Source organism: Peptoniphilus olsenii (assembly GCF_040545475.1).
Taxonomy (GTDB): Bacteria; Bacillota; Clostridia; order Tissierellales; family Peptoniphilaceae; genus Peptoniphilus_A; species Peptoniphilus_A olsenii.
On the sequence record NZ_JBEPMA010000012.1, the window covers coordinates 1 to 46,637 of the forward strand.

General features: G+C 29.2%; 40 protein-coding genes and 6 pseudogenes. 3 read left to right on the top strand and 43 right to left on the bottom strand.

All coding sequences use genetic code 11. The features are described 5' to 3' along the window. Window positions 1–173: 173 nt before the first annotated feature. The 30 genes and pseudogenes from ABID14_RS07905 to ABID14_RS08050 all read right to left on the bottom strand — a co-directional run bounded on the left by ABID14_RS07905 (window position 174) and on the right by ABID14_RS08050 (window position 30,875). Window positions 174–1,739, bottom strand: coding sequence for a Cna B-type domain-containing protein (locus tag ABID14_RS07905; protein WP_354368884.1), 1,566 nt, complete (start codon window positions 1,737–1,739; stop codon window positions 174–176). 176 nt (window positions 1,740–1,915) lie between these two features. Continuing rightward, a complete protein-coding gene (locus tag ABID14_RS07910) occupies window positions 1,916–2,743 on the bottom strand; it encodes a hypothetical protein (RefSeq protein ID WP_354368885.1) in 828 nt (275 codons plus the stop codon). Between the two features lie 444 nt (window positions 2,744–3,187). Further along, on the bottom strand, window positions 3,188–3,406 hold the full coding sequence (locus tag ABID14_RS07915) for a permease of phosphate ABC transporter (RefSeq protein WP_354368887.1): 219 nt from the start codon (window positions 3,404–3,406) through the stop codon (window positions 3,188–3,190). A gap of 109 nt (window positions 3,407–3,515) precedes the next feature. Further along, complete coding sequence (locus ABID14_RS07920; RefSeq protein WP_354368889.1) at window positions 3,516–4,358, bottom strand: patatin-like phospholipase family protein; 843 nt, start codon at window positions 4,356–4,358, stop codon at window positions 3,516–3,518. Window positions 4,359–4,383: 25 nt separating this feature from the next. Beyond that, complete coding sequence (locus ABID14_RS07925) at window positions 4,384–4,713, bottom strand: hypothetical protein (protein ID WP_354368890.1); 330 nt, start codon at window positions 4,711–4,713, stop codon at window positions 4,384–4,386. Between the two features lie 15 nt (window positions 4,714–4,728). Then, window positions 4,729–5,115 (bottom strand): thioesterase family protein, encoded by a 387-nt coding sequence (locus tag ABID14_RS07930; RefSeq protein WP_354368892.1) that lies wholly within the window; start codon window positions 5,113–5,115, stop codon window positions 4,729–4,731. A 252-nt stretch (window positions 5,116–5,367) separates the two neighbouring features. Then, on the bottom strand, window positions 5,368–5,790 hold the full coding sequence (locus ABID14_RS07935) for a hypothetical protein (protein WP_354368894.1): 423 nt from the start codon (window positions 5,788–5,790) through the stop codon (window positions 5,368–5,370). An 88-nt stretch (window positions 5,791–5,878) separates the two neighbouring features. Beyond that, window positions 5,879–6,343, bottom strand: a pseudogene (locus ABID14_RS07940) (ATP-binding cassette domain-containing protein); the annotation flags it as partial. A 288-nt stretch (window positions 6,344–6,631) separates the two neighbouring features. Next, window positions 6,632–7,156: a hypothetical protein gene (locus ABID14_RS07945; protein WP_354368895.1), complete on the bottom strand. Its 525-nt coding sequence runs from the start codon at window positions 7,154–7,156 to the stop codon at window positions 6,632–6,634. Window positions 7,157–7,362: 206 nt separating this feature from the next. Continuing rightward, complete coding sequence (locus ABID14_RS07950; RefSeq protein WP_354368897.1) at window positions 7,363–9,864, bottom strand: ABC transporter permease; 2,502 nt, start codon at window positions 9,862–9,864, stop codon at window positions 7,363–7,365. Next, entirely contained in the window at window positions 9,827–10,504 is a 678-nt protein-coding gene (locus ABID14_RS07955; RefSeq protein WP_354368899.1) for an ABC transporter ATP-binding protein, read from the bottom strand. Before ABID14_RS07955 ends, ABID14_RS07950 begins: the two co-directional genes overlap by 38 nt. Before the next feature lie 87 nt (window positions 10,505–10,591). Next, complete coding sequence (locus tag ABID14_RS07960) at window positions 10,592–11,464, bottom strand: sensor histidine kinase (RefSeq protein ID WP_354368901.1); 873 nt, start codon at window positions 11,462–11,464, stop codon at window positions 10,592–10,594. Then, complete coding sequence (locus ABID14_RS07965) at window positions 11,452–12,105, bottom strand: response regulator transcription factor (RefSeq protein WP_354368903.1); 654 nt, start codon at window positions 12,103–12,105, stop codon at window positions 11,452–11,454. The genes ABID14_RS07960 and ABID14_RS07965 overlap by 13 nt, the downstream gene beginning before the upstream one ends. Before the next feature lie 1,014 nt (window positions 12,106–13,119). Then, complete coding sequence (locus tag ABID14_RS07970; protein WP_354368905.1) at window positions 13,120–13,470, bottom strand: hypothetical protein; 351 nt, start codon at window positions 13,468–13,470, stop codon at window positions 13,120–13,122. Window positions 13,471–13,628: 158 nt separating this feature from the next. Beyond that, window positions 13,629–14,993: a hypothetical protein gene (locus ABID14_RS07975; RefSeq protein ID WP_354368907.1), complete on the bottom strand. Its 1,365-nt coding sequence runs from the start codon at window positions 14,991–14,993 to the stop codon at window positions 13,629–13,631. A gap of 138 nt (window positions 14,994–15,131) precedes the next feature. Next, window positions 15,132–15,365, bottom strand: coding sequence for a helix-turn-helix transcriptional regulator (locus ABID14_RS07980; RefSeq protein WP_354368909.1), 234 nt, complete (start codon window positions 15,363–15,365; stop codon window positions 15,132–15,134). An 85-nt stretch (window positions 15,366–15,450) separates the two neighbouring features. Continuing rightward, window positions 15,451–15,627, bottom strand: a complete 177-nt coding sequence (locus ABID14_RS07985) for a hypothetical protein (protein ID WP_354368954.1) — start codon at window positions 15,625–15,627, stop codon at window positions 15,451–15,453. 292 nt (window positions 15,628–15,919) lie between these two features. Further along, window positions 15,920–16,630: a hypothetical protein gene (locus ABID14_RS07990; protein WP_354368911.1), complete on the bottom strand. Its 711-nt coding sequence runs from the start codon at window positions 16,628–16,630 to the stop codon at window positions 15,920–15,922. 361 nt (window positions 16,631–16,991) lie between these two features. Further along, entirely contained in the window at window positions 16,992–19,367 is a 2,376-nt protein-coding gene (locus tag ABID14_RS07995; protein WP_354368913.1) for a DUF262 domain-containing protein, read from the bottom strand. Window positions 19,368–19,952: 585 nt separating this feature from the next. Further along, window positions 19,953–21,629: pseudogene (locus tag ABID14_RS08000) on the bottom strand (recombinase family protein). A gap of 100 nt (window positions 21,630–21,729) precedes the next feature. Continuing rightward, window positions 21,730–21,882 (bottom strand): hypothetical protein, encoded by a 153-nt coding sequence (locus ABID14_RS08005; protein WP_354368915.1) that lies wholly within the window; start codon window positions 21,880–21,882, stop codon window positions 21,730–21,732. Between the two features lie 487 nt (window positions 21,883–22,369). After that, window positions 22,370–22,783: pseudogene (locus ABID14_RS08010) on the bottom strand (sigma-70 RNA polymerase sigma factor region 4 domain-containing protein). A 508-nt stretch (window positions 22,784–23,291) separates the two neighbouring features. After that, window positions 23,292–24,611: a sensor histidine kinase gene (locus ABID14_RS08015; RefSeq protein ID WP_354368917.1), complete on the bottom strand. Its 1,320-nt coding sequence runs from the start codon at window positions 24,609–24,611 to the stop codon at window positions 23,292–23,294. Next, the gene (locus ABID14_RS08020) at window positions 24,608–25,261 is read right to left on the bottom strand and encodes a response regulator transcription factor (protein WP_354368919.1); all 654 of its coding nucleotides are present in this window, start codon (window positions 25,259–25,261) and stop codon (window positions 24,608–24,610) included. The genes ABID14_RS08015 and ABID14_RS08020 overlap by 4 nt, the downstream gene beginning before the upstream one ends. Before the next feature lie 61 nt (window positions 25,262–25,322). Continuing rightward, window positions 25,323–26,699, bottom strand: a complete 1,377-nt coding sequence (locus tag ABID14_RS08025; RefSeq protein WP_354368921.1) for an ABC transporter permease — start codon at window positions 26,697–26,699, stop codon at window positions 25,323–25,325. Then, window positions 26,699–27,355 (bottom strand): ABC transporter ATP-binding protein, encoded by a 657-nt coding sequence (locus tag ABID14_RS08030; RefSeq protein ID WP_354368923.1) that lies wholly within the window; start codon window positions 27,353–27,355, stop codon window positions 26,699–26,701. The genes ABID14_RS08025 and ABID14_RS08030 overlap by 1 nt, the downstream gene beginning before the upstream one ends. Window positions 27,356–27,364: 9 nt before the next feature. Continuing rightward, complete coding sequence (locus ABID14_RS08035; protein ID WP_354368925.1) at window positions 27,365–28,642, bottom strand: ABC transporter permease; 1,278 nt, start codon at window positions 28,640–28,642, stop codon at window positions 27,365–27,367. 18 nt (window positions 28,643–28,660) lie between these two features. After that, window positions 28,661–29,551 (bottom strand): 4Fe-4S binding protein, encoded by an 891-nt coding sequence (locus ABID14_RS08040; protein WP_354368927.1) that lies wholly within the window; start codon window positions 29,549–29,551, stop codon window positions 28,661–28,663. After that, the gene (locus ABID14_RS08045) at window positions 29,544–29,696 is read right to left on the bottom strand and encodes a CD1871A family CXXC motif-containing protein (protein ID WP_003426158.1); all 153 of its coding nucleotides are present in this window, start codon (window positions 29,694–29,696) and stop codon (window positions 29,544–29,546) included. Before ABID14_RS08045 ends, ABID14_RS08040 begins: the two co-directional genes overlap by 8 nt. 21 nt (window positions 29,697–29,717) lie before the next feature. Continuing rightward, window positions 29,718–30,875: a TlpA family protein disulfide reductase gene (locus tag ABID14_RS08050; RefSeq protein WP_354368932.1), complete on the bottom strand. Its 1,158-nt coding sequence runs from the start codon at window positions 30,873–30,875 to the stop codon at window positions 29,718–29,720. 329 nt (window positions 30,876–31,204) lie between these two features. Here ABID14_RS08050 and ABID14_RS08055 point away from each other — a divergent pair. Both ABID14_RS08055 and ABID14_RS08060 read left to right on the top strand, forming a co-directional pair. Next, a pseudogene (locus tag ABID14_RS08055) lies at window positions 31,205–31,561 on the top strand (plasmid mobilization protein). A gap of 1 nt (window position 31,562) precedes the next feature. Further along, a complete protein-coding gene (locus ABID14_RS08060) occupies window positions 31,563–32,894 on the top strand; it encodes a relaxase/mobilization nuclease domain-containing protein (RefSeq protein WP_354368936.1) in 1,332 nt (443 codons plus the stop codon). 20 nt (window positions 32,895–32,914) lie between these two features. Here ABID14_RS08060 and ABID14_RS08065 read toward each other — a convergent pair whose 3' ends face one another. The 9 genes from ABID14_RS08065 to ABID14_RS08105 form a co-directional block, all read right to left on the bottom strand. Beyond that, entirely contained in the window at window positions 32,915–33,412 is a 498-nt protein-coding gene (locus ABID14_RS08065) for a TIR domain-containing protein (protein WP_354368938.1), read from the bottom strand. Beyond that, complete coding sequence (thsA, locus tag ABID14_RS08070; protein ID WP_354368940.1) at window positions 33,413–34,834, bottom strand: Thoeris anti-phage system NAD(+) hydrolase ThsA; 1,422 nt, start codon at window positions 34,832–34,834, stop codon at window positions 33,413–33,415. It abuts the gene before it with no gap. 34 nt (window positions 34,835–34,868) lie between these two features. Continuing rightward, complete coding sequence (locus tag ABID14_RS08075; RefSeq protein WP_005399335.1) at window positions 34,869–35,198, bottom strand: N-6 DNA methylase; 330 nt, start codon at window positions 35,196–35,198, stop codon at window positions 34,869–34,871. Next, window positions 35,185–35,400: a helix-turn-helix domain-containing protein gene (locus tag ABID14_RS08080; protein ID WP_005399336.1), complete on the bottom strand. Its 216-nt coding sequence runs from the start codon at window positions 35,398–35,400 to the stop codon at window positions 35,185–35,187. Before ABID14_RS08080 ends, ABID14_RS08075 begins: the two co-directional genes overlap by 14 nt. A gap of 336 nt (window positions 35,401–35,736) precedes the next feature. Further along, window positions 35,737–37,101, bottom strand: coding sequence for an ABC transporter ATP-binding protein (locus tag ABID14_RS08085; protein ID WP_354368943.1), 1,365 nt, complete (start codon window positions 37,099–37,101; stop codon window positions 35,737–35,739). Further along, window positions 37,095–37,784: an energy-coupling factor transporter transmembrane component T family protein gene (locus ABID14_RS08090; RefSeq protein ID WP_094209055.1), complete on the bottom strand. Its 690-nt coding sequence runs from the start codon at window positions 37,782–37,784 to the stop codon at window positions 37,095–37,097. The genes ABID14_RS08085 and ABID14_RS08090 overlap by 7 nt, the downstream gene beginning before the upstream one ends. Next, window positions 37,784–38,365 (bottom strand): MptD family putative ECF transporter S component, encoded by a 582-nt coding sequence (locus tag ABID14_RS08095; RefSeq protein ID WP_243328560.1) that lies wholly within the window; start codon window positions 38,363–38,365, stop codon window positions 37,784–37,786. The genes ABID14_RS08090 and ABID14_RS08095 overlap by 1 nt, the downstream gene beginning before the upstream one ends. A 9-nt stretch (window positions 38,366–38,374) precedes the next feature. Then, window positions 38,375–40,096 carry an ABC transporter ATP-binding protein gene (locus ABID14_RS08100; protein ID WP_005399340.1) on the bottom strand — a complete coding sequence of 574 codons (1,722 nt, stop codon included), beginning with the start codon at window positions 40,094–40,096 and terminating at the stop codon, window positions 38,375–38,377. After that, complete coding sequence (locus tag ABID14_RS08105; RefSeq protein ID WP_354368946.1) at window positions 40,080–41,834, bottom strand: ABC transporter ATP-binding protein; 1,755 nt, start codon at window positions 41,832–41,834, stop codon at window positions 40,080–40,082. Before ABID14_RS08105 ends, ABID14_RS08100 begins: the two co-directional genes overlap by 17 nt. Before the next feature lie 160 nt (window positions 41,835–41,994). Between ABID14_RS08105 and ABID14_RS08110 the strand changes: the two genes are divergently transcribed. Continuing rightward, window positions 41,995–42,987 (top strand): helix-turn-helix domain-containing protein, encoded by a 993-nt coding sequence (locus ABID14_RS08110; protein ID WP_354368948.1) that lies wholly within the window; start codon window positions 41,995–41,997, stop codon window positions 42,985–42,987. Between the two features lie 119 nt (window positions 42,988–43,106). Here ABID14_RS08110 and ABID14_RS08115 read toward each other — a convergent pair whose 3' ends face one another. The 4 genes and pseudogenes from ABID14_RS08115 to ABID14_RS08130 all read right to left on the bottom strand — a co-directional run. Continuing rightward, window positions 43,107–43,763 (bottom strand): DNA-binding protein, encoded by a 657-nt coding sequence (locus ABID14_RS08115; RefSeq protein WP_354368950.1) that lies wholly within the window; start codon window positions 43,761–43,763, stop codon window positions 43,107–43,109. A gap of 261 nt (window positions 43,764–44,024) precedes the next feature. Next, window positions 44,025–44,486 (bottom strand): flavodoxin, encoded by a 462-nt coding sequence (locus ABID14_RS08120; protein ID WP_354368952.1) that lies wholly within the window; start codon window positions 44,484–44,486, stop codon window positions 44,025–44,027. A 145-nt stretch (window positions 44,487–44,631) separates the two neighbouring features. Continuing rightward, a pseudogene (locus ABID14_RS08125) lies at window positions 44,632–44,963 on the bottom strand (ClbS/DfsB family four-helix bundle protein). Between the two features lie 231 nt (window positions 44,964–45,194). Continuing rightward, window positions 45,195–46,637 (bottom strand): annotated as a pseudogene (locus tag ABID14_RS08130) (helicase-related protein); the annotation flags it as partial.

Below are 46,637 nucleotides of genomic sequence, written 5' to 3' on the forward strand. Positions count from 1 at the left end.
TTTTGCTATTGCTTCTTCTCTCCCACATGTCACCATGTGAAACTTGCAAGTTGCTATGGGATTCGTCGACAACTACGCTCCTTAGGGAATTTCACTCCAGCATTAGAACATGCCAGTCATACACAAAAAAGATGATTACCAAAAAGCAATCATCTTTTTTAAAACATGTTCAACTATTTTCTTTTACTATATTTTTTTGATTTCTTTTCTAATAAAGCAATAGAAATAGCTGATAATATTGTCAATACTATATATCTAGTAACACCTGCATCGTATGTTTTAGGTGCAACTGAATTGTCTTTTATATTATTTGTTTTGACAATATTTTCTTTTACATCAACAATTTCTGTTTTTTCAGAAATTATAGGTTTTTCCTCTTTGATTTCCTCTACAATTGGTGTCACTGGAGGTTCTTCCGGTGGTTCATTTGGTGGATTGTAGCTATTTTTTGCTTTTATAGACAGATGCTCTGTCAAGCTTACTGTATCAGCAAAATAAATAATATAGCTGCCATCCTCTTGTTTTTCAACCCTGATAAATTTATCTAAGTTTTCTTGATTAAGTTCTATAGATTTATCTTCAAGTTCAAAAATTCTGTAACGATAGTTGCCACCAGACAGGGCTTCATTTAATTCTTTGCTTTCATAATTAAATGAGATTTCCTCTCCGTCTTTGTTCTCACCTTTAATTACAAGAACTGAATTTCCCTGTTCAATCTCACTAGTAAAGTCATCTAATTCAATTTCTGCAACGGAATATTCGCTGTCCTTAAGAAGTCCTTCTAAATCCGATAAAGTTTTGGTCCAATTTTCCTTTTTAGTCAATTTTATCTCTGTCTTATTGCCGGATTTATCCGTTAAAACGAGCGTAATTTCTTCAGGTACTTTATCTTGACCATTGATCCATTCTTTTAAGAATTCGATCTCATGGTTTGGACCGTCGTAGTTAGTGACTTCAACTTTAGGCTTGGATTCCTCTTGTGGTTCTACGAAGCTTTCCTTTGGATAGGATCCATGTTTATTTGCTTCCACCTTGGTTACATTGAAGAGATCATAGGGAACGCCATCAATGATAAGTCTTGGAACGTAAAGAGTGTAGAACCCGTTTTGGTCTTGTTTGATATAGAAATTATATTCCGTAAGACCGGGTACAGTGGAAGCGTAATTCTTGTAGATTAAACCTCCATTTAAGTTGGCTTCGGCCTTATTATCCTTTAGATGCTTTTCGTAATCCGCCGGAGTATTTGCGTATTCTCTGTTCACAACATTGCTAAATTCGGAGAGAAATTGGTCGGAAACGGCCACTCCTCCGCCAGAACCGGATCGATTGCCGGCAATAATGTCGTCGGTAATGATAAGCTCTGACTTAGGATAGGCTGTCACGCCCCCATTGTTGTTGTCAATAAGGCCATTGTTCATGGTAAAGCTTGCACTTGGATCCACGTACACGGTTCCGGCAGAAGTCGGACGGTTATAGTCATGATCAATTTTCTCGTAGGAAGTATTGTTAGAAATTCGTCCTCCATCCATTGTAAAGGAGCCGCCCTTTTTGACTTTAATGGGGCCGGTGTAACCGTGTTCATTCATAGAGTTCATAATCACGGCATTTTTCATAGTAAGCTGTCCGCCATTACGGACCGTTCCTCTATCGTCAAAAGCGGTTTGAACCTCACTGTTTCCATCAATATAAATTGCGGAATCCTCTGTTCCAAGGGTCAATTTACCTATAACTTCAAACATTGTGTCATTTATAAATTGTTTCACTCTTTTTATAATGATATCACCTATTTCAGCTGACGGAAGTGGATTATTTTCTAAATTTGCTTTTTCTAAAGCTTCTTCTCCACGTTTTCTAGCTTCTTCAATTATTTCTCTTTGCTTATTTTCGCCACTATTGGCAAAATCAGCAGGTTGTTTTATAGATTCCCACTTTTATCAGCTTCTTTACTATTATTTGCAGTTAATATAATATCCTTGTCTTTACCAATTACAATTTTCTTTGTAACATCGAAACTTTTAGTGATAATTATCTTAACTTGACCTGTAGCTTTTGATATGGCATCTAATAAAGAATCCATTGAATCCACTTCAACAGTTTTTTGGCCGTCATTTTCGTCGATTTCATTTGCTCTGACTGCAGAAATTGATAATTCATCTCCCACATTTAAATTTTTAAATGTGATAGATTTATCTTCTTTTAGATTATCATCATTAGCAGTATCTTTTTCTAAATTAGAAACTTGGTCATCTTCTTGTATTGAGTAATCTTTTCCTCGCAAATCTGTATTTATATCATTGTTTTCATCAACTCTTTCAAAATCAGAAATAAATTTATTGTCATTTTGTTCAAATTTTAAATTATCTGCATCATCAGATAATTTATCTTTGTCAAAAGTATCATTATCGGGTTTAGGATTATCTTCCAATTCTGTGATTATTTCTTCTGATTTCGAAGTTGAACTTTCCTCATTGATTTTTTCGGTGATATCTTTTTTGTCAATATCATCGCTCTTAGAATCGTCTAAATTAACTATTTCTTGAGTATTATTTACAGAAACATTTTCATCGTTATTAGAATCTAAAATATTTTTTTCATTAGTGATATTATTTTCAGTATTGTCATGGTTTATACTTATTTCAGATGATATTTCATTATTGTTAATATCAGTTATATTATTTGCATAAACTGGACTTAAAAACATACAAAAAATCAATGAAATAAATATTAAAAATCTCTTTTTCATTTTCGTTTCACCTCCTTATTATTTATTAACACATATTCATGTGTTATGTCCATCATTTCAGAAAAACATTCTCAGGTAAATATGAGCAATTGATTTTTTGTTTAATTATTATGCTGTATATTAATATACTATATAAATGATTTGTTTGAGTTAATAATAAAAAATTTCAAATAAAAATTTATCAAAATTTATTTTCTGCTCAATCGATAATTCCTAAACTGAAATTATAATTTTGTGATTCTAGCTTAATAACAAGTTGTGTTATTAACTTATATTTAAGGCAATCAGTTTAGAATGATTATATAATTCATTTTATATTTCTAGGTTTATAAGAGATTCTAAATTTTGACATAAAAAAATTGAATTCAGAATAATCCATTTTCAAACAAGATTACTCTAAATTCAATTCAAATTACCATATTAATTTATTGATTATTAATAAATTTACATCTTTTTGGTATTTTTAATTAATCTCTTAATCAAAGGCATATAAGAAGCTGCAAAAGTTGCTCCTGCTAGGCCAGCAGCCAACTTTTTATTTTTTTCAGAAACTCTGATTCCAATGAGCACCCCCAAAGAGCATAAACATAATTTAGTGAGTGCGAAATCTGTCCAATCGCTATTTTTAGCATAATTATTTCCTATGTCGAATAAATTTTTCATCAATAATCCCCTTAAATTATTTTTGTTTTACAAGCTAAGAGTTAAATTAACATAATATCTAGTTATTAAATTTATTACCCGATATTTAGTATATTAAAATATAGATTAGTTATAAATTTCTTACTCTCTCTCTTTTTAGAAATTCATGACAATCTCTTCTACCCAATTGATATAATTCTTCTAATTTATTTGAATCCTTTTCGATTCTTCCGACTTTAGGTTTGGATGATGGACGAATAATTTTTATTATCTTTTTTCGTTCTAATTTTTGTAAATCAGACATTTGTTTGTTATACATTTTATGTCTATTTCTGATTTTATCGGCTAATTTTGGAAATTCTTTTTTGTAAATCAAATTAGTAATGTGGGGAGGTAGAGGCTTTTTGATATAATTTTTAGGTTTAGTTAAGATGACAACTAGACGGTCATATCCATGTTCTAGCATAAATTTAAAAGGTATGCTGTCTGTTATTGCCCCATCCATATACAGTTTATTTCCTATTTTAACTGGTTTAGATAAAAAAGGCATAGAACCAGATGCACGTAGCCAATCCATTTGTTCAAGCACACTTTTTACTATAAAATATTCTGGTTCGCCTGTTTCTGCATTGGTCATCACTGCATAAAACGGAACATTGGACTTTTTAAAAGTTGCGTCATCAAATACGTCCAATTCAAAAGGAACTTTGTAATATGCATAATCCGTGTCTATTATATTTCCAGTTTTTAGAAGAGGCAATATTCCCATATAATGTTTATCTTTATTATATTTTTTATTATATCTAATGACACGACCCTTTTGATTTGACAAAAAGTTCACCCCAAAAAGTGCTCCTGCTGATACTCCAATTATCCCATCAAATGCGATATTATTATCCATAAAAACATCTAATACTCCAGCAGTATACATTCCACGCATGGCTCCGCCTTCAAGAACTAAACCTGTCTTCATATTCTCCCTACTTTCTAAAGCTAATTCACTCTAAATAACGAATACCTTTATTATGAGTTTTTGCATATTTAATCTCCGATTTTGTACTATTTCCAATATAACCATCTACATTGATGACAAAAATTTCATCAGCCATATCTATTTTTCTTTTGTGCATATCATCAAGCATTTCTTTTGTCTTTGTAAGAGTTCCCTCGTCCATATTCTCCCAAACTTCACTATCGCCAGCATGTCCGAACAGACCTACTGATATAACTATATACCCATCCAAAGTTAGTTGTTTTTGAACTTCAAAAAATTTGTCCTTAAATCTAGTTGAACCACATAGTGTTATTACTTTGTATTTACCTACCATCAATTGCCTCTAATATTATTTATTTTTCTTAGATTCAGCTTTTTGTAAAAACTTATCACTATCTATGATAAATCTCTCATGAGTGCCTTCTCCGATTAATCCTTTTTCATCATAAACTTTTGCATCGAATACAAGCTTTCTTTTATCTATTTCAATTAATTCAGTTTCACATTTAATTTCCATATCAAGTGGCGTTGCAGAAATATGTGCTATATTTAAATTAGTACCAACAGTAGCTTGTCCGTTTTCTAAGTAAGGAGCTACCGAAGTCCAAGCAGTTTCCTCAATGAGTGCTATCATAGCTGGTGTTGCAAATACTGCAAGTGTGCCACTTTTTAATTTTTCTGCCGTATTATCCTTATTAACTTTTAATGTCTTAGTTTTTTTAATTCCAATTTTCAATTTAAACTCTCCTTTAATTCTTTATGTATAATATATTATAACGCGTAAAACAAAATTTCCAAATATTTACTGTATTAAGATACTAATATTCAGTTAAAAGAATTTATTTTAATCACTTTAAATGAGTTAGGAAAATAATCTCTAAAGACAACTAATCTTATTTTAAATAGATTTAGTACTATTATAGTGAAATATAGAAAAAGCACCTTCTCTTTGCAAGAAAGTGCATTTTGTATTTGTATTATCGCTTAATTAATTTAAGTCAAAATCTTTCATAAAAACATCATAAAATGAAATTGTATTATCAAGATCTCCATTTATCAATCTATTGAAAACTTTATTTATGGGAGTAAGATAATTATCTTTATCAAGTTTTAAAACTGGAATGTGAGAGTCTCCAATAATATCCCAAACAAATCCCTTTTTTCTAAGTCCATTTGAAAGCATAGTCTCCCCTAAATACGAACCAAAGATAAGATCCATAGTCCAGACTTGTTTTTCTGTAGGTTCACAAATTTTAATATCGTCACTGTAAAAGTCCAATATCTTTTCTAAATCTGCAATACTTTTACTACTAAAATCTAAATTTTTCCCAAAAGACTTTGCATAATCTACAGCAGTATTAGAGTGTTTTCGAGCATTAATTGTAAAATCATCAAATCTTTTTAATAACATCTTTACCTCTTCCAAAATCTATTATTTCAGCTATATTTTATATACTTAATTAGATTTTTGGATAAATAAATTGTATACATAATGTAAATTATTTTATTCTGAAAAGCCCAGATTTATTCAATTTATAAATCCTATCACAAACATTATTTATATAATTTCTATCATGTGAGACAGATATTATAGCTCCTTTAAAAGACTTTAATGCTTCAAGAACCTCCACCTGTGACGTCGGTGAAAGATTACGAGTAGGCTCATCCAAAACCATCATTTCTGCTCTTTCTAAATTCATTTTTGCAAAATATAATTTAACCTTCTGCCCACCTGATAATTTTGAAATATTTGTATACATTTCTTCGCGCGTGAAATTTAAACTTCCAAGATAAGTTGAAATTTCTGTATGTTCGGCCTTATTGAAGGTTTTGGATAAAAATTCTATAGCATTTAAATCATTATTATATAAATCAAAATAATTTTGAGGTATATATCCTACTTTTAAATTCAAAATTTTTAATTCTTGAATAGTTCTTTTTAGTAAAGTTGTTTTACCGATTCCATTAGAACCAAAACTGGTACAATGTTTTTAAACAAAAAATAAAAAAACCAGGAGCAAACAAATGACCAATTACATTTTTCAATTAATCAAGAAGAAATACAAAGTATAATTAATGAATCACTAATACAATTAAAAAATTATAAAGGAAATAGAATTCGTAAAAGAAAACGAAAACTATAAATGATATTTATGAAAAAACCAATAAATTATTTATAAGGAATTTAATTAAAACCGTATCGAGTAATATTTGTTTATTTCTTTGGTAATCAATTATTTAAGTATTTAAAGCTATCCAAAATATTCATCACAATAAGAATACCACTTTTTAATATAATCATCATGTGAAAGTATTTGTAAATCTCTAATATGAAAAATATCTCTGCTCTGAGCCTCCTTAATAAAATCATAGATAAAACCTTCAGACGAAGTTTTAAAAGTATAAATATTTTTAATATCACTAAGATGTGCAATCATTAATCTCGTATATCCATCTAGGCATATATATTTATCACCATGTTTCAAAACAGGTATAATAACATCCTCTTCCGATTTGATAAAGTTTTTAAGTGCATTCATTTTATTAATATCAATATAAAATTGAGATGGTTCAATATCATCAATCGATATTTTTAATAGAGATTTTTTTGGATATGATTTTACTAAATTATTTTTAGCATCATAAAAATTTACAATATGCTCAGCATAGATTCTAAATTCTTCGATAACTTGTGGAAATAACTTGTAATTATTTCCCTTTATCACTGCGTTAAATTTATCAGTAATAATAATTTCGTAAGGTTCAGTGTCATTCACCAAAAAAACAACCATGTTGTAAAAGTGCTTTCTTAGAAAATCTATCATCATTATAATTATTTATTCTATTTCTTTTTAATAAATCCATAGTATACCTCTCATTAAATAATAGGCCTTTATAAAAAATATTTAAAAATATTTTCTTATCAACTGATTAAGCAATTTTATCGCTGCTAAGAAATTGCAATATTTCTTATACATCAAGTTTATTCTAAATTTCTTATTCTATCAACAAGACTATTTTCACTATGTTTTTCATAAAATTTACTAGTAAATATTATTCCAACGATTATATTTACTAAGTTCACGAGTACAAGAGGCATTATTATGAATTTAAAGGAAGTCCACTTAGTTTGTGCCATAAAATCTATCAGGATAAATTTATTTACAAGAATCATGGCTACAAAAGAAAACATTAAGCTTGAAAATGAGTAAATTAAATTCTTTTTGATTAAATATTTTTTGAGGCTTTTCTTAGTCATTCCAATAGCTTCAAAGATTGATAAATTAACCTTATTCCTTAGAATTTCTGTAGCTATAATATTTATAAAGTTTAGTACCGAGATTAAAAACAATACCAGAGATAATCCGTAACCAACAAACTCTATTAGATTTTTAAAGTCCTTAAAAGACTTTATTTGAATATCTCTCGAATCATAAGAAAAGTCTGGATCATACTCCATAGATTTTAATAGTTTGTCAAAATTTTCCTTTTCACTACTTTCTACATCAAAGCCATAGGACATTATGCTTTTATTACCTATAAGTTCTTCATACAAATTAGGATTTAAATAAACATATTCCAAATTTAGTTTAGGACTCTGTTCGTCAAAGGGGTCTTCGTGAATAATTGGAAAGTATCTTGATCCATTGGAAAAATTATAATTAATTTTGCCCATGACTTGAACTTCTTTTATCTTGTTTTTTACATTAATCTTTATTTTATCTCCGATTTTAAAGTAAGAATTATTTTTAATTCTTTCGCCTATAATTACATAATCTCCTGTTTTCCATTTTTCTTTATCAAACTTTCCGTCTGTAATTTTTTGTTTGTTTATTAGATATTCATCTATCCCTAATAATATTGGAGCAATTTTGTTTTCTTCTATTTTTACATCTGGATAATCATACTCCAAGCCATAGTAATATAAAGCACCTCCACCTTTAAAGCCTTTATGATTTTCTATTTTATCAATATACTTTTCATTAACTCCGTCCTCACTTCTGTTATACATATATCTAAAATATTTTGGGTTTGCTATATTGTAATCAGTTACAATTATATCTGAAATGCCCTTCTCTAAATCAATATTACCAGTATAAGTTAAAACACTATTCAAAATAACCGCTGATAGGCTCATAGATAGTACAATTGATATAAATCTAAATTTATTTGAAAATACTTGTCTTCTAGCAAGCTTTCCTAGTGAAATATTGTCACTTTTATATCTCGTGTTTAATTGCGTTTCATTATATCTATTGGCGTCTATAGGTGAAACTTTAGCTGCATATCTTGCAGGACTCATCACTGATAGAAATACTGTAAGTAAAGTAAACGCTGTAGAAAATAAGATAATTAAAACTATTGTTGCCAATGATAATTTTATATCTGTTAACATCTCATTATTAGAAAATATTTTATTTAAAATTACTTTCCCAATAGAAATACCCAATATATTTCCAATTATTATTGATGGGAGTGAAACAGTTAGAGATTCAAAGTGAACAAGCTTTTTGATTTGTGGTTTTGTCATCCCTATAGTTTTAAGAAATCCAAAAATTTTTATGTCTTCGTTTACCGAGATTTTGAAAATATTATTTATTATTAAATATCCTGCAATCATTATTAAAATTAAAAAAGCTAATGCAGGTAGAAAAGTTGCTAAATTAAAACTATTACTACCCGATAAAAAATATGCAAAATTAACTCCAATTCTTATTTCATTGTCAGATAAATTTCCTGAACTATCAACCACTTTATATCCATTTCTTTCTGCAATTTTTAATAACTTATCTTTTATATTAAAAGAGTTTTCGAGCATGACTTCTATATCGTTTGTTTTTCTTGGAAGTGATAATTTGTTCGCATAATTTTTTGATAAATATATTTGCCCTACACCCACATTTGAATCAATTGGATTTTGAAAAGTTCCTGATATAATAAATGTCCCACTTTTATTTTCTATAATTTCTCCGGTGTATGGTCTTTCTATATTGTATAAAATCTCTATCTCTTCTCCAATTTCACCTTTATAACCTAATTTTTTAGCAGCTGCCATATCTATAAATACTTCATTTTCTTTCTCTGGAAACTTCCCTTTAACTTTTTCTATTAGAGACCAGTCGAATCCATTTTTATCCATATAAGATAATTCTGCCATAATTTTTTCATCAGCAAGTATGCCAACTTTCTTTCTTACTGAAAATTCTTTGATACTTTTATCTTTAGATAAAACTTCTATATCTTTATCTGAAACTTCTTTAAATGAACCATGACTTATAGTACCTACGGTTTTCATCGTTTGTACTTCCATACTTTTCCCTAATCCCAATACTACTGAAAAAAGACTTGTAAATAGTATAGATGTTAAAGCGATGGATAATAAGAGAATATTTCTCCTGTTTTTATTAGCATTTAGGATGCTATTGGCAAGACGCCTGATATAAGCTTTATTTTTGACTTTCATTCTTTTTAACCAGCCTTCCATCTTCTATCCTTAGAGTTTTTTCTGCAGCTTGAGCTACAGCATCATCGTGAGTAATCATAAGAATAGTATTTCCAAGTTCTTTATTAATCTTTTTTAATAAATACACAACTTGGGATGATGATTTTGAATCCAAATTTCCTGTAGGTTCATCAGCTAGAATTAGAGACGGCTTTGTAACTAAAGCTCTTGCTATAGCAGCTCTTTGTTGCTGTCCTCCCGATAACTCATTTGGCATTTTATTTTTTTGATCGTTTATCTCTAGAATGTCAATTACATAATCGACATATTTTTTATCGACCTTGTCGCCGTCAAGCCCAAAAGGAATTATTATATTTTCATAAACATTTAACATAGGTAGTAAATTATATGACTGAAATACAAATCCGATATTTCTTCTTCTAAATATAGTTCTCGCATCATCTTTTAAACCATAAATATCTATATCATCGATTATAACTTTGCCACTTGTAGGATAATCAAGCCCACCTATCAAATGTAACAGTGTTGACTTACCTGATCCAGATGCACCAACAATAGAAATAAATTCCCCGTTTTTTACATCAAAAGATACATCATCAAGTGCTCTTACCTCTACACCATCTGAATTATAATATTTTTTTAAATTTTTTACTTTCAACATATTTCACACCTCTTACATTGATAATAACAAATATATCTTACAAACTACTTACAAGACTTCTTACAGTTTTGTAAGAAAAAAGACTTCTCATAAAGGGAAGTCTACTGCAAATTTTATTTTATTGTTATTTAGAGAAGCCTTTATATTTCCACCATGTTTTTTTATAATTTCTCGGGCTATAAAGAGTCCTAACCCAAGTCCATCCTTAGAAACTGAATTTTTACCTCTATAAAATCTTTCGAATATTTTTGGCAGAGTTTCTTCTGATAAATATTTGCACTCATTTTCTATGTCTAGATTATAATTTAGGTAAGATTTATAAACGGAAATATTAATAGTTGATTTATTTGGAGAATATTTTATAGCATTATCTATCAAATTGTGGATAGCTTCTTTAAGCCACCTTTCGTCTAAATCGAAAATTAATTCTTCATCTTTTAAAATTATTATTATCTCTTTTTCGTTTAATATGGATTTAAATTCTACTAAAATATCTTTTACTAAATCTGATAAATTTGCAGTGTTTTTTTGTAATCTAATAATATCAGATTCAAGCCTGGAAGATTTAATGAGAGTTTCAATCAAAAATTTTAGTTTGTCTAACTCATATTTTATAATTTCAATATAATCATCTTTTGGGTCATTTTCTAATAAGCTAATGTATAGAGAAAGATTACTTATAGGTGTCTTGGTCTGATGTGAAATATCAGCTATTAAATCTTTAGTCTTATTTTTCTCTGTATTTATTTTGAATTCTTTTACTTGACTTGCATATAAAAATTTAATCAGTTTTGACTTGATTTTAGATAATTCTTTTTCATCAAATTCTGGGGATTCTAACATTCCATCTCTTGCAGCATCAATATAATCCGACAACTCGCTTATTTGTTTTTTTAAATCTATATATTTATATGTAATAATTACTAAAAAAACAAGTAAAATGACAATTAATAAGTCCATTTATAACCAACTCCAAATATAGTTTCAATGGGATTATAAGGTTTTAGCTTATTTCTAATTCTTGAAATATTTACACTTAAGGTATTTTTATCAATAAATTCATCATCAATTCCCCAAACAAATTCTAATAGTATTTCTTTAGTTAAAACCTGTCCTCTGTTATTTATTAAAGCATATAAAATTTTTATCTCTGTTAATGTTAGATCAAATTCTTTGTTATCAATGGAAAATTTATTTTCACCAAAATTGAAATTTATTCCAGCTTTTATATATCTATTTAACTTACTATAGTTAATTTTCTCAAATAATCTTTTTATCTTTGCTTCCAAAATACCTAAAGAAAAAGGTTTAGTTAAATAATCATCCGCACCCAATTCAATAGCTGAGATTATATAAGGTTCTAAATCTATAGCAGATAAAATTATAATTGGAATTGATGAAATATTTCTTGTATATCTTATAATTTCAAGGCCATCACCATCTGGTAAATTCATATCTAATAAAATCAAATCAGATTTATTAATAAATTCTTTTGCCTCATTTATAGTCAATGTTGAAATAACTTCATGTTTTTTACCTAAAGCTATAGATAAACCCTTATTTAAATGTCTATCATCTTCAATAATTAATATTTTTTTCAACTCTGTAATCTCCTTATTAAAACTATAATTAAATTATACCATTAAATATGGTAACAAAAAACAACACCATTTATTCTAAAATATGTTAAAATTATAGAATTTTAATAGATTTATATTTTTCAGTAGTATTATAATAAATCATCTCAATTTTCCAAACGCATTTTAAATTTAAACATCTTTGGCTTTAAAACTTACCTGTTTTATTTTAATAATTTATATTAATAAGACTCTTACAATTTCGATACAGGATAGTGATTGACTTTCGCAAATGTCCATAAAGTTAATTTATACATTGTAGTTTCAACGTTAAAAGAGATAGTCTTAATAAAAAACTGCTTATCAATTTTAAGTATAAATATATTATTCTATTTCATTCTCTTTGAGTTCTTTAAGACTGATACCACCTATGGTTTTAATCTTTTCTTCCATTTGTATACATAATAGAATAGAAGCAAATGCATACGATGGACTTTTGAATAAGTAATTCTTTGTTAATAGTCCATTAACTATTTCATTGTTTTACCTACATTTTGTTCTTAATTTTTAAATAGAATTAGGTATATCTACTGATTATATTTCTTCTATCATACTGTCCTTTAAAACAACGAAGCCTTCGTCTGTTCTTTTACATTTGACTTCAACAAGAGCCTTTCTGCTCGTTTTTATGCCTCTTTTAAAAAGGTTAATTTATTCTTGGTTTCTTCCAAGTTCTGCCCTAATAGCTTATGCTTTTGGGAAATAAGTTCAGTGCTACCAGGATCAAGTTTAAGAAGTTTATTGACATCACGTAACTCTGACTGAGTATGTTTTATTTCAGTATTTACTTGTCTTAGTGCGTCTTGAAGTTTAGTAGTATCTCCACCAATCTCTACAGTTATCCCTTTTTATTCTATTTGCCAATATCTCACTGCCTAAAAATAGACATGAAAAAAGCACCTGAAATTTTCCAGATGCTTTATAAATTAGTAGAATATAAGACTCAAATTAAATCAAAGTGCGATAATTTAAAGTAAATCATTGTTCTAATACAATCCTATTTATTTTTTCTTTCAAATTATAAGAGGTTTTATATATCCCCTCTATATCTTTATTTTTGGATTTTACATTGTACCAATATCTATTATCTGCACTAATTGGATTATCTTCTATTATCTCAATCTCATATTCTTCATCATTTTTTATTATAATTAAATATGCTCCATCAGAATAAGCGGTATCCAACCCTAAATATTGATTATTTGAATCATATAAATTACAATCTTTATTTAATTTATTCAATTCTTCTAAAACTTTCCTTTGTTGATCTGAAGATATATCTAGTTCTTTAAAATCCTCTTGTTTCTCATCATAAATATATACTTTCACAGACTCTCCATTATTTTCTTTATCAATAAGTATATCATTTGAGCTAGAACATGAGCTAAAATTAACCATAAGAAATATTATTAACAATAACCATGCTGTTCTTTTTACAATAGACTTATTACAATCAGTTAGAAAGGTAGTTGACGTCCAAAACATAATTAATCGAACCCATCATAACTTCTATCGCCTCTAAATCTTATAGGGCAATATTCAGTTATCTTATTAGCTGCATCTAAAGCTGCGTTCCTTACTGATTTACCTCTTGATGTTTGATTCCAAAGTTGCCAACAATAATTATAATTTTGAACTGAGTTAATGGATTCATACCAGCCTAAAAATGCTTTGTTCTTTGAAGTACCATTATATATTCCAAATGCATCAGACCAATTCGTATTAGCAGCTGTATTACAAGCAGCTAAAAAAACAAATTGGTAATCACTGCTTGGGACATTAGTATATCTAAGATATGATCCGCCGTCTTTATTTGTACCTATAGAACTTGCATTTCCGTGACATCCTGCATAAAATGCTTTAAGTCCATATCCCAACATTCTACTAGCTCTTGACTTAAAATTAGTTACCGATGCTGCCACATCTACAGGATCATAACCCATTCTAGCTAATCCGGAGTGAGCATCAGTTGCTCTTGCAGTTCCATATGCTACATCAGGAACTGATATAGAACCTCCTTCATACATGAATAAATCTCCTCCTAGAAGTTCACCTGAGTATAAATCTATATACACTTCTAGGTTCTCATTATCTAAAATATATACTTCTCTGATATCCTGATTAACAATATTGTCTTCATTGATAATTATTGGGGTTCCATCAACCGAATCTCCTTTTATGATTCTGAAAAAATCAATGTTAGGAATAGCTGTTCCTATTCTTACTTCTTGAATTTCCCCTTTATTATATTTTTTTAAGAATTCATTTGCAATACCTATAGCTTTATCTTCTGAAATAGGATTTCTATTTTGGCTAAAACTTCTCAAAGAAATCTCTTCTTTCTCTATACCCTTTTTCTTAAAGCTAACTAAAGCTCCATTTTCTGTATCTATATAGACATCATAAGCATCATATTGGTTATGGCCACCATAAGGCATCATCTTTTCATATCTCAATCTTAAAGTAGTATCATCAAAATAACCTGAATGAACAAGCTCGTATCCTTCTTTAATAAGTTTTTGCTCAACTAAGGTTTGAGTAAATCTAACATCCTTTTTAGGTGTACTATGTCTAAAAGAATCTTCATTCGTTTCTTTTATTCTATCAATTGATATAATCCTATCATTTTCATCTAGTAGGGCGAAAGACTCATTTCCTAGATTAACTCTATTATCATCTTTTGCTGATCTCAAGCCAAGCAATTGATGTTCCTTCTCCACATTACAACCAAGTTCTTCTAAAATTTCCATCGACTTTTGAAAATTAGTCGTATCATTCATATAGTCTTGTGCAAATACTGTTGTTGGTAAAGCTAATACTAAGGCTAACAAAATTAATAATAACTTCTTCATAAAATCCTCCTTTTTTACTATCTCTTGCTTTAATAAACTGTTGATTTGTTAATAAATAAACTGATAGCGTTCAAATTATTTGTTTATTTATTATACTTGTCACCATTCTTATACCTCTGCGGATTTAAATATTTCACTTTAGTTCCCTCCTGTACCTCCATTACACTGCTCACACTCAAACTTATCAAAACCAAATAATGTATATATGCATGTATTTAGTTTATTTGCAATTTCTATTCCTACTGAAATCGTTGGTTGAGCCTCGCCTCGTTCTAAAAGACTAATGTATTGTCTTGTTACACTTAACTCATCGGCTAATTGCTCTTGAGTTAATCCTTTCTCTTTTCTAATTTGTTTTATTCTATTTTCCAATGTATTAAACCGACCTATCTACCTTTTTTAATTTAAATTAAGTATAACATATTATTTTTATATTGCAACTATATTTGCAAAGTTCTTAGAACTTATCAAAGTCATCCTGTGTTGCTACTTCCCTATATTTATAATCATCATTAACCTTTTCCGTATACATATCACTCACAAGTCCAATTGTAATTAAATCTAAATCCAAAATAGAAAGACCAATTTCTACTGCCCTTAATAGAAATAAGGGAGTGGTCATTGGTCTTTCCATTGGTCTTACTTTTTTTTAGGTGTTTCCTCAATCTTAATATTTAGCTCCCGCAGTTCTATTAACTGGGGCAAAATTTGATAAATAGAAAAGTGGAGAAATTATCTAGCCACTCTTCAGGACTATCTTCTATATTTTTATCGCAATGTTTACCATCTTTTTATGTGAATTTAAACGTTCTTTTTTATATAATTGAAGAGGGAAGCCCTGCTAAAGTTTCAGCTAGAACCTTAAACAGAAAAGCACCTAGATTTTCTAGATGCTTCTTAGCTAAGTTTTTTTATCTCGTAATGAATTAAAACGAATCTCCTCCAATTATTTTACCATCATAGGCATCAACATATATTAATACATCTTCAATCTCTATCACATAAGCTAAATGAAGAACACCAGTTTCGGAAACTTTGATTCTATTTTTACCATCTACTAAAAATGATGAATCCTTAAAAAAGTCATTGGATTCAATTACCGTTAACGTAACATTTAGAACATTTTCTGACTTGTTTTTATTGGAATTTAATAAAAAATCTTTTGCAATATTCTCAGCCTTTATTTCATCTATTTTGGGTGGTTCTTTTATTCTAAAGTCATCTATAATATCAAATAGAATAACAGAATTCTCATTGTTATTAAATACAACTCTCATTTGATAGTATGGGTTAAAAATATTAGCAACATTTGCTTTATAATAGGAATACATCTTATATCCTTTTGTATAATAACCAATCTTTTTCTCAGTATAATCAGATGAAATATATTTATCTTTGATAAATTTTACGTATTCTTTTTTTGGATATTCTAAATCTTTCGCACTATCTTCATCCCACTTAAGAGTTGATAAAGCATCTACATGAATCACATCACTGTTATTATCAAAAATAAAGATAGCCCCTTCAGAAGACTCAATTTTTATCCCTTCATTATCCAGATTTTCTCTTTCTTTATAAAGCATTTCTCTATCTTTTTCATTATATCCAAAATCCTTTAATGTACTAATTATTTTCACTTTATTTAATTTATCAATCGAATTTATTTTTTTGAGCATGCCATTAATAAAAATATTAAAAAAAGACATATTAAATATATTAAGGCTCTTTTATTTTTCATAATTAGAAAATCACTCATCTTTCTTTGCAACAGACATGAAAAAATACTTCTTTTCCTCGTCGCAATTGATTATGGTTTGAGCAAGTTTACCATTCATAGCATCTTTTGTGTTTATTTCATTTTCTATATTTGAACCTAACTGTCATATAGCTTGATAAATGCACTTTCGTATCTCTAATTTTTCTGCATTTTTCATGTTTATTACTACTTAAAATTTTACTTTATTTTAATTTCTACCACTTAAACCTCGTTTCTATACATTATAAATGTCTTCTATACCAATCAATTACTGCATCCCTGTCAGAATTAAAAAACTGAGTTGATACATAAATATCAGTACCATCGAAATTTATGGCTTTAGCTCTGTATCTTTTTAGACTAGAATTTCCCATATTATCAGTTCTTCTATTTGCAATGGCAGGATAATCGGTGGCTGGAAATAGATTCTTTGTGTATGCTTTTGTTTTTAAACTCTCTAATTCGAGAGAATCAATCAATCCTTTTTTTACCAAATCTTCTACAAAATTATAAAAAAGTTTTGCTACAGAAATTAATCCTTCTGTCCAGGTCTCCTCATTATCTATGTCAAACGGCACTTCTGATAATAAAAAACTAAAATCATCATTGTCCAACTGCAATTCTACAAGCAAGTTTTTTATAAAAGAAACAATAGAATTAGCTGATAAGTTTGTTTCAAAATAGATTCCACTATTATCTATCTGCTTTGGTTTACGAAACTTTCTCTCGTCATTTGAAATATAAACCCGTTTAGCATTCGCAATAGAATAATCCTTATTAGCAAGATCAGTAATCTTTTCAGCATCAAGATCATACGCTGTATTCATTGTCTTTCTTAATAGTTCTGACCAACTAGAGACTTTTGTATGTTCTCCAACAAATATCATCTCACCTGGTTTTGTTTTTGAAAAGTCAAAATTACTATTTACATCAAAAGATAGCTCTGTTCTTTCGTTTGTATCAGAGTGAATATCAATATACTTGAATTCAGATACTAATATATTTGCTAATACATCTGCTCTATTTAAGATAGATTTTTCCGCCCATGTATCAGCAGTCAATACTTCTTTGTTAAGAACATTTGCTTTTGAGTTTTGTCTAATTATCCTCTTTTTCTCTTCAAATGACTTAGTTCCCAGTTCGCTGTTATACCCAGTTATTGTAAGATTTCCCAGTGTATGTAAATATGTTTCATATAAACGACCATAATCTTCTCCAATCTCTTTTTTCCATACCGCTGCATTTTCCTTCTGTGGAAGAATGTGTTCAATAGTTAAGTCACTAACATCGATATGTTCTTTAGTAGAATTCTCAATTACAGACAAAAGATACTTACAGATATTCTTTTTATATAATGGTCTATAAATTAAAGCTTCTTTAAATTCTTTATCCGTAGGCATTCTATCATTAGATCGGATATCATTAAGAAACATTACAAATTTTTCATAATAATTCTCGTAACTTTTATCAATTACCCTATTATAAAGTGACTTCATGAATTTTGACATATTCTTATTAATTTCACAAGCATTTGCTCTCACAAAATAAGTAAGTAAAAATTCCAATACATTACATAATGTACTTTCATCAATATTTCCTGCTTCAAAATCATCAAACACCTTAAATAAAAGCGGTAAAACTGTAGTCTGTTTTATAGTATTAAATGCATTCAGATATTTCGTCACACTTTTGCTATAGCATTCAAATTCTCCAATGAATGCTCCATAATATTTCGATGTTCTTCTAAGAGCTTTCAGTACATCTTTATGGCTAAGTTTTTTATCCTCGCAGTGTTCTTTAAACAAACGATATGCATTCTTACTGTTGACGGATTTTGTTATCTCAGAATTCAAAAAGTTAATCACAAAATCTCCAAGATTACGGTATCCGACATTTTTTTCTATTTCAAGCCAGTACTCCTCATAGAGTTCATCCTGGTTTTCATCATCCATTAGTAAATAATTTCTAATTAAATCTGCAAGCGAAAGTTCTAACCCAGTAGAATTTATGGACTCAAAAATTTTTTGGGGTTCATCTCCTTGACTCTTGTCCAAAATAATCTCTACAATTTCAAGCTTTTTTATTCCATCTAAAATATCATTAAGTTCATATCCATCAGCAACTGTCGCTTTTATAAGATTGTTGAAATTCACATAGTTTTTATAGACATTTGAATTCCTATCCATTATATCTATTTTATCTTTTATAAGAAGCATCAATTGCTCGTTATCTGTTTTAACTGGTTTTAATTTAACTTTATATTTTTCATCACAATGCTTGTTAAACATTACCTCATTAACTTCAGCCTCGATTCTTACAGACACTCCTTTAGATGCATCATAAAGAGATTTAAGAAGAATATACATTGTTGTAATTCTTTGCTGACCATCAATGATTAAAACCTCATTTAGTCCACTACCACCATTGATGTCATCAATATATACAATCGTGCCTGTAAAATGTTGACGATTATTCTCTCCTGCCTTCATAATGTCGCGAAAAAGTTTTTCACACTGTATGTTAGTCCAATCATAATTTCTTTGGTACACAGGAACCTTAAATACTCGTTTGTTCTTTTCAAGTACATCTGAAAAGAGCCACATTTTATTAGCCATCATTTTGAAATATCTCCTCCACATAATTATTTTTTTTACAAACTTTTATGAGTTGACTTGCAAGCATTGCTAATAATAATCAAGCAATGCAATTACTAGAGCTATTCCATTCTAACTAATAATGGCTGCTTAGTTACATTATCAATGAATAATCCTATTAAAATCTTCTATAATAACTTGTCATACATTAATTGATATTTCAGGTTTCCTTTCAAAAATTACAAATATATAAAATATGTATATTTACCGTAACTATCTATGCCCTTTGTATAACCTAGTCATCTCAAGTTTATTATTATCTTTTTATTATCTTTATATAATAATTTTATTTTTTTAATATAAATTCTAATCTATCTTTTCTTTTCCAACATCAATACTGTTGACCAGATTTCATAATTTCCGCACTCAATGTAGAGCATAAATTAAAGAAAATGCTTACCTGCTTGTTGCCACGACCCATTCATAACATTGATTGTTTTACTATAAATCACATTTTAAAAATATTTTTAAACACTAAATTCAAAATTGCAATCTCTAATTATTAATACCAAAATGTTGACCTATGACGATTTCAAACCTTTCAGGTTATTACTTCATTATCAACAATGCTACCGTCTCAACATGCTCATCATTTTCCAAACTTATATTAAGATCTTCATCAATGATAGGTAGCTTAAAAGTAATGGATTTTAGCCATTGTCCATTAGGCTGCTTTTCTTCATAAATTTGAATTTCTGAAATGAGTGCTTCTATTAACTGCCTGCGTTCAACATCGTTCATGACTTTATAAAGCTTGTCAAAATAAATCAATACTTTATATATGTTATCACCAGTAAGTTTCTCAACCTCTATCGTTTCTTTTTTTGCTTTAGCTTCTATTAACTGACTTTCTAATTCCTCAATTTTATCGTACATACGATAAAGCCTATCATCTAAATCAGTCTTTCTCCTCTTATAATGTTTATCCTCAACATCTAAATTATCTATTTCCTCAATAAGCTTATACTTTGTAAAATGACTTTTTCTTAGTTCATTTTGATAATTATCTATCTCATTTTAAATAGCAGATGTATCAACCTTCATGTTAATTTTTTCTAGTATCATAGATGCAAATTTAGGGTTGCTTACTAACTTGATTATTACCTCAGCAACGGCATCATCTAACAATTCTTCTCTAATTTGTTTATTATAGGTACATTTATGTCCTCTATTCATAAGTCTGTGCTTACAACCATAGTAATAGAAGTCTTTATACTTCGTCCCATCTTTTTTATATTTTATAGATTTGTTCCCAAACATTCCAGCACCACATATTGGACACTTTACTATTCCCGATAATAAGTGTGTCCTCATGTTATTGTCCTTATTTACATGTTCATACTTTTTAGCTTGTGCTTTCAGTTTAACTTGTGCAGCTTGCCACAATTCATCTGGGATTATTGCTTCATGAATACCTTCTGTTACTAAATAATCATCCTGCTCTACTTGTCTGTATTCATTCCTTGTACCATGAACTTTTTCTAAAGTTCTTCTTCCAAATGCTATTTTCCCGTTATACACAGGATTCTTTAATATTTTTCTTATAAGACCTGCGTCAAACAATGGATTTTTCCCATTTTGTCTTGGTATTTTCCTTATACCATGATTTTCTAAATATTTAGAAAGACCATTAGCTCCAATACTTGTATTTACATATTGATCAAAAATAGTTCTTATTGCAATTGCTTCTTCCTCATTTATTATCAATTTCCCATCAATAAGTTGATAACCATACGGAGCAAATCCACCATTCCATTTACCCTCTTTTGCCTTTTGAATGCGACCTTCCATTGTTTTGACACGAATGTTTTCTCTTTCTATTTCAGCCACTGCCGATAAAACAGAAATCATCAATTTACCCGCATCTTTAGATGAATCAATTCCATCTTCAACGCAAATAAGATTTACTCCAAAATCCTGCATTATTTGTAAATTCGAAAGTACATCATCAGCATTTCTTGCAAATCTCGATAGTTTAAATACAAGAACGAAAGACACTCCATCCTTTCCGGATTTTATATCTACCATCATACGAGTAAATTGAACTCTATCTTCTATAGATTTTCCAGACTTACCTGCATCTTCGTATTCACCAACAATCTCATAATCATTATAGAGAGCAAAAGCCTTCATTCTTGATTTTTGTGCCTCTAAAGAATAACCATCTATCTGTATGGATGTAGATACTCTTGTATAGAGATATACTTTTATTTTTTCTTTTGACATAGCATTAACCTCAATATCCTTATTATATATTTATATATTTTTACCAATAAAGGTTTGGACTCTAACCTCAAGTGTATTATAGTACTTTTATTTCTCTTTCTCAATCCGTGCTTTTAGCTATATCAAATTTATTCTTATACTCTGTATTTTTTACTGGAGTAGGATTTGGAAGATTCTCTAAATCTAAAACTCCAGCATATTTTGTAATCAGATTTGCTATCAAATCAGCCAATCCATTCCAGTCATTATCCACTAATACACCTCTTCCACTTTAAATTCTTTATAACCAAATATTATTTTTCTTACTAAGTTTTATGACATTGGTAGGTGCATTGGTTGCTACATAGGAATCTCACCTCCGCCCCTTGTTTTAGACGAGGCAGCTTAAACTATTGAAGTATCATTATCACCACTTACATCATCGAAATAAGCTGCCACGCTTATCTTTTATGTATTCCTATCTATCGCTCATTTTCTTCTAACCTCGGCATTATGCCGGTATTCATTTGAACCGATTTTCATCAGCAGAAAAGTCTTGGCGTAGGTCATAACTCTCAGTAAGTAGATAAAATCCTACCTTGCTCTATTCAGTTGTTAAAGAGCAATATTTGAAAGGGACTGTTTTCTTTACATTTTCCTATTTACTATAAGCAGGCATATCTCCTACTCAAGAAAGGAAAGGAGGTCAAACTCCCCTTCACTTTACATAAGGAAAATTCGCCCCTTTAATTACCGAAGTTTTAAAGTTCTTCGATAAATTTTTTCAGCTTTTCAAGAATTTTGTTTCTTCTTTTGATTAAAGCCGGATGTGTAATACTTTTGAGCTTTGCTACTGAACGAACAGTTTCATCATTGAAATACAAGCGTTCAATAATATCTTTTTCTTCTGCATTGAGCCTTGTTATAGCACTTCTTACTGCTTCAATCATCATCTGTGTTTCAACAATTTTTTCTACATCAACACTTTCATCAACAATATTATCTGTAAAGTGCCCGTCATGATCCAATGCTGAAAAAAGAATAAGTGATTTTTCCTGTCCACCTGCTCTAAATACTTCTCGTGTTCTTTTTCTCACCAGTAGACTATATATACATATATCTTCACTGACTTTTACCTTTTGTCCTCTGATATAAAGATAATTCTCTTTTGCCATAAAGTTTCCTCCAGCTCTTTTTTATCTGCTTTTTTTTTCAGATAAAAAGGAGGACTTCTGCATCTTGGCATAAGAAGTCCTCTGAAATGAAAGAATAAAAATATTTCTTTATATGAACTTGATTGTTTCAATTCGCACCTGAAACAATCATCTATTATACATATTATAAAAAAGAGGAATACATTGAATTCTAAATATTTCTAACATTAAACGTTTAGATGCCTCCATTTTATCAATAATCTAAATAAGCATCATATTCATCTACTACTTATATAATTGAGTTTTATTAAACTTGTTAAGTTTTTATTCTATCAGATATTTAAACAATCTCTGCATCCGAAAAGACTAACTCATATAGTTTTACTAACAATATTTTTATTGGCGTGTTCAAATCCTGGTTTCTGGTATCAATTATTTTCTGTTCACTTTTAATAAGAAAAAAGTCTTTACTTCCATGGCTAATAATAAGTCTCTATTTTTCAATAACTATTGCAAAATTATATCTTATTTAAGAAAATATTTTAATTTTAAAGATAAAAAATTCTTCATCCTGCAATGCTTTATATTCTATATTGTAATTATTCAGAATATTACTTACAATATATAAACCTAATCCATTACTATTTTCCTTATTTAAATCAAATTTAACATCAAATATTTTATCTATATTCGAAATTTTATTGTTACCGTATGAATTCTCTATATATAACCAATCATCAACTATCCCAATATTAATTACCCCATTTACATCAGTATATTTTACCGCATTACTAATCAAATTAGATAGAATAATCTTTAAAGCTGGTTTTCCTATATAAACATTCTCATCTAATATATAATTATTGACAGTTATTTTCTTTTGATTTGCTAATATTTCATACTTTTTTAATATATCTTCTAATGTATCATTTATTTTCAAATATTCTTCATCATTATTCAAATTTTCTATAGAATGAACTGATAATATTTGAGAAATATTTTTTGTTAAACTATCAACGATTTCAATGCATTCATTAATATAAATATCTCTTTCTTTATATTTGCCAATATTATATTTCATGTTTTCCAGTATTATTTTAAGACTAGCAAGAGGAGTTTTAAGTTCATGGGATGCACCTTTAAAAAAGTCATATTTTAACTTTTCTAATTTTAAAATTTCTTTGTTTTTAAATTCCAAATCTTCAATTGTTCTTAATAAAGTAGAATACAAATCATTAATTTGTTGTTTTAATTCTCCAACTTCATCATTAGAGCTAACTTTTAAAAACGATTTTTTATCTAGTTTCATCATTTTATCAGTAACAATTTTTATTTCTTGTATATTATTTTTTATTGATTTTGCATAAATTAAAGAAATAATGGCAGAAAATAAAATTGATATTAATAAAGAATATGGTAAAAATTTAAGGCTTAAATCTTTCGCATCTTTTTGCATATCTGCTATAGAAACAAATTGTAGATTTGCTTTTTTTCCATCATTAAGCTTTATTTCTCTTTCCTCAATTATCAAAGAATTACTATCACTTTCTAAATTAAAATTTATATTATCTTTGATCTGCAACTCATTATTATTATTTTTTTCTTTTATAAACACCTTTATTTCACTACTCTTAGAATAAAGCTCCAAAGTTTGCTCTATATATTTTATTTCTTTTCCGTTCATATTACTAGAAATTTCATTTGCCATAGTATGAATCTTTTCTTTTCTCGTCTCCAAATATGTTTTAGGAAAGATAAAAAAAACTAATGAATGAACTAATATAATTATTATTCCAAGAACAGAAAATATTTGTATAAACATTTTGGGAAATATCATTAATTTTTTCATTTTCTCTCCAATCTATATCCTACATTTCTTATGGTAATTATACAGTCTAATTTTAATTTTTTTCTAAGTTCTTTTATATATACATCTATTACTCGATCATAAGGAATTTCTTCGCTATCTTTCCATACATAATCAATAATCTGCATTCTTGTTAAGACTTGCCCATCATTATCCAATAAACATTTTAATATTTCTAGTTCTTTTGCATTTACGTCTATTTTTTCATCATTTATTTTAGCTATATAGCTATTAAAATTTACATATAAATCCTTATATTCAAATGTTTCTAAATGTCCATAATTCTTCTTAATTAAAGAGTCTATTCTAGCTTTTAAAACTGGCAATGAAAATGGCTTTTCTACGTATCCATCTACTAAATTAGTAAATGCATCAATTTTGTATTCCTCATCACTGAATGCAGTCAAGATGAGAATTGGTAAATTACTTTTTTTTCTAATTTCCTTCAATACTTCTAAACCATTAATAAAAGGTATCTGAATGTCTAAGATAACCAAATTTATATCACTATTAAATTTTGACAAGGCTTCCTTTCCATCTTTAGCCTGAATAACAGTATATCCAAATTCTGAAAGATATTCACTTATTCCCTCTCTTATCATATTATCGTCTTCAACAGTTAATATTCTCATAGATACCTCCTTTGTTTTTATACACCATATTATACAGCATATTATTTGATATTTGAAAGTTTTAATTATTGTCAATTAATAATTCTTTTGGATTTCTTCTCAATATATTAAATGAAGAAATAATCAACGATACAATAAGTACTAAACTCATAAATATAACTACATAAATTATGAATTTAGGTAATACATTTATATCTAAACTTGATAAAGTCTTGTTGAATCCTTCAACTTCTGCCCCACCACCTAATTGGCTAGATGCAGATAGTCTAGCTATTTGTTTAGCTATATCACCAGTAACCTTATTCAATATATTGTTCCCAAGCTTATCAGCTGTATATTGAGCTAAGAAATAAGAAACAACGAATGCGGGGATTGATATAAATATCATCTCAATTAGAAATTGACCAAAAATTTCTAATTTTGATATACCTAATGATAGTAATACTGCTATTTCTTTCTTTCTAGCATTCATCCATAAGAATAATAATAATGAAACTACAACTCCTGCAAATATTAATGAGCCAATAAATAATTTACTTGAAATTGAGTAGATACCTGATATAGATTGTTGCAGCGCAGGATAATTTGATGAACTTTTAATCAAATTATATTCTCTCCAATTTATATCTAATTTCCCAAGATCTTTTATTACGCTATCAAGATTCTTATCACCTTTTACAAAGAATGTTGCATCTTGGTACACGGCAGTATCTTCTGTATTACCATAAACTTTAGCAGCCGTATGAACATCAGTGATTAATGTATTTTCGTATAGTTCTTGTGCTGCACTTACGCCACCACTATTGTGTCCTTCAAAAAGCCCTTTAATCTCGACTTCTACCGTTTCATCAGCACCTTTTTCATTATCGGCATCAAATAAATTTGATTTTATTTTTATTTTATCTCCAACTTTTAGGTTGTTTTTTTGCGCTAAATCTTTATGCATTAAAATTTTATTTTGGTCTTTATTTTCTAAATGTTTTCCTTCTATTAATTTATATGCTTCGGATACAAACTTTGTTTCCTTTGATGAATCATTAACCCCTGTTAACATAACCGTTCTTTTGAAGTTTTTAGCTCTTTCAGGAGATTGATTTGCTAGTGTTTCTTGAGTTTCAATAATATCATGATCCACTAAATCTGCAACACTATTGATTCTTTTTACATAAGAGTCGATACTATCTGTTTCAGATATCTTTTTAATATCTTCACCTTTTACATTTCCCCCACCTCTAGGTGTTCCTGGATTTACTTGTCTATTTATCTCCATAGAAAAACTATTTGTTATATTAGCAAATGTTTCTTTTGAAGCTCTGTCCGTAGCATCTTTAATAGATAAACTAATGAGACTTAAAGTTGACATAGATAAAATAACTAATATAATAATTAATGATTTTAAGCTTTTTCTAGTTACATAAGCAAATGCATTTTTTATCATTATTCAACCTCCAAATTCATTTTATTTACTTTTTTCAACTTTTTACCACTTAGTTCTAGAATGATATCCGCAGAATCTGCTACTTCCTTACTATGTGTTACAACTATTACACATTTATTTCTATCTTTAGCTAATGTCTTTAATATATTAATTATTTCTGCAGCAGTAACACTGTCTAGATTACCAGTAGGCTCATCAGCTAGTATTATTGGAGCATCTGATACCAATGCTCTAGCAATAGCTACTCTTTGTTGCTGTCCACCAGATAATTTCATAACATTTCTTTTTATTTGTTTTTTATCTAAACCTAGTTCAAACAAGATACTTTCATCTGCTGATTTATTTACTAATCTAATATTTTCAATTGGTGATAAATAATCTATTAAATTATAGTTTTGAAATACTAAAGATATATTATTTTTTCTATGATTACTATATCCTTTCTTTTGTATATCTTCATTCTTAAACAATATTTTTCCTGTTTGAGGTTTATCAAGTCCAGCAAGTAAGGAAAGAAGTGTAGATTTTCCTGTTCCTGACTTTCCTACTATCGAATAAAACTTTCCAAGTTCAAATTTTTGATTTACTCCTGACAAAACTTTTTCTCTAGAATTTGCATAACTGTAAGTTACATTATTTATTTCTAATATATTCATTATTTTCTCCTAACTTATTTTTGATAATATTTCTTTTGGTTTTTTTATTAATATTAATGAGGAAGCAATTACAATTGATAAAACAATAATGCTTATTAATATTAAATAACTTTCTGCAAGTGTTGTTATATTTAGCATAAAAGTGCTTTTATTTATTAAACTTCCACCGAAAATCATTGAGTTATCTGAGTTAATGAATCCTTCTACAATTACTTTTAGTAGTAGATTTTCTAAAAATAAGGAGGGTATTATACTTGGTATAGATATGAATATTAACTCAAATATAAACTGCATTATAATTTGTACTTTAGTTATTCCAATAGATAAAAATATACCTATTTCATAAATTCTTTCTCTTAACCATAGAATCAAGATTAACGAAAGAACAACCATACCACCTAACATAATAGAATAAGTCATTATTTTTATTATATGTTTTATTCCACTCACTGAATCCAGAGACTCTTCAAACGCATTATTATCTTTTTCAACGGAATACCTTGATTCATCAATTTTAAGATCTTTAATTTTTTTTAAGGCTAAGTCTGTAGATTCCAAACTACCAGAATACATTAAAATTTTATTTGCAATTTTATTATTTTCTGATTTATTTAATATCTCTTGGCTTGTTGAATAATCTGCAAAGACCATGTTTTCGCTAAAATCAGAAGACAATCCTGTATATATTTCCTGTTTTTTACCAGAAAAAATTCCTATAATTTTAAATTTATGACTTTTTATTTTTCCATTTTTTTCCATATCTAGTAATTCAAGATCAACTTCATCCCCTAATTTTAGATTGTTTTGTTTAGCAAATTCTTCATGAATTATAATTGAATTCCTATCATTTTCTTCTATGTTTTTGCCTTTTTTAATTGTAAATGCTCCGCTACTAAATAAAATGTTTCTTTTAGTATTATTAGTAGCTTCGAGTGAAACAACATTCTTAAATTCGTCAGATAAATCTTCTCTATTTATTCTTTGTTCTCCGCTAACTACTTTAGCATCTTTTAGTTTTGCTAATCCATCATATTGAATTATTTTTTCTTCAATTTCTTTTAATTTTTCAATATCTTTAAATTGATTAACATTAAAATATTTACCATCTTTTTTTGTTATTGATATTGAAGAATTAGAACTTTCATATAAAGCCTTTTCTATTTCATTGCTTGATTTCATTATTGTTAAACAAGAATACAAGCAAGAAAGAACTATAATTAATATGATAAAAATTATTAAAGTTCTATTTCTCTTTCTTGTAATATATGCTATAGCATTTTTTATCACTTTCCTAACTACTCCTCTCTATTTTCTTACTCCATAACTAATTGCATCCACTGGACAAGCATTTTTACATCGTCCACATCTGATACACTCCAGATGATTGCAATTCTCAACTGGATCTATATTCATTTGGCAAACTTTTTTACATTTTCCACAATTAATACACTTATCCTTATCCAATCTATATCTAAATATTGAAATAGGGTTAAAAATTGAGTAAATAGCTCCAAGTGGACATATATATTTACAAAAAGGTCTATATATAATTATAGAAAGTAACAAAGTAACTATTAGAATGATTCCTTTCCAATAATACAAGAAACCTATCGAATTTCTCATACTTTTATTTAATAAAACAAGTGGTAATCCTCCTTCCAGCATACCAATCGGACAAATAAGTTTACAAAAATACGGAGAACCCTGACCTAAAATATCAACCAAAAATAAAGGTAATATTATTACAAATACAAGTAATATTATGTATTTCAATTTTCTCAAATGTTTATCAAACTTAAATGTTTCAACTTTTTTAAAAAAGGGAATCTTATGTAGCAAATCTTGAATCAATCCAAATGGACACAGCCATCCACAAATAAATCTTCCCACCAATGCTCCTATAAAAAACAAAATCCCAACTATATAATAACTAATCTTATATTTTGAATTTCCAATTACTGCCTGTAGTGATCCTATTGGACAAGAACCTTTTGCTCCCGGGCATGAATAACAATTCATACCTGGAACACAAATTTTCTTTAAATTCCCACCGTAGATTTTACCAGTCTTAAACCCTTCAAAGTAAGAATTCGTAATTAAAAACCAAACGGATTGAAATAAATGCCTAAAACGATCTCTTATTTTATATTTATCTTTTTTTGTACTACCATTTATAATATTTTTAATTCTATCCAATTCCAATACACTCCATACAAATTCTTATCGCCTTATCCAAGACAACTTTAGTTTCTCCATTACTATGGCCATAGTAAATCATCGCCATACTAATAAAGATAATTAATAAAGACAAGGCACGGCTTTTTAAAAATTTATTAACCATATACCAATCACCGCTTTACTTTTATTTATTTTTTATTTTTTCCAATTCTTTTTCAATTACCTGCTTCCATTCCTTTGCACTCTTTGCCCCAGAATAAGTATCACCTACAATATTTCCATTACTATCAACAAAGAAAGTCTCTGGCATAGCCTGTATACCATTCAATCTACCATTAAAGTTTGTCTTATCTGGCATTAAGAAAGGATATGAAGCCTTTGTCTTTTCATGTATTAACTTTGACTTTTCAATTGCTTCCTTGTTTTCACCGTTATCATCAACAGTATCTGTAACAACTCCAACGATATTTACACCCTTGCTTTTCATTTCATTCTGAACCTCAACCAAATCAGGAATTTCCTTTACACATGCTGTACACCAAGTTGCAAATACATTTACCATAGTAAGATCATACTTCTCAAAATCTTTACTTGTAAAATCTTTGCCATTTATGTCCTTTGTTGATAGTTTACGTAAATCTTTAACCGATTCTTTGTTAAATGCTTCTGTATTTTCTAAATCAGTTTTTTCTGATAGCACAAAACCATTTTTAGGACGTTCTTTTTTATCTATAATTTGAATCTCAGTTCTTTTTAATTCATCCAGAAGATTACTTTCAGCTCCGCTATTTATGCTTAAATAGCAATCGTATTTTCCATCACTTGAAACTCCTATTTTAGTATGAGTATCACATTTTGTAATTTTAGATATTTTTTCTTCTGATGTATTTTTTTCGAATATACCAATAGTCCCAATTCTTTCAAGCTCATTTTGCCAATTTTTATATCCATCGCCCATCTTTTCTATAACTGCATTCTTTTGTTCTTCTGTCATTTTTTCAAATGTCAAAATAGCATACTTTAGTTCTTTATCTATAGGACTTTGATCATCTAACATCGCTATCTTTTTATCAGCTATATAATTTCTAAATTTGTCTGAGAGTTTAAATTTAAGCCCTAAATATTCATAAACATATTCTTTCTTTGCCTCCAATGTATAATCTGATGGCTTAAAAGTTTCATTTTTGCCATTTGCATTAATTGACATGCCTGCCTCTTCAGAACTTATGGATTGTCCTTCTTTAATTTTATTGTTTTCATTACTTTTTTGACACCCAACTACGTTTAAGCTCAAACATAATGCAAGTAATAGGCATGCTCCTTTTGATACTATTTTTTTCATAAATTTTTCCTCCTTTATTTTTTACAGAATAGCATTTTATAGCTACTTTCAATAACATTCTACATACCTTTTATGAAACGTTAATGAAATAACTTTTTTATTTACTAACTCCCTTCAACCATGTTATAATAATTTAAATATCAGCTTAATACTTGTTACACTAGTTATTCTTTTAAACTTTCAATCTTTTGAACAAGCGTAGCAAGTGAGTACCCACTTGCGAAAAATTGGTGAAGCAGATCCACTAGGACTGCTTCTTTTTTTATCAATTTTTAGCTTGTTAGGGAGAACCCTAAGACCCCGAAATACACCTAAAGGAGGAAATACCTATGGCAAATAGAATACGAAACGAAAGACTTGAAATTAAACTAACTGAAGAAGAAAAGGCTCTTTTTGAAGAGAAATGAAAACTTTCAAAGTGTAGAAATATGAGCCATTTTATTCGCAAATGCGTTTTGGAAAAGGAGATTTATCAGGTAGATTTAGAGCCTTTCCGGGATTTACAAGTCTTACTTTCCAATGCTACAAATAATATCAATCAGATTGCAAAAGCTACTAATACAACTGGTGTTATTTACAAAAATGAAATTGAATCAATGAATAAGCAGATAGAAAAATTATCAATAGAAATATGGAAGATCCATTCTCTACTTCTTAATAAATCAAAAGAAAGTTCTGGTGATTAGTATGGCAATTACAAAAATACATCCTATAAAATCAACTCTAAATTTGGCAATAGATTACATTACTAAGAGCGAAAAAACTGATGAGAAAATCTTGGTATCTTCATTCAAATGTCATCCATCTACTGCCCATATTCAATTTATAAAAACACGAGAAGACAATGATACTAATGGTACAGTTTTGGCTAGGCATTTAATCCAATCTTTTCTACCAGGAGAGGTTGATCCTATAAAAGCTCACGAAATTGGAATGGAATTATGTAAGAAAATTTTAAAAGAAGATTATGAATTTGTTCTTGCAACTCATGTAGATAAAGGGCATATCCACAACCATATTATTTTTAATAATGTTAATTACAAGACTGGTAAATGCTACCAATCTAATAAAAAATCTTACCATAAAATTAGGTATCAAAGTGACGAATTATGTAAAGAAAATAAGCTTTCAGTCATTGATGAATATTATGAAGCTTACAAAAGAAAATATAAAACTGCTGGTAAATCTTGGTACGAATATGACCAAAACAAGAAAGGAAATTCTTGGAAGTCTAAACTTCAATTTGATATAGATAGAATGATTAATAAGTCTAAATCTTGGGAAGAATTTTTAGAAAATATGGAATCTCTTGATTATGAAATTAAGTTTGGTAAACACATTGCTTTTCGTCATAAAGATAAGAAAAGATTCACAAGAGCTAAGACTATCGGAGAAGATTATACTGAGGAAAAAATTAAAGAGAGAATAGATTTAGCTATCAAAAATAAAGCTAACCCTATTAAAAAGCGAGTAGGAAATGTTATTGATATATCTACTAATAAAAAAGCTCAATCCTCAAAAGGTTATGAAGCTTGGGCAAGAAAACACAATATCAAAACAATGGCTGACTCGATAATTAAGCTTAGAGAACAAGGAATTAACTCTATCACACAACTCGATGAGCTAATCAAAAAATCTGCCGATGATAGACAAGACTTGTTAAATAAAATAAAGAAGATTGAAACTGAAATGAAGAGTTTATCCCAAGATATGGAAAATATAAATACTATAAATAAGTATCGTGAAATATATAAATACCACAAGAAAAATCCTGAAGATAAACAATTTGCAGAAGAATATTATAGTGAACTTTCCGTCTATAAAATAGCTGCTCAAAACATACTAAAGAACTATAAAAAGCTACCCAACACAAAAGAAATACTATCAAACCTAGATAAATTGCAAGAAAAAAAGAACACCCTTATGCAAGAGTATTCTTTGAATAAAGAACAATTTTCTGACCTTGTTCAGTATAGGAAAAACTATGAAAATTATTATGGGAAGGAGGTGGAGAGGTAGCTTCTCTCCATCATCATTTATTACCAAGTTGATGGTTTATGTTCTATTCCATACTCAATTAAATCTTCAATATTATCTTTAATATCGCTATAAACATTTTTGCTTGATAAGTATACAGAATCAAAACATTTAACATATTTTGAAAGTTTTTCACCTTCTAATGTTAAATAATCAAAAGGATTGTTGCCCTTATCATCTTGCTCTCCCAATGCATTCTCCAACTTGTGGATATAAATTCCAACAATACCTTTGTTTAACTCGTACGCTTTTTTTATTTCATAATTTATCCATTTTCTATTTGCTGTTTCTTCTCCAATCAAGACAACTAAACATGAACACTTGTTTAACTGTTCATCAATCCATTCTTTAATTTTGCTTTCAGTTTTTTCTTTTACTTCCTCCCAGTCATTATCTGAAAAGGTAGAACTACTGTCTACTTTCCCCATGTTGCGAACCTGTCCTGCCCTCCAATTATCATTGTCGTAATGAAAGCTAAAAAACACCTGTCTTTTTGCCATTTAAAACTCCTCCCTATTTAATATTTTAACTGCTTGCACTATGTTTTTAATAGACATATCTATATCGCCATCGCATTGTTTATTTGCCTGTTCAATTGCACTTATTATATTTTCATCTGAAATTTCTTGAGTTGTTTTATTATATATTTCTTTAGCTGCCCCACCAGTATGTTCAATAGGCAAACATACTAATCCATGCTTTTTACATAACTCAAATTCATCCATCACTCCATGTGCAATATCTTCTGTTTCTTTATTTCCAAAAATGAATATAGCGATACCACAATTTTCAATCATCTGCTCTCTATTTTCTATATATAGCTTATCTAAATCAATATCTAATGAACTATTTTGAGGAAAAGGCATAAGCGTTAAAAAATCATTTATTTTGGACTTATGAGCCAAACAATAATCTGCAACTCCATTTAATACAAATTCACCGACACCTTTACCATATCCATTCACAATATGATAACCATTTTTTGATAGTTCAAAAGATAGTTTATGAATAAAATTTTCTCCAATTTCCTGAGAATAAGTCGAATAGGAGTACGCACTACCCGATATAAATATTGTTTTCCTTCTAAATCTATCAACAAGAGTACTTAATATTTCAGTGATTTCATCATATTTATTTACTAAATATGTAAAAATACCATATCTATTTAGATCTTCAATTTGTAGCTCCTGTCTTGCTTTTTTGTATTCATAATCCTCATCGGTATCTTGGATCCTTTTCATAATACAATAATGTTTTCTTGTATTCTTTTCATCTAGCAATACCCTTAATCTTCCAATTACATAGTTAAAGTTTGGATCTTCAAAACTAAATCCTAAAAATAGAAATGTCTCGGTAAGCAAATCTCCCTCTAAAACTTCTCTGAATAACTTTCTTTTGTTATATCCAAATTCTTCATAATCACTTCTTGTAAGTACTGCATCTTCAGGAGTTTCTACATCTCCGTGTAGTTTATAAACGATTGCATCAAAATCATGATTTGTACCTCTTAATTGCTCATCTGTTGTTTTTACATAAGGCTTTTTCATATTATCTTCTAAAGCTTTTTCAATTAACTTATCATAATTAGTCGTCCAAAAAGTGGAAATCGGTAACTGTGATAATAGTTTATGATTATCAGTAGGTTTTAGTAATTGAGAAAATTGCACTTTGATCAAGTCATCTATTGATGTTCTCTTCTTTGAATTAGCATAATACTGAGCTAAGCTAACCAAATCATTTTCTTTTTCAACATTTAACCCAATTTCTTTTGCAGGCTCTCTTAGAAGTTCTTTCCAACTACAAAATCCAGCAGGAATTGATAATCCTGCTCCAATAAAAGCTCCCAATTCATCACTTTTAATGGCTTTTTCAATTTCTCTAATCAAATCTTTTTTAGATACTTCACCTTTAATAATAAACACCTCCCCTTATTTTCTCGATCCTAAAAACTTATCTTCATTCATTTGAATTTTCCTTTATCCAATATAAATTAGCTTCCAGCAAATTTACAATATCTTCATCTGTTTCATAACATGTTAAATTTATCTTTTTTATAAGTTTACTATCAATAATTCTCTGAATTAGTGCCGCAGAAAGGATTCCAGAGCCAGCTCCTGGATCAAGAATAGATATTTCATCTCTTTTAATATTTAAGTCAATTAAAGATGCCATAAATTTTGCTGTTTCTTTACTCGTAAAAAACTGTCCTATTCTTTTTCGAGTTTCTTTAGATGCGATCTTAATATATTCATTTGTCTTATCTAAAACATAATCAATCATTTTCATCTTTAACTAACTCCATAATTTCGCAAAGATTACAATTTAATCCTTCACATATTCTTAACAATACGTCAGTTGTAATATTCTCCCCATTTTTCATTTTATAAAATGTACTTCTACTAATATTTGTTTTTTCCATTAATTCTGTGTTATTTAAATCTAGGTCAATCATTTTTTTAAATAGCTTTTTATAGCTGATTTTTAACATGACTATCTCTCCATTCATGAATTCTATATCAATTATATTATAGCATAAATCTTCACTTTTTTCATAATATTATTCACTTTTCTAAAACACAAATACAAAAAAATAAAGGCAGTCCGAAGACTGCCGATACTTATCTCTCATCTCTTTAATTATAGAAAGTAAATAAAGAATTTCCCTAAGATATGGAAAATATAAATACTGTAATAAGCATCGTGAAATGTATAAATACCATACGAAAAATCCTTAAGATAAATCTGTAATGAATACCAATGTTTCTGAATATCTTTTAATTTAAATAATCTTACAGTCCTATATACATGTTTAACAAACTCTATTTTACAATTCGAAAATCTCATCTGCAACTTCGTTCAAAAACTCAATGTCATGGGAAACAATAAAAATTATTTTATCTTTATTTCTATATTTTTTAATCAGTTCAGATATTTTTATCATATTGGAATAATCCATGCCGCTAGTTGGCTCATCATAGTAAACAAAAGTAGAGTCTTTACACATTATGGACGCTATTGCAAGTCTTTGCTTTTGTCCTCCTGATAAGCTCATTGGGTGTCTTTCTATAAATTCGTCCAGGCCTAAATCTTTTAATATGATTTTTGCCTCTTCTTCATCAAAATTCTTTACACCTAGGCTAAGCTCTTTGAATACTTCATCTGTAAATAATTGATGATTTACGTCTTGCATAACAAGTGAAGAGTTTTTGAGTCTTTCTTTTTTAGATAGTTTCTCACCTTTAAAATAAATTTCTTCTTTTGATTTTTTCTCAAGGCCAATTAAACATCTTAAAAGCGTTGACTTCCCTCGTCCGTTGGATCCTATTATGCCGTAAATTTTACCAAGTTTAAAAGAAATGTTTTTTACACTTAAATATTCATCATCATTAAATTTATAGCTAAGATTTTTTATCTGATACTCTCCACCATCTTTTAAATAAGGAACTTCTAATTTACTTAATTCTTTATCTCTTAAACTTAAAGCGTTCAATTTATTTTTATCAAACTTTAAAAATTCACTTCTAGTATAAGTTTTTTTAAGTTTACACTTATCTATTAAAAATACACGGTCAACTATATCCATTAAATAATAGATTCTATGCTCAGCTACAATTATGCTTATGCCTTTGCCTTTAAGTATTTTGAGCATATTTGTCAAAACATCTATGCTTTTAATATCTAAATTCGATGAAGGCTCATCCATAACTATAATCTTTGTGCCCGCTATATAAGAAGCAGCAATGCAAAGAATTTGTTTTTCACCGCCGGATAGATTAAATATATTTCTATTCAAAAGATTTTTTATCGGGAATATTTCAAGCATGTCCTTTAAACGCCTGTCCATTTCTTCTCTTGCAAGTCCAATATTTTCTAAATAAAACAATAATTCTAATGTCGTATTAACATTAAAGAAATATGTCTTAGGATTTTGAAAAACAGTTGAGACAAGCATTGAGATTTGATAAAGCTCCAACTCTTTTATATTTTTACCATCAATAATTATTTCGCCCTTTGTTTTTGCGTTATCATACCTTACAGCTAGTCCGTTGATAGAATTTATTAAAGATGACTTACCACTTCCACTTTTTCCTGTAAATAGCACACACTCTCCCTCGGCTATGGATAGTGATACATCATCTAATATATGCTCTTCACCGTAATCAAGACTTAAGTTTTTAACTTCTACCATATTAAGCCTCCTACAATAAGTCCAAAAACTGCTAAAACATAAACAAAATCAATTAGCGTTATCTTTACACGGATATATCTAGTCTTAGCAATTGGATTTTCTATTGCCTTTGTTTCTGCCGCTTTTGAAATATCATCTGCAATGTTTGAAGATATAATTAGTAATGGCACTGAAACATATTCAAGATATTTGATTGGGTTTTTAAAATTTATACCTCTTACTCTCATAGCCATTTTGATGTTTTTCTTCTCTTCTTTAAAAGATGGAAAGAACCTAAACATAACCGCAACAGGTATGGAAAGATTTTTTGAAATTTTAAGCTTATCCATTGATGAAATTATTGCACCTACATCAGAGGTTTTTATCATGAAGCTTGCTGCCATAAATGGCAATAAAAACATTCTGAAGATAATAAATAAGCTTAAAAACATCTTAATTATTGGATTTATATTAGATAGCACCATAAAATTAGGTAAAGCATATAATATTGCACATAAAAGTATCCATTTGAAAAGTGTTTTTTTGTATCCATTCAAATAAAATAAAATACCAATAATACAAGCAATTGCTAGCTCAAAACGGATGTTTAAGCTATGCACAACAGTTAAGCCTGTAAGAAATACGACTAATAACTTACTTATTGGGTTGAGATTAAAGGGAGAATTCGAAGAAAAGCTAGGCATTATACAATGCCTGCTTTTTCAAAGTGTTTTTTCAATAGAGCCTTTCCTATATATGCCCCAATAATTCCTCCTAGGAAAGCACCTAAGGCTACTAAAGCCATGTGAGGATAAGTTATTAGATTTTCCAATGCATCAACATAATCTTTTCCCATCATCATAGATAATTCAATATATTTTTCTTTAGCTAAAAGCATTTGCATTAATGATCCACAAATCCACGTACAAAATACTGCATAAGAAAGCATATTATATTTAAATGAATTATAATTACCAATCTTTCTAATTAATTCTGCAACCATCATTACTATCAATGAAAATAATGGCAATACATAAGTATGTCCCATAGCAAACATCACAAGTGGTGATATCATGCCGAGAATAAATAGTGCCCATGGTTTTTGAACCTTAGTCATAAATAACATAACTACAGTCCCTGCGATTATTCCCAAAACTGTTGGGTATATTAAAAACAATATTGGGACCATACCCATCATACCAACACCAAACATCAAGGCGAAATAAATTACGGCAAAAACACCGATGCTTACTAAATCTTTTACTTTTAATTTTTTATTATCCATTTATTCCTCCTAATAAATAAATTCTTCTGCCATTTTTGTCTTTTCTATTAAATTTTTGTAAACTTTTGATTTTTGTAAAAGCTCTTCATGCTTACCTTCGCTTTCTACTTTTCCGTTTTCAAGAACCACTATCTTGTCAGCATTTTCTATGGATTTCATTCTGTGTGAAATGATAACAACAGTTTTATCTTTAACTAAATTATTTAAGGACTCTTGAATCTTTTTCTCGTTGTCAACGTCAAGGCTTGCTACTATCTCATCTAAAATCAATATCGGTGCATCTTTTAAGAAGGCTCTGGCTATTGATAATCTTTGTCTTTCTCCTCCTGATAGTTCAGCTCCGTTCTCACCAATAACTGTATCGAAACCCTTATCCATCTTTTCTATAAAATCTGTACAGTTTGCAAGTTTTGCTGCTCTTTTAACCTCTTCGTCACTTGCATCTTGCTTACCAAGTCTAATATTTTCCATAACGCTTTGATTAAAGAGAACCACATCTTGGAAAACTATTGAGACCTTATCAAAAAGAGATTCTGTTGATATTTCTTTTATATTTTTGCCATCGATTAGGATTTGTCCCTTGTCATAATCATAAAGTCTTGATATAAGTTTCAAGATAGTTGTTTTACCACATCCGCTTGCACCTACCAAAGCAGTAACCTCTCCCTGCTTAGCTTTAAAACTTACACCATTTAAAACTTTTGCGTCTTTATTGTAAGCAAACTCAACATCTTTTAGATCAATATCAAATTTTTTTAAGCTATAGTCATCGCCTTCTTGTAAATCTTGATTTTGAATTTCTTTTAATCTTTCAATTTTTGGCGTTAAATAAAATATTTCCATCAAGCCCGCTTTAGATGCATCTAAAGCGTCTTTTATCTTCATAGCAGCTAGTAAATATCCTATAAGGTAGAGAGAATTTATCTCTTTATTAATAATTAGATTTACGCCGACAAATATCACAACAGCAAGAGATATAAAGCTAAATATTGAAGATATAGACAAAGTTAAAATTGTAGTTACTTCGTACTTTAAGTGTACTCTCTCACTATCTTCCATTTTTTTATATAAATCATCTTTAATATCCTTCGATAAATTATATGCTTTAATCTCCATTTGCATTTCGATATTTTCTTGAAAGCTTTCTGAGTTTTTTCTTAAGACATCATAATGTCTATTCTGTCTATTAACCTGATATTTTTTAGATAAAGGTATAAATATAAAGCTTAAAATAGATGGAATAATTACAGCTAAACCCATCTTGACATTGCCCGCTAGCATCATTACAGACATTAATGGGAAAAACAGTACCATGCCGCCCACCTTTGGTATTGCGTGGCTCATTGCATGCTCTATGCCTGCAATATCAGCCATGATTGTTTGTGAAATGTCGGAAATGTCATGTTTAGAAAAGTAAGATAGAGGTAATTTTGATAAATTCTCCGCTGTCCTTATTCTTAAATCTGCACTTTCTTGATAGGTTGTGTTATATAATTTATCGTATTCGATAGAAAGCAAAATATACATTGCTATCAAAGTCAAAACTGAGAATACTATATAAAAGCCATTGCTTTTGCCCATATTTTCCAAAACTTCCTGAGCAAAAATCATAAGTAATATGGCAGGAAGCATGTTTATACAATAAACGAAAAATGTAGCCAGTGTTGCTTTACTTAAATTTCTTGCTCCTTTATCTGTAAGAGCAAATCTTTTTTTATAAAACTCTTTCATTTGAAACCCTCCATTCATTCGCACTGTTAAACATCTCTTGCAGGCTCTTATACCTTGTATCTTTTGACATTAATTCTTTGTCAGACCCTCTTTCTATAATTTTTCCACTATCCATAACAATAATTTCATCAAGGTCTTTAATTGTAGATAGTCTGTGTGCAATCATGATAACTGTTTTATCCTTCATAAGATTTTTGAAAGCTTTTTGCAATTCAAACTCGTTATCTGGGTCAATAGATGCTGATGCTTCATCCATAATAATAATTTTGGAATCCTTTAAAATTGCTCTAGCAATTGCAATTCTTTGTTTTTCTCCACCGGATAAATAAACACCTTTTGAGCCTATGATTGTATTTTCTCTTTCTGGGAATTTGTCTAATATTAAATCACATCCTGCTAATTTTAAGGCTCTCATAACGTCATCTTTCGTCGCATCTTTATTAGCTAAAGCAACATTATCATAAATGCTCTTCTTGAATAATTTTGAATCTTGAAAAACAAAGGAAACGGCTTTAATTAAGGCTTCATCAGAATATTCACTTATTGCTATCCCGCCTATCTTTATGCTTCCTTCATTAACATTGTAAAAACCTGATATAAGTTTTGCTACTGTTGATTTGCCTGATCCAGATGAACCGACAAGTGCGTAGGACTTTCCTTCTTCTAAATTAAAGGATAAATTTTCAATGACAGCTTTATCATTATAAGCAAAGCTTACATTGTCAAAGTCTATATTATAGTTTTTAAAATTATTGACATTACCATGCACTAATTTGTCTTTTTGCATATCTTCGTAAAGCGCCTCTAAAGTATCTACTGCATAATTCCCTTGAGAAATATACATGGAGTACCACATTATTCTCGTGAATGAAACAAAGAGAACTCCTGATAAAAATATAATCATGATAAGCTCAAGTAAAATCACCTTTGCGCTACCTAAGCTTGTCATAAAATAAACTATAGGAATAATTAAAATTGCAATCAGTCCAAAAAATAACCATTGATATAAAACATAAGGCTTTTTACAAGATAGGGAATAATCATAAGCATACTTTGAGTAATCTTTTATCGCCTTATAAAAGCTTTTAAAAGACTCTACATTTGCTTTAAATATTTTTACAACTTGCATTCCTCTCACATACTCAACAGTTTCAGCACTTAGTTTAGATAGGGCCTCTTGGTATATCTTCATAAATTCTTGCTCGCCCATCATCGCCCCTAAAATTAAGCCGCCAATTATAGTAAGAGCAAGCAAAGTTATACCAACCCTTATACTTACTATAAAGCCAAGTACAAGGACAAGTACGGGTGTAACTATTGCCTGAGAGCTATCTGGAATCATGTGAGCTACAACCTGATGAGTTTGTGTTGCATTATCATCTATGATCTTTCTTATCTGACCAGAGGGATTTAAGTCAAAGAACCTAAAACTTGCTTTCTCTAAGCCATCAATCCCCCTCTTTCTTAAATTTGTTTCAAGCCTAAATCCCAATATATGTGAAAACAGTCCTGAGACAAAATAAAATATCGCTCCACTTGTTAGTGTAATAACAGATTTTAATGCTATGCTCTCTGCACCAGATAAATTTGAATTAATTATTAACCTATCTAAAAATTTGTAGATTAAGTAATATCCATATACCGTAAGCACAGCAGATATAGCAGAAAAAACTATAGCTAAAACCCCAAGATATTTTTTATCCTGTACATAAGCAAATAGTTTTTTGTAAATCTTCATAATCATATCTCCTTTCTTTGATATTCCTTTTAGATATAAATTTGCTTTATTAATAATTACTATCATTGCTTTTCTATTATACATCTGTTATAATGACTAATACAATAGTTTTGAATTAATAAGGCTAATTGGAATATTGTCTAAAAGGGATAGGCGCATTATGACATATTATGATTTTGTAAAAGAATATATGAAGGTAGATGAATGTAAAAACAATAAGAAGTATTCAAGTGCAGGGCACACTTTTTGTTGGAAAAAAGAGGATTTAACCTATGCAGAAGGGCTTTATTGGTTTTATGAGGGAGATGGATTTATTATTGATATCCATAATTTTTATATCAGAGAAGAAATAATTCAAAATAATACTTATAGTATGGCAGATTATGTTTCAATATACACAAGCTACATTGTCAGCGCAAACGGCGAGAGATTTAGTCCTTATCAAACACTTACTGCAAACTCATTATGTACTTTTGACTTTGACAATATAAAAGACGATTTTGTTTTTTTATTACACGAGAATTGTTGTTATCTTGCTGTTTCCATTGGTTTTAAAAAAGAGCTAATAGAAAAACATTTAGCATCTATTAACATTCATCCAGAATCATTTTATTCAGCTTTACTTCAACCGAATCAAATAATTCTTACTAAATCCTTAGAAAAAGTAGCAATGGAAATTTTAAATTGTAAGATGGACCCTCCTGCTGCTGATTTTTTCTTTAAAGCTAAGGCAAATGAGTGGATAAGTATAGTGATAGACACATACTTAAATAGAAAAAAATATAAAATTGAATCTGATGATAATAAAGCACTTGAAGATGTAGCCAGATTTTTAGATAATCATTTCGCCATGAATGTAAATCAGGAAACTCTCGAAAAAATATCTAAAATGAGCGGAACAAAATTAAAAAATTTGTTCAAAGAAAAATATGGTCAAAGCATTACAGAATACACCCAAAGAAAAAGAATGAATGTAGCTGAAACTCTTCTCTTAAATACCAAACTACCTATAAAGGAAATAGCTGAATCTGTTGGATACGCATCCCATAGCAAATTTTCCATTTATTACAAAAGATACAAGGGAAAACTTCCAAGTGAAGTCCGTAATTTAGTTTGCAAGGAGCACAAGTTAAAATGCGATTATTGTGATTAAGTATTTTTTTACAAGCAATATTTTTGTATGAGTTTAAGTGGATATGCATATATGACCTAAATAAATTAGATTAAAAAAATGAGCAAAAAAAATAAAGGCAGTCCGAAGACTGCCGATATTTATCTCTCTGTACCTTTGCTATGGTCTTTCTTGTTTGATTTAGATTTCTCATCTGTCTTAAAGCTTTTTATTTGCCCTAATATGGACTTTTTATCTTTATCTTGATTCTTTACTTGTTCTTTTGCTTTTAAAAGCTTAGAAGACAAAATACGAACATTTTTATGTTCCTTTCCGTTGTTATCAATGCTTGTTTTTACTTGTCCGAAGATTTTAACAAAATCTCCTTGTTTTAGTTTCTCTAAATCTTTTGTCTTATCTCCATAGGCTGAACAATTGGTACAAACTTTATTTCCATCGTCATCTTTTGAAACAATTAAAAAATTACTTACTTTAAATTTTTCTCCATTAGCATTTTCTCGTTCAAGATTTTCTACTTTGCCAGCTATATTACCCACGAGATTTATGAGGTCGTCTTTTTCTTCAAGTTCATTGGTATTTTCAATGAGCTTTCCTTGTTCTTTCATATCATCAATCATATAGTCAAAGTCATCACTTAGTAGACCTGTTGTGTCATTGTTCATATATAAGACATAGACTTCTTCAAGTGCTTTTTCATCAGTAACGCCTTTTTCTATGCTCACAAGTGCTTTTATAAAGTCCTTGTAATTATCATTCATCATTTCCTCTAAATTTTCTCTAATATCTTTGTATTCCATAATTTCCTCCTTTTTCATAAAGCCGTCTATCTCTCTTTTTTCGTGCTTCCTCTTTCTGCTGACTAATGAGCTTTTTCTTTTGTTTTGTAACTGCTTGATTTCTTCTTTTGCCATTAAAATTTTTCTTCTATGTCTTTCATTTTCTTTGTCCTTTCTTCTTGATTTTGAGCAATAAAAAACAGTAAACCGATTTGATTTACTGCTTCGTGAATTGCTATCTTGTATCTTTTATTTGGTTATTTGAGTTTAATAAACTGGGATTCATAAATTACTATCTAACCATGTTTTTAGTTCATCAAAACTGTAATCTCCTTTTAACGCTATTCCATCTTTAATGATTGAATTCTTACATTCCTTTTTGTAATCTTCAATCATTCTCCCAAAACCACCTCCGCCATGCGTGCAAAACGGAATAATTGTCTTTCCACTTAAATCAACCGTTCTTAAAAACGATAGCACGGGTGGGGCAAAAGTTTTAAGCCAATTAGGAGAACCAATAAAAACCACCTCTGCATTTTCAATAATTTCCGTCCCTTGAATAAGAGGTGGACAATATCCTTTTTCAATTTCTTCTCTCACTTCTTTTACAGCTGTATTATATGAGAATGAATAGGGCATTTGTGGCTTCAGCTCTCTCAAATCCCCATCAGTAATCAACGCAATATCTTCTGCTAATCTTCTTGTTGTTCCTGAATATGAATAATATACAACTAAAGAACTCATTATAATTACCTCCTTAACTTCAAAATTATAGAACTATCTTTTTCTATTTTATGATTTTACTTCTGAATGTTCCAAAAGGTGCAACCGTATTCACATGAATAAATCTATAGACTTCCCATACTGCTGTTTTAGTCGCTCCATCAGCCTACTTCCTCATATGCGGTTTAAATAATTCGTCCTCACTTAACGAATCAATCATTGTATAGATAGAACTAATATTTTCCCCTAATCTATTTTTCAATTCTTGCAGAGATAAATGAGCATAAGTATACGTAAACCACTGATATAATTCACCCAGTTTATTCCATTTAAATTTATCTGATGGTGTCTTACTTCAAGCCCCTTTCTTTCATCTTCTTCCCATTTGAGAAGCAATGTTGTCCATCCCACCTGATAAGCAATGTTTTCTGCCAGAGTTCTATTAACCTCATCAACTCTTTTATCTTTTAAGGCTTCCGGAATGTCATCAAATTTCACAATATATTTCGAATGCTTTTCTTATTTCACCTTTAAGTTCTTCTCTATTCTTGTATAACCGGTTAACATATCCCCTCAATCTCTAATTTTTCTCTCTGAATAATCATCAATATTATACCATTTTTTTAGGTACTTTTTCCACTATCAAATTTCCTTCTTGCTATCAAGTCTATCATAGAAACAGATTGAAAAGAATCAAAACGTTTGATAAGGAGAGCCTTTCGCTCTCCTCTATCTTTCTTGTCCTTTTTCACTTTTTTCTTGGTTTTTATCTTTTTCTTCTTCAGATTTGAATTTTGATATTTGTTCCAATATTGATGGTTTCTCTTCCCTTGCGTGAAGATTATCCTCTACATCATAAGTTGATTCAAAGTAATCACTATCTTTAAAATCATTGTCATACCTTTCTGGTATTCCGTCATTGTCAAGATCTTTTGCTAGTGGGTCATAGAAGTTTCCGTCATCATCTATTTCTAGTCCTAGAGCTTGTTTCAAATCTTCTTCATCTACTGCTACCAGATCATCAAAACTTGACATCTTTATGGCTTCAGTCATGTCTTTAAGAGCTTGTGAATTAGATATATCTTCTTCTACAAAAGATTCTGTTCTAATAGCTACATTATCTACATACTGAGTCCATGTTTTTTCTTCCAAATTTACCTCATATTGAATCGAGTGCTTACCATCAGGTGTTTCTGTATAGGCAAGTCCTATATGGCTTAAATCTGGGTATAGCTTGTCAAAGTCTTCATAGCTATTAGATTCCGAAAACTCATAGTTAGAATAATCTACTATCGCCCTCTTTAAATCTTCTAATAGTGGTGATTGGTTTTCTAATTCTTCTACTTCTCCCATATCTAAAAGTTTATTAATCTCAGCTAATCTTAGTGTCTTATCCCTTAACTCATCTGCTTTTTCAAATGGTTTAGTTAATTCTACTTTGGCATTTTCTAAAGATTCTTTATAGTTTTCAAGGTTTTGATTTAACCTCTCAAGTCTTGAAGGTATTTTTTCAATGGCATTATCGAGCCTTGTTATATTACCATCAGTAGAGTTTGAAAACTCTCCAAAGTATTCTGCTTTTCCTAGAAGTTTAAAGGTGTGAGCATTAGTCATAAAGTTATATGAAACTTGTAAGTCTAAATTCCTATATTTACCAATAACCTTACTATCATTTATCTTTACCTTTTTTATTTCTTCTAATAGCTTCTCTCCAGCCTCTTTCTTATCTAAAATCTTATTTGCACCAAGACTTATTGAAGTAAATTTGCTATCTCCTTCTCCTAATTTCTCAACATTTGCAATATCTTCTTTAACTTCTTGTATTTCCATTTCAGTTTTTAAAATACTTTGAGGATAAATTTTATTTACCTTATCTTCAAGCTTATATTTATTAGACTTGTAGTTTGCTTCAAGCATTTTTAATTTTGTAACTTCGTTATCTAAATCCATTTTTTCTTTAATTAGAGGATTCCCCGTAGCTAGAGCCTTAATTTCTGAATAAGATAGGCTTGCTTCATCAACATCTTCTGCAACACGCACAGGTGTCTTGCTTGTCATAATTTGAGAAATGAATTTTTGCTTATTCTCTATTGTCTGGTCGAGTAGGTCGGGGATATTACTATCCCTTTCCCCTCTAAGAACCGTGCATGAGAGTTTCCCCTCACACGGCTC

What these genes read in the sequence shown, in the direction of transcription:
- ABID14_RS07905 (WP_354368884.1), bottom strand. Translation starts at nt 1,739, where the DNA reads ATGTTTGAAGTTATAGGTAAATTGACCCTTGGAACAGAGGATTCCGCA.
- ABID14_RS07910 (WP_354368885.1), bottom strand. Translation starts at nt 2,743, where the DNA reads ATGAAAAAGAGATTTTTAATATTTATTTCATTGATTTTTTGTATGTTT.
- ABID14_RS07915 (WP_354368887.1), bottom strand. Translation starts at nt 3,406, where the DNA reads ATGAAAAATTTATTCGACATAGGAAATAATTATGCTAAAAATAGCGAT.
- ABID14_RS07920 (WP_354368889.1), bottom strand. Translation starts at nt 4,358, where the DNA reads ATGAAGACAGGTTTAGTTCTTGAAGGCGGAGCCATGCGTGGAATGTAT.
- ABID14_RS07925 (WP_354368890.1), bottom strand. Translation starts at nt 4,713, where the DNA reads ATGGTAGGTAAATACAAAGTAATAACACTATGTGGTTCAACTAGATTT.
- ABID14_RS07935 (WP_354368894.1), bottom strand. Translation starts at nt 5,790, where the DNA reads ATGTTATTAAAAAGATTTGATGATTTTACAATTAATGCTCGAAAACAC.
- ABID14_RS07950 (WP_354368897.1), bottom strand. Translation starts at nt 9,864, where the DNA reads ATGGAAGGCTGGTTAAAAAGAATGAAAGTCAAAAATAAAGCTTATATC.
- ABID14_RS07955 (WP_354368899.1), bottom strand. Translation starts at nt 10,504, where the DNA reads ATGTTGAAAGTAAAAAATTTAAAAAAATATTATAATTCAGATGGTGTA.
- ABID14_RS07960 (WP_354368901.1), bottom strand. Translation starts at nt 11,464, where the DNA reads ATGGACTTATTAATTGTCATTTTACTTGTTTTTTTAGTAATTATTACA.
- ABID14_RS07975 (WP_354368907.1), bottom strand. Translation starts at nt 14,993, where the DNA reads ATGAAGAAGTTATTATTAATTTTGTTAGCCTTAGTATTAGCTTTACCA.
- ABID14_RS07985 (WP_354368954.1), bottom strand. Translation starts at nt 15,627, where the DNA reads ATGGAAAGACCAATGACCACTCCCTTATTTCTATTAAGGGCAGTAGAA.
- ABID14_RS07995 (WP_354368913.1), bottom strand. Translation starts at nt 19,367, where the DNA reads ATGATGGCTAATAAAATGTGGCTCTTTTCAGATGTACTTGAAAAGAAC.
- ABID14_RS08015 (WP_354368917.1), bottom strand. Translation starts at nt 24,611, where the DNA reads ATGAAAAAATTAATGATATTTCCCAAAATGTTTATACAAATATTTTCT.
- ABID14_RS08020 (WP_354368919.1), bottom strand. Translation starts at nt 25,261, where the DNA reads ATGAGAATATTAACTGTTGAAGACGATAATATGATAAGAGAGGGAATA.
- ABID14_RS08025 (WP_354368921.1), bottom strand. Translation starts at nt 26,699, where the DNA reads ATGATAAAAAATGCATTTGCTTATGTAACTAGAAAAAGCTTAAAATCA.
- ABID14_RS08030 (WP_354368923.1), bottom strand. Translation starts at nt 27,355, where the DNA reads ATGAATATATTAGAAATAAATAATGTAACTTACAGTTATGCAAATTCT.
- ABID14_RS08045 (WP_003426158.1), bottom strand. Translation starts at nt 29,696, where the DNA reads ATGGTTAATAAATTTTTAAAAAGCCGTGCCTTGTCTTTATTAATTATC.
- ABID14_RS08050 (WP_354368932.1), bottom strand. Translation starts at nt 30,875, where the DNA reads ATGAAAAAAATAGTATCAAAAGGAGCATGCCTATTACTTGCATTATGT.
- ABID14_RS08060 (WP_354368936.1), top strand. Translation starts at nt 31,563, where the DNA reads ATGGCAATTACAAAAATACATCCTATAAAATCAACTCTAAATTTGGCA.
- ABID14_RS08065 (WP_354368938.1), bottom strand. Translation starts at nt 33,412, where the DNA reads ATGGCAAAAAGACAGGTGTTTTTTAGCTTTCATTACGACAATGATAAT.
- ABID14_RS08075 (WP_005399335.1), bottom strand. Translation starts at nt 35,198, where the DNA reads ATGAAAATGATTGATTATGTTTTAGATAAGACAAATGAATATATTAAG.
- ABID14_RS08080 (WP_005399336.1), bottom strand. Translation starts at nt 35,400, where the DNA reads ATGTTAAAAATCAGCTATAAAAAGCTATTTAAAAAAATGATTGACCTA.
- ABID14_RS08085 (WP_354368943.1), bottom strand. Translation starts at nt 37,101, where the DNA reads ATGGTAGAAGTTAAAAACTTAAGTCTTGATTACGGTGAAGAGCATATA.
- ABID14_RS08090 (WP_094209055.1), bottom strand. Translation starts at nt 37,784, where the DNA reads ATGCCTAGCTTTTCTTCGAATTCTCCCTTTAATCTCAACCCAATAAGT.
- ABID14_RS08095 (WP_243328560.1), bottom strand. Translation starts at nt 38,365, where the DNA reads ATGGATAATAAAAAATTAAAAGTAAAAGATTTAGTAAGCATCGGTGTT.
- ABID14_RS08100 (WP_005399340.1), bottom strand. Translation starts at nt 40,096, where the DNA reads ATGAAAGAGTTTTATAAAAAAAGATTTGCTCTTACAGATAAAGGAGCA.
- ABID14_RS08105 (WP_354368946.1), bottom strand. Translation starts at nt 41,834, where the DNA reads ATGAAGATTTACAAAAAACTATTTGCTTATGTACAGGATAAAAAATAT.
- ABID14_RS08110 (WP_354368948.1), top strand. Translation starts at nt 41,995, where the DNA reads ATGACATATTATGATTTTGTAAAAGAATATATGAAGGTAGATGAATGT.
- ABID14_RS08115 (WP_354368950.1), bottom strand. Translation starts at nt 43,763, where the DNA reads ATGGAATACAAAGATATTAGAGAAAATTTAGAGGAAATGATGAATGAT.
- ABID14_RS08120 (WP_354368952.1), bottom strand. Translation starts at nt 44,486, where the DNA reads ATGAGTTCTTTAGTTGTATATTATTCATATTCAGGAACAACAAGAAGA.